Consider the following 57,671-nt stretch of genomic DNA (forward strand, 5'->3'; position numbering starts at 1 on the left):
ACCGTCGTAGTCGCCAAGTTGCGTCAGCGCGTCGACCAGCACGCCGTGGACGCTGCCGGAGTGCGGGTTGAGGGCCTCGGCGCGGCGTCCCCAGTCCCGGGCTGCCGCAAAGTCGTGGCGGGCGTTGTTCAGCGCCGCCGTCCCGACCATCGCTTTCCAGTTTGTGGTGCTGTCCAGCTCCAGGGAGCGTCGTAACGCCCCGTCGGCCTTCGGGTAGTACGACGGGTCACCGGTGATCCGGCCCTGTTGCACGTAGGCCGAGCCGAGATCGGCCCACGTCGACCAGTCCTTCGGCACATCGACGAGCCGCCGCTGGGCCCTGGCGATGGCGGATTCCAGGGCCACCGCACCCGCCTGTGGGCCGATCCGGGCGGGCGGGGCCACGGTCGGGCTACGGCGCTGGCCCGGCAGCTGACTCGTGACGATCGGGGTGCCGACCAGCAGCACGACGCCGGCCAGCAGCAACACAACGGGCAGGCGGGTGAGACCTCGAGGCACGACCGACAGTCGACGCCGCAGGCCGTTCACGAGCCACCACCAGCGAGGGCGGCGTACGCGACGAGGTTGTCCCGGTAGCTGCCCGCCCGCCGGTCGAACGTCCCGGTGCAGGTGATCAGCCGCAGCTCCGCCCGATCGCTTCGGGCGTAGACCGCATCAGCGGGAAACGTGTTCTTGGCGTACTCCTCGATTCGGTAGACCTGGAAGGTCAGGACTGAGCCGGCGATGTCGCGGACCTGCACCTCACTGCCCACCGCCAGGTCCCGCAGCCGGTAGAAGACCGCCGGCCCGGTGTCAGAGTCCACGTGGCCGACGATCACCGCCGGTGGACCTCCCCGCTCCCCCGGCATCGGACCACCGGCATACCAGCCGGCCCTCTGATAGTCGGTGGGGGCGGGCAGTGCGCCGTCCGACTGACGGGCCAGGTCCACCAGGGGGGACCGCACCCCGATCGACGGGATCGACAGCTCAGCCGGTTGCGCGGGCGAATCCGAGCCGCCACGGCCCGGCTGCGGACTCAGCGGCGCGCCCGGCGCGCCCACCGGCGCGTCGGCCGCGCTGCCGTGGGCCTGCCCCGACGGTCGCTCGACCGTCGTCAGCGTGACTGTCATCAGCACGATGAGCCCTCCAACGATCATGAGCAGCACGCTCGGGGTTATCCGCCGCAGCGGCAGTGCGGCCTGCGGGACCCGTGCGGGCGACCGGTAAACAGCCATGCAACGTCCTGCCCCCGCCTCGAAGTGGGCTGATCACGATTCGGCCCGCCACCGACGCCCTCCGTCGGGACGGGCCTGGGACGCCAAAGGTGCGGCGCGGCCGGGGGCCGCGCCGCACCATCGATCAACTGCTGGCCGGACGCGAAACGGTCAGCCGGTGACGGCGACGGCTGACCAGCAGACCGGCGCCGAAGCAGGCCGCCGCAGCGATACCGCCCGCGACTCTCATCCAGACGACGCCCGTCGAGGCGGTGCCGCCGGCACCGCTGGGCACGCCGCCGGAGGGCATTCCGTCGGCGTCGATCTGGTTCACCGCCACATTGCTGGGTAGCGCCAGATACGGGAACGTGTTCACGAACGGCACGTTGTTCGTGTTGACCTTGTCGCCGGCGGCGAGCGCGGGAACGAGCTGCCCGGTCTGCGCCGCGCCCTCGAAGGCCTGCAACTCGATGTCCACCACGTCGTCGGTGAGCCGACGTCCGTTCGGGAAGCCCTGCAGGTCACCGCCGAGCACGCCCAGTCGGTTCGGGTTGGCCGTCACCGGCACGCTCATGTTCAGCCGCAACTCCTCGGCCGGCACGAACGCCTTCGCGTCCACGTCGGCATTGAGGATCTGCGAGTTCAGATCCGCCTGGATCGGCGGCGTCGACCCGTCCAGGGTCGGCGCGTTCTTCGCGATGCCGGTCAAGAAGATCTCCGCGAGGTCGTTGCGCGGGGTGGCCGGTGCCGGGATGTTGTAGATCTGCTGGATCACCTTCGGCAGCTCCGGGTTGAGGACCCGGTCGATCAGCTTCTGGTTCTTGCTGTCGTCCGCCGGAGTGCTGGCGTTGAAGCCGTCCTTCTGGTTCGCCGCTGGCACCAACTCGTTCACCAGCGGGTTACCCAGCCGCGATACCTGTACCTGGTCTCCGCCGGCCTTCGGGTCCTTGACCTGCATGCCCGGCTGCGACGTGGCGCTCCACACCCCGATCACCGGGTTGCGGGTGTCGTCGTCGTTGAGCGCCAGCGCCGACTTGGGCACCTGCAACGCGACGGTCTGCACGTTGTAACCGGCCAGGGTGTCCTGCCCCCGCTCGGACAGATTCGCCCCGTAGATCAGGTCGAATACCCGCAGGTCCAGGAAGAAAGGATCCTCGGCCTGACCCGCGTACGTCTGCCCGCCGCCCTCGACCGACGTCACCGCCTGCTGACGCAGCCGCCCGTAGTTCGGCATCGACGTCGGACCCACATTCGACGGCGCGACGATCCCGTCGTGTACCAGCACCCGCGAGTGGCCGCCCTTGATCTCGCTGAGCGTGTAGGTCTGCTTGAACAGCAGCGTCGGGTCGTTCAGGTTGTTGACCACGCCGTTGTTGTAGAGAAACGTCGTGCCGTCGCGCTTGTCGTCGTTGGCGAACACCCACCGGTAGGTGACGTCCGCGCGGGCGTCACCGTCGTTGTCGATGTTGATGTCGTACTGGGCGCCGGGCTTGAAGAAGTAGAAGTTCGGCCCTCCGTTCGGCTCCTGAAACGGCAACCAGTTCGCGATCAACGTGACCGTGTCCTGCTTGTCGGGACTGACGAACGCGTACACGTCCGTGTTGTCCACCTCCGGATCGCCCGCGATCAACGGCGCCTCCCGGTGACTCGACGCGTCGGCCACCTCCGACACCAGCCCAGCGCCGCCGGTACCGGCGACCAACGCCAGCGCCGCGGCTCCGGCATACCACGCCAGGGCACCCCGCCCCGGATTAGTGAGTAGCGAACCACCTCGCACGTCCCCCGCCCCCGTCCCCATCTGTGATCAATAAAGCCTTGACCAGCACTTATCCCCCAACTTGATTCAACAGCGACCGCGATCGCAGGGAAGCCGAAACCCGAAACCTCGGCGAGCAACACGCAGATCGCTCACAGCGCAACAATTCGTCGCAGGTCGTCTCAGCCTCGCGGAAGCGTCGTCGAAGGCGGCATCGGTGATGCCATCTGTGTCAGCGGCGATCCGAGCGGCGCGGACATCAATCAAGGCTTGATGCTGCGGGTCAGGCCGTCAAAGGCGGCGCCGGTGACCCAAGCTGATGCGCCCTGTGGCGCGGCAGTCGCCTGTCACCGGAGTCGACCCTCCGCACCGGCCCCTCGGACGTTTTTCCTGTTCAGAGCACTGTCCGGTCGATCGGGCTCAACATCACTCATTGCCACCCGGAAGGCCTTAGCGAGCTGCTTTCATGTTCTTGGGACTGATTCGAGGCTTTCGGCCTCATCCCTGCAGAGAGGTGCTCGACATGAAGTATCCGCTCAACAGGAACCTGCTGCTCGCCGGTCTGTCCGTGACCCTCGGGGCCAGCGCGTTCGCCGCCCCGGCGTTCGCCGACGGCGGGTCGGGCAACGACGGGCGGCACGACCGCGACAAGTCGTGCCACTCCTCCGCCGGCTACGACAAGGGCCGCTACTCCTCCAGGAACGACAACGACGACGACCGGTCGAAGAACGACAGGAAAGGAGGGCGCGACGGGCTCAAGGCTGTCGGGTTGACCGACGATCAAAAGCTGGTCAAGTTCGACGTCGACAAGCCGTGGGACGCCTGCACCATCGGCCGGGTACGGCTGGAGGACGACGAGAAGCTCGTCGGCATCGACTACCGGGTGCAGAACGGCCGGCTCTACGGCGTCGGCGACGAGGGCGGCGTCTACCTGATCTCCACCCGCGACGCGAAGGCCACCGAGGTCAGCCAGCTCAGCGTCAAACTCAAGGGCGAATACTTCGGCGTCGACTTCAACCCCGCCGCGGACCGGCTGCGCGTCATCAGCGACCAGGGCCAGAACCTGCGCCACAACCTCAACGACGACGTCACCGTCGAGGACGGCAACCTCACCTACCCGCCGGCCACGGACGTCGCCAAGGGAGTGACCGGCGCGGCGTACACCAACAACGACCTCGACCCCGACACCGCCACCACCCTGTTCGACATCGACACCAACCTCGACCAGGTCGCGGTGCAGTCCCCGGCCAACTCCGGACAACTCGCCGCCACCGGCAAACTCGGCGTCGACGCCGGCGACTGGGCGGGCTTCGACATCTACAGCAGCATCCGCGACGACAAGGCCGTCTACAACAAGGGCTACGCCGTCCTGCAGGTCAACCACCGCAGCAACCTCTATCAGATCGACATGCTGACCGGGAACGCCGACAAGCAGGGCACCTTCGGCGACCGCACCGTCGTCGACCTCGCACTGCCGCTCGACCAGCACTGATCCTCACCCATGCACGCACACAGACAGCGGCAGGCAGGCAGAGACCCATGTGGTCCGCCTGCCTGCCGCTGGATTGGCGGTGAGCGCTTCAGACGATGAGTTGGTGTTGCTCTACGGCACCCGGTGGGGCCGCAGCGTGGACGCGATCCCCGGCCCGGACGGCGCGATCTACGTGACCGACGGCGCGGCCGGCCTGGTCTACCGCCTGACCCCCGCAGGTTGAACCGACGACCGTCCGTGGGCCCGGCGTCCCGCCGGGACTCGCGGACGCGGCCGCCGGCTGCACGAACCGCTCAGCTCAAGCCAATGCGCACGGCCGGCAGGCTGCCGGCGGCCTCCCTGGCCCGGAGCGCCAAGGTCCGCGGGTGATCACCGTGGTGCCGGCGCGAACGACATTGCTGGTCCATCTGAGTCGTTCGTGTGCCGCAGATCTGGACGGGCGCAATGTGTAGCCGGTGTCGAGCGCGCTACTGCAGGTTCTTCCGGCGCAGCCAGGCAGACAGCAGGTCTGCCACCTCGACGTTGTTGAGGTCAGAGAACAGGAAGTGGCTGTTGCCCTTGATATCTTCGGCGGGCAGGTGCACGACGGTGGCGTCCCCGCCGTTGCGGTTGATCAGGGCGGCCCAGCGCCGAGCCATCTCCAGAACGGCACGCCAGTAGTCCCGGGCCGGGATGTCGGAGGGCCGGCTGGGGATGTTGTCGCCGTAGTACAGCACAATCGGGATCCGGGTTAGCTTGAGGAACTCCTGCCGGGGAACCGCTTGCCCGGTCACGGTGGCGTAGTTGTTCGGGATCGGCTGGGGCATCTCATCGTCGGGGAAGGTGAACGCGCCACCCGGCTCGTAGCCGACGACCGCACGCACCCGGGTGCTCTTCATGGCCGTCCTCCAGCCCGGCGCCCCGCCTTGAGAATGGGTGACCAGGATGCCCGGGCCGGACCGCCGGAACACTGCGGCCATCGCATCGGAAATGACCTCCTCGTCGTACGGACCGGTGTTGGGCGTCATCTGCCGGAAGAACTGGTTCAGCGAGTCATGGTCGCGGGGGAACTGCACACCCGGGTAGAAGCTGGGCCAGACACCGATGCGGAACTGGGTGAACCAGTTCTGGTCGGCCGTGTCAGCGGCGATGGTCGTGGGAAGGGTGCTCTGGCCGGCCTGGCCACGCCGCGGCTGATCCACGAGGTACACCCCGCGACCGCGGCGTAGGAAGATGTTCTGGAAGCCCTCGCGGCCGTCGGGGGTGGTCTCCCACGAGCGTGCAGATTGGCCGGCGCCGTGCAGGAAGACCAGCGGGTACCGGCACGGGTTCTCGGGGATCTGGTAGCGCACGCTGGCGTGATCTCCGTGCAGGGTCTGACCCTGAGGTTCGAACGGGGTCCGGGGGTTGAAAACGCCCTCGGTGCGTTTGACGGTCCCGCCTGCGGAGAAGCTGCCCTGCTCTGCGATGGCTAGAGGCCTGGGCCGGCCGGGACGCGATGCTCCGGCAACCGCAGGGCTCGCCGATGCTGTGGACACAGTGGCGCCAGCCGTGATCGCCAGTGCCGAGGCACCGAGCACTCGCCGTCGGGAGAGGGCCATCATTAGCTCCTGTCTAGGCTGCGTCGAATCAAGCTGCGCGGGTCGTGAGGTACCGCCCTCACGACCTGCAGGTGGCCAGCTCGACGACGGTGATGTCGGATGGCGCACCCACCAGAGATCGACACCTACGTATACCAGGCTGATGCGTGTTCTACACGTGTTTTGCCGTCATGTGGGGGTTGCTGTCGTTACCCCTCTCAGCAGAGGCTCCCTGACCGCCGCAATCCCGGGTTGCATGGGGCTGCGAACCGCACTCCTGTCGCGACAACGAGAAGGGGTTCAATGTCTGACATCAACAGCAGCAGCCGTCGCCGGTTCCTGGTGGGCGCGGCCGCCCTCGCGGCAACTCCCGCAGTGGCCGGCCTCGCGGGTCCCGCTCCGGCGTCGGCCGCCGGCCGTGACGGCACGGCGGAGAAGGTCACCACCCTGACCAGCCGGCGACGGCTGGGCCGGCTCAAGGTCTCGAGCATCGGGCTGGGTTGCCAGACCATGACCGGAAGGCTGTACGGGCCGGTCAGCAGCCGCGAGGACATGATCAGGATCATTCGGACGGCCGTCGACCAGGGCGTCACCCTGTTCGACACGGCCGAGGCGTACGGGCCGTTCGAATCCGAGCGCATCGTCGGCGAGGCGCTACGGCGGGTGCGCGACCGGGTGGTGATCGCGTCGAAGTTCGGCTGGAACATCGACCCCGACACCGGCCAGCAACTCCCGGGTCTCAACAGCCGCCCGGAGCACGTCAAGCGCGCCGTCGACGGCATGCTCGGGCGCCTCAGGACCGACCACATCGACCTGCTGTACCAGCACCGCGTCGACCCCGCCGTGCCGATCGAGGACGTGGCGGGCGCGGTCAAGGACCTGATCAGAGCCGGAAAGGTGCGGCACTGGGGGCTGTCCGAGCCGGGCCCGCAGACGGTACGTCGTGCGCACGCGGTGCAGCCGCTGACGGCGATCCAGAACGAGTACAACCTGATGTGGCGCGGTGCGGAGCAACAGATCCTGCCGCTGTGTGAGGAGCTGGGGATCGGCTTCGTGTGTTGGGCGCCGCTGGCCTACGGCTTCACCACCGGCACGATCAACCCGTACACCCGCTTCACCCAAGGGGACTTCCGCGCATTCGTGCCGCGCAACTCGCCGGAGAACATGACCGCCAACATGCCCCTGGTGCAACTGCTGTCGGAGTGGGCCGTCCGCAAGGGCGCGACCCCCGGCCAGTTGTCGCTGGCCTGGCTGCAGGCACAGAAGCCGTGGATCGTACCGATCCCGAGCGCGACCCGCACCTCGCACCTGCTGGAGAACATCGGCACCGAAGAGGTCACCTTCACCCCCGACGAGCTGCGCGACTTCACCACCGCGCTCAACGCGATCCAGATCCACGGCGAGCGGCTACCGGCGCCGGTGCTCGCACTGTCGGGCGTCGAAGCACCCCTGCCTCGCTGACACACACCGACAGCGGGCCGGGCCGCGATGGCCCCGGCCTGCTCCGCTTGAGGCGCGCCGCCCCGGCCCGGCAGCGGCTCCGCAGCCGGGCCGGGGGCCGCCTTTCTGCTGGTCCACGACTCGCGACGAGTCATTCTTCTAGCATTGGTACCGGGAGGGCTGATGGATACGAGGAACACGTACCCACGCCGCGCGCTGCTGCGAGGCATCCTGCTCGGCACTGCCGCGACGGCGTCCGGTCCGGTGCTCAGCGCCTGCGCCGATTCACCGCAGACTCCCCGGTCGCCGGCCCCGACCTCGGCCGACAGCACGCCACGCAGCGCCCCGGCTACCTCCCCGTCGTCCGGCAGCAGGGTGCTGCTGGCCTACTTCTCCCGCGCCGGGGAGAACTACTTCAACGGCGGCCGCCGCCGCTTGACCGTCGGCAACACGGAGGTCGTCGCGGGCATGATCAGCCGCCTCATCGGCTGCGACGTGCACCGCATCGAGGCCGCCGACCCCTATCCCGACGACTACGAGCCGACCGTCGCGCGCAACGTGCGGGAACAGAACGAGAATGCCCGCCCGGGCATCGCCAACCCACTCGACTCGATCGAGCGCTACGACACCGTCCTGCTCGGCAGCCCGATCTGGAACGTCCGCGCACCAATGATCATGACGACGTTCGTCGAAGGCCTGACCTTCACCGGTAAGACGGTCCACCCGCTGACCACACACGCGATGAGCGGACTGGGAACCACGGAGCGCGACTACACCGCCGCCTGCCGGGGTGCGACGATCGGGGAAGGCCTGGCCGTGCGCGGTGAGGAGGTCGCCGACGCCGAACCTGACGTCGCGGACTGGCTGCGCCGCATCGGCCTGCTCACCCGCTGACCCACCCGAAGACTGCCGGGCGGCGCAGAAGGGGGGCGCGGACACCAAGCCGCCCCGCCACGCTCACTGGAGGTATCGGTGTCGTGGTGCGGCCAGGCTGATGATGGCGAGGGTGACCGCGACGAGGATGAGCGTGACCAGCGACGGCAGGACGATCGCAGCCGGGACAACGGCGGCCAGGATCAGACAGGTGACCCACCTGGCCGTGAGTCGCCTGCGCTGAACGCGATCCGGGTCCAGGGCGAGCGGGTGCCGGCTCCGGTGCTGGCCGGCACGGGAGTCGAGGCGCGCAGGCCGTGACCTGCGCTCGGTCACTGACCTTGCGTGCACTCCAACGGGGCCGCGCCGGCCACGACGACGGGCAGCCAGGCAGTCCCTGGCGAAAGGAGTAATGACAGGGACCCCCTCACGCCGGCAGGCTTTCGTAGCGTGGGCAACGTGGACAACCGCGCCGAGATCCGCGACTTCATGATGTCCCGACGTGCGCGCATCAGCCCACAGCGGGTGGGCCTGTCGACGCGCGGCATCCGCCGGGTTCCCGGGCTGCGCCGTTCCGAGGTCGCCGCTCTCGCCGGGGTCAGTCTCGAGTACTACACGCGCTTGGAGCGCGGCAACCTCGCCGGGGTCTCCGACAGCGTCCTGAACGCTGTCGCCCGGGCTCTGCAGCTCGACGAGGCCGAACGCACCTACTTGGCCGACCTGGCCGCCAATGGCGGACCGGCAACTCGTCGCCCGAACGGGAAGCCGCACGGCGCTGCGGTGCGCCCGAACCTGCTGCGCATGCTGGACGCGCTCACCGGCTCTCCCGCGTTCGTGCTCAACGGCAGCGCTGACCTGATAGCCGCCAACAGTCTCGCCCGGGCCTTGTTGGCTCCGCTCTATGAACGCGCCGACCCACCCAACCATGCCCGGTTCGTGTTCCTCGACGGCCGGGCCCGACAGTTCTGGATCGAGTGGGACCGGATCGCCGACGACACTGTCGCGCTGCTGCACGTGCAGGCCGCCCGCTGGCCGCATGACAAAGCTCTGGCCAGGCTGATCGGGGAGCTGACCACCCGCAGCGATCACTTCCGTGTCCGGTGGGCGCGCCACGACGTGCGCGCCCACACGACGGGAGTCAAGCGCCTGCATCACCCGGTGGCAGGCCCGATGGAGCTGACCTTCGAGGTGCTGACGCCGGCCGCTGACCACGACCAGGCGCTGGTCGTGTACGGCGCCGAGCCGGGCAGCGCCAGCGCGGACGGCCTGCGGCTGCTCGCCGACCAGGCAGCGAACCGCGGCGAACAACCCGCCGATCGTGACATCGGGCGTCTCTGATGGATGCCATGACCAGGCCGTGAACCAGAACCGGCCGCGTCAGTCTCTCGCCGGAGCGGTTTTGGCCTTCTGGGTCGCGGCCCAGGTGGCGAGCAGTTCGAGGCCGTCGCCGGCGGGGGTGCCCGGCTCGGCGGAGTAGGTCAGGATCATCAGCCCATCGTCGCCGGGCAGCTCGAGCGCTTCGAAAGCCAGGTCCAGCTCCCCGATGGCGGGGTGGCGGAGAAGCTTGGTGCCGTGGCGGTGAACGTAGACGTCCTGAGCGGCCCACATGGCCCGGAACGGCTCGCTGCGCATGGACAGCTCACCGATCAGATTCATCAACTGCTGGTCGTCCGGGCTCTGAGCAGCCGCGATGCGGAGCGCGGCGACGGCGGAGCGCGACACCTGCGCCCACTGCGGGTAGAACGCCTGGGCCTGCGGGTCGAGAAAGTTGAATCGCATCGAGTTCACCGGCAGCGTCGCGCCGGTGGCGAACATGGGTGCGTAGAGCGCCATGCCCAGAGGGTTCGCGGCCAGGATGTCGAAGCGGTGGTTACGCAGGAACGCGGGCACGCCGGACATCGAGTCCAGAACCCGGCGGACCGCCGGCCGGATCTCGGGCGTCTTGTCGCGGCGGGCGCGAGCGCGGGACGGCTGGGGCCCCGCCGCCCGGGCCAGGTGGTGCAGGTGCGCGGTCTCCGTCTCGTCCAGTCGCAGCGCACGCGCAACGGCGTCCAGGACACTTTCGGAGGCACCGCCGAGGTTGCCGCGTTCCAGACGGGTGTAGTACTCGACGCTGACCCCAGCAAGGGCGGCAACCTCACCGCGGCGCAGTCCAGCGACCCGACGGCTGCCGTACGCGGGGATGCCGGCCTGTTCCGGGGTGACCTTCGCGCGTCGGGAGGTCAGGAACGCCCGTACCTCGCTGCTGTTGTCCATAAACCAAGGTTAAGCAGTTTTCCTAAGGCGAAGGGGTCACTGTCAGTACCCCTTTACGTGGTGCCTCCCTGCTCGCGGGCGGCGGGAGTTTCCTGGAGGACGAGATCCAACGCCACGTCAGAAGGCAACCATGTCCCGTTCAACACGTTGCGGCGGCCGGCGGCCCGCTCGGCGTCGCCACCTTCGGCGCCGTCGTCGCCGGTCAGGCCAGCTTCCTGACCGGTGTACACCCAGCCTCACCGCCACCGCGATTCTCGTCATCCCCACGGCCGCCGCCAGCCTGGCGCTGCGTCCTGCACGCCGCTCACAGAGAGCCCGATCGGGGCAGGCGATCTCCATCAGTACGAGGAAAGGACTCACCGTGCGTGCCACTCTTTACGGCGGCCCCGGCGACATCACCGTCGGCGAGCGCCCCGACCCACGCCTCGAGAAGCCCACGGACGCGGTCGTACGCGTCACGCTTGGCTGCGTGTGCGGCTCCGACCTGTGGTACTACCGCGGTGTCAACCCGCACGCCCTGGGCCCGATCGGCCACGAGTTCGTCGGCGTCGTCGAGCAGGTCGGCGCCGACGTGAGCACCGTACGTCCGGGGGATCTGGTCGTCGCGCCGTTCACCTTCTGCGACGGCACCTGCGCCAACTGTCGAGCCGGCTGGACCGGTAACTGCCTCAGCGGCGGTTCATTCGGCAACCACGGCGTCGACGGTGGCCAAGGCGAGTACGTCAAGGTTCCGTACGCTGATGCGACGCTGGTCAAGGTGCCGGCCGGCGACTATTCCGACGCGGTGATGAAGTCGCTGGTGGCGTTGTCGGATGTGATGTGCACCGGGCACCACGCCGCCGTCAGTGCCGGCGTGAAGCCCGGAGACACCGTGGCGGTGGTCGGTGATGGCGCGGTGGGCCTGTGCGCGGTGATCGCGGCCAAGCGTCTGGGCGCGGAGCGGATCGTGTCGCTGAGCCGCAACCCGGTCCGCCAGGCCCTCGCGCGGGAGTTCGGCGCGACCGACATCGTCGCCGAGCGCGGCGACGACGCCACCAAACTGGTCATGGACATGACCGGCGGACTCGGCGTCGACGCCGCCCTGGAGTGCGTAGGCACCGGACAGTCGATGGCTACCGCCTTCGGGATCGCCCGGGTCGGCTCGATCGTCGGCGCCGTCGGGGTGCCGCACGACTCCACCGTTCCGCTGCAGACGGTCATCTTCCGCAACGTCGGCCTGCGCGGCGGTGTCGCCCCGGCCCGCCGCTACATCCCCGAGTTGCTCGACGACGTCCTGCGCGGGCGGATCAACCCGGGTCTGGTCTTCGACTACGAAACCGGCCTGGACGACGTCAAGGACGCCTACGACGCGATGATTGACCGCCGCGCCACCAAGTCGCTCGTCCGCATCGGCGCCTGATCGCTTAGGAGAAACACATGACCACCTGGTTGATAACCGGCTGCTCCAGCGGCCTGGGCCGCGCCCTCGCCGACGCGGTTCTCGCCCGCGGCGACAACGCCGTCGTCACCGCCCGCGACGCGTCCACGGTCCAGGACCTCGCCGACGACCACCCCGGGAAGGCTCTGGCCATTGCCCTGGACGTGACCGACCCCGCGCAGGCCACCGCCGCCGTTGAGCAGGCTGTGGACCGTTTTGGCAGCATCGACGTGCTGGTCAACAACGCCGGCTACGGCTACCGCGCCGCGGTCGAGGAAGGCGACGACGCCGACGTGCAAAAGTTGTTCGCCACGAACTTCTTCGGCCCGGTCACCATGATCAAGGCGGTGCTTCCGGGCATGCGGACGCGGCGCAGCGGCACGATCGTGAACATCTCCTCGATCGGGGCGCGTTCCTTCAACCCCGGCTCCGGCTACTACTCCGCCAGCAAAGCAGCGCTCGAAGGCATGTCCGCCACGCTGCGCAAGGAGGTCGAGCCGCTCGGGATCAGGGTCACCACGGTCGAGCCCGGCGCCTTCCGCACCGACTTCGCCGGTCGCTCGCTGACCCAATCCGCCACGGTCATCGACGACTACACCGCTACCGCCGGCAAGCGTCGCAAGGAGAACGACAGCACCCACGGCACCCAACCCGGCGACCCGACCAAAGCCGCCACAGCCCTGATCACCGCCGTCGAAGCCGGACACCCACCGACCCTGCTTCTGCTCGGCTCGGACGCGGTGAAAGTCATCGGCGAGGCCCTCGACAGCCAACGCGCGGAACTCGAGGCCTGGCGGGAGCTGAGCGTCAGCACCGACTTCCCACGAGAGTGACGCCGACGACGGTCACGAGCACTCGCCGCACCATCGCTGACCGACCGGTCCCCGGCTCGAACCTGCGCTGGGGGACTCTGCCCGTACCCCTTTCGGCAGAAACTCCCTGTAACCGGAACACCGATGTTTGCTGACACCAGGCTGGGTACGTCATTTGTCGGAAGGGCCTGGAGGAAGAGTTGTGGAACCCGAAGTTGTGACGACGTCCTGGACAGGCGAAGAGCTGGCCACCATCTGCCGCGCCGAGGAGCTGCAGCTCGCGTCACGGCGCAGCGACGGCACACTCAGCCGGTGGGTGACGATGTGGGTTGTCCGCGCCGGTGACGAGCTGTACGTCCGCTCGGCCCGCGGCCCGGCCAACGCCTGGTACGCCCGGGCTGTACGCGTCGGTGCGGGGTGTATCCGCGCCGGCGGCCTGGAACGCGATGTGGTGTTCACCGAACCTGCCAACCCCGACGTCCAGGCCGCCATCGACGTTGCCTACCACGCCAAGTACGACCGGTACGGGCCCGCCATCGTGGGCTCCGTCGTGGGAGAGGAAGCGCACGGGGTCACCCTCCGCCTGCTCCCCCGATACTGAGAGGAAACGCTTTTCATGTCCACCGCTTCGCCGCTGACGCTGAACAACGGCGTCACGATTCCCCCCATCGGCTTCGGTGTCTTCCAGACCCCGCCGGACGAGACCCGCGACGCCGTCCAGGCGGCCCTGTCGACCGGCTACCGGCACATCGACACCGCCGCCGCGTACGGCAACGAGCGCGAAGTCGCCGAGGCCATCGCCACGTCCGGCGTCGGCCGCTCCAAGGTCTTTCTCGAAACCAAGATCTGGATCAGCGACTACGGGTACGACGAGACCCTGCACGGCTTCGACAAAAGTGCTCGCAAGCTGGGCGTCAACCAGATCGACTTGCTCATCCTGCACCAGGCGTTGCCGTCGGAGTTCGACAAGACCCTCGACGCGTACCGGGCGCTGGAGACACTGCTGGCCGACGGCAAGGTCCGCGCCATCGGCGTCAGCAACTTCATGGTCGAGCACCTGACCCGGCTTCTCGACACGGCCACCGTCGTGCCGGCGGTGAATCAGATCGAGGTGCACCCGTACTTCCAACAGCGCGAGGTGCAGGCCTTCGGGGCCCAGCACGGCATCCTGTCGCAGGCGTGGTCGCCAATCGGCGGCATCACGTTCTACCGCGACGGCGAGCACACCAGCACGCTGCAGGACCCGGTGATCGGTGAGATCGCCACGGCGCACGGCAAGACCCCCGCGCAGGTGATGCTGCGCTGGCACCTGCAGCAGGGCCGCTCGGCGATCCCGAAGTCGACCAAGCCGGCCCGGATCGCGGAAAACTTCGATGTGTTCGACTTCGAGCTCACCGGCGAGCAGCTCGCCGCAATCGACGCCCTGGACACCGGCAAGCGCGGCGGCCCCGAGCCGGAGGCCATCACCCTCGAGAGCTTCGGCCGCGAGATCCCCGAAGCCTGATCCAACCGACCCCGCTGCCCCGCCGGGGGCAGCGGGGTTCGACGCACCACGACACGGAGGAACCACCATGCGTACCGCGAAGCTCAGTGAACTCGAGGTCGCCCGCATCGGCCTCGGCGCGATGGGAATGTCACACGGCTACAGCGGCGCCGGCAGCGACGACGCCGAGTCCATCCGCACCATCCACCGCGCGATCGACCTCGGCGTCACCCTCATCGACACCGCCGAGGTCTACGGCCCCTACGTCAACGAGGAACTCGTCGGCAAGGCCCTACAAGGCCGCCGCGACCAGGTCGTGCTGGCCACCAAGTTCGGCCTGATCTCGCACACCGGCCGTGGCGCCGGCAAGCCGGACAGCACCCCAGACAGCATCCGCAGCGCGGTCGACGGCTCACTCAAGCGCCTCGGCACCGACCACATCGACCTGTACTACCAGCACCGCGTCGACCCGGACACCCCCATCGAGGACACCATGGGCGCCCTCGCACAACTCGTGCAGGACGGCAAGATCCGGCACGTCGGCCTGTCCGAGGCCTGGATCGACACCATCCGCCGCGCACACGCCGTGCACCCGGTCACCGCGCTGCAGTCGGAGTACTCGCTGTGGACGCGCGACCAGGAGGAGATCCTGCCGCTGCTGCGCGAGCTCGGCATCGGCCTGGTCGCGTACTCCCCCCTCGGCCGCGGCTTCCTCACCGGCGCCCTGCGCACCCCGGCCGACGTCGAGAAGCTCGATGACAGCGACTTCCGCAAGAACCACCCGCGCTTCACCGGCGAGAACTTCCAGCGCAACCTGCGCCTCGCCGACCAGGTGAAGGCAGTCGCCGATCAGGTCGGCGCCACCTCGGCCCAAGTGGCACTGGCCTGGCTGCTGGCCCAGGGCGACGACATCGTTCCCATCCCCGGCACCAAGCGGGTCAGCCGGGTGCAGGAGAACGCCACCGCGGACGCCGTCACGCTCACGCCCGAGCAGATCGCGACCCTCACCGCCCTACCCGTAGCCGAAGGCGGCCACCACACCGACGAGCAGATGCAAATGATCGAGCGGTGAACCGCGCTGGCTTAGCCCTTTAGAGCTGTCGTCTTGTCCGGCATCACTCAAGATCAGCTGAGAACACCCGGTCGGGGCTCAAGGCGTACTCGGGACGCGGCCGCAGGACCTGCTCTTCGATGGCGACGCCGTGATGCAGCCCGAGCGCAGCGCCCCCTTCGGGCGATCTATTCGCGATGACTCGCCGCAGCTCGGGATTCACGTCGGCAGCCGAAGGCGAGTGATTTCACGCGACCGGGCCAGCCATTGTGCGGCCAGCCGCCGCGCCTCTAGTCGGGCCGTGTGTGAACTGCGGCAGGCTGGCTGGGCCCTTAGCCGCCGGTGCGGTCTCTTCCGCGCGTCAACGGTAGACCGTCATTCGGCTCGCCGAGCCGCCCATCGGCACCGATCGCATTCTGAGCCGGCAGGCCGGCGGCTGCGGCATTGCTGCCCTACTCGCCGTGCTCGATCTTGACGCGATCGCCCTGGCGTGCCGCGTCCACTGGAGCCCGACGTGGCGCGCTGGTCATCGACTCCGGCGGTCTCGCGTGTAGCGCGGGAACGGTAGCGCTCGAGCTGGTCACGTCTGTTGGATCGGCGGCTCGACAGGCTACGCCGATGGCCGTGGGCGCCCTTGCTGTTCGATGGCCATTGGGGGTGGGTGACCGGTGAGGGCGCTTAGAGCGGCGGCGACGGCGCGGAGGTCAGCTTTGATATAGGTGGTGGTGGCGGGTCCGCAGCGGTCGGTATGTTCGGCGTAGGCGCGGGCCACACCGTAGCCGGAGTGGCGTTCGACCCAGGTCAGGGTGGTGTGGCGCAGCCAGTGCGTGGTGATTCCCTGGGCGGCGACCCACGGTAACTGTCGGCCGATGCGTTTCCACAACAGGTCGTAGCGCCGATAGGTGGCGGGTCGGCCATTGCGGTAGCGCAGCAGCGCGTCGGTCGGTGCGACGGCGCCGCGGGCTCGGGCGTGATCGTCCAGTCGGCTGGCGAGCATCGGTGTGATGGGCTGCCAGCGTTGCGTGCCGCCCTTCTCGCGCAGCCTGATGAGCGCGTGGTCGGCGTCCAGGTCGGTCAGGCGCAGCGCGAGCGCGCCGGCGCGTCGGCAGGCCGTTTCGGTGTGCAGGCGCAGCAGTAGGGCGTCGAGCACGATGTCGTGGCCGCCGCTGCGGGCGGCGGCGTTGATGTCGGACAGTTCGTCAGGGGTGAGAGCACGGCGAGTGTTGGGCAGCCGGCGAGGTTTGCGGACCCGGTAGGCAGGGCTGTCCACGATGGTCAGATAACCGTCGTCGATGGCGCGGTTGTAGAAGGCGCGGGCTGCGGCGATGAGGTGCTCGCCGGCGTGCCGGCCGTTTCGGGAGTTGCGGCGAGGGCGGGCGCCTACGGCGGCCTGTCGCATGAGGGCTTCGATGTCGCTGGCCCGCACTGCGTCGATGCGCCGATCGCCGTAGGCCGCGGCCATTCGTCGCCAAGAGCTGCCGTAGGTGCGTCGGGTGGCCGGGCTCGCCGCCGCGATAACAGCAGGAAGGTACTCGGCGACTGTCGGCATGGCGGGCCGGTTACTGTCGGTAAGGCCGGCGGCAGTGACGCCCAGGTGCTTGAGCAGCGCCCGGGCGGTGGCGACACGGTCGGGATCCGTGGTCATGAGGGCTCTCCGAGGATGCGGGCGTGCAGGTCGGCCAGGACCGCCGCGATGGTGTTTGGGCGGGGCAGGGCAGCCAGAAGCACGGGTTCGCCGGGAGCGATGCCGCACAGGTGTCGGGCGGCGGCCGGTAGGGGCAGCTCCTCGCGGGCGCCCACTTCGTGCGCGCCATCGGCGGCCGGGGTGATCAGGATTGCGCCGGTCACGACGTCGACATGCAGCGTGAGGCCCGGTGTCCAGCCCAACGCCCGCAGAAGCGCACGAGCAGTGACGCGGCCCGCGGCGTCGGGGCGCGCCACGTCGAACAGCAGGCGGCCATCGCCACTGGGGGCGGCAGGCGTGGGCAATGTCGGCAGCGGCGCCGGCTCCGGTACCGCGACGGGCAGCGGGGTTGGCACGAGGGCCTCGACGAGCTGTTCGTCGGGCTGGCGGGGACGCGGGCGGCCGGGACTCACCTAGGCCCCCCGCCAGGGCGGACACAGCGGTGTCAGCGCAGGTGGAAGACACTCCCGGCGCCTGGTTGCAAAGATGCCACGTACCGGTTCTCGCCCCCACGCGAGGGGAGTTGATCTCGCGTGGATATCCACGAACTCTGGTGTCCGAGAGGCGACACGACCCGTTGCCCCACCGCCGATGACGCTCAGCGCAACTCTGAAGCTCGCGCATCATCACCCGGCGCAGCCGGAGCGCTGAACCGGTCCCGCGACGCACGAGGCATTGCAGCTTCGGCAGGCCCCGGACGGTGAGCGCGTGCCCGTGCCCATTAGCCAGCGCCGCGGCGAATACAGCCCGCTGGTCGGCGGGAGTTCGGCGTCGTTCAGCAACGCCTGTGCAGCTCGAGTCTCCGCCAGCGCGGCCTCGAGCTGGCCCAACTCAAGCAGCGCTGGCGGGTGAGTGAGCAACCAACGCGGTCGGTCGGAGCGGCCTTCTGCCAGCTCGGACCGGTCAGCGCCTCGCGCGTACCCGATCTCGTCTGAAGTAGCAGGGCCGTGGTGATGAGTCGAGGTGGGCCCACACACGGCCAAGGGGATCAGCCACACCATGCGGCCGCATGGTGTGAAACCACAATAGGTTGAGCGCGACCCGCATGATCTCGCACGCTTTCGGACACTCGCGTACAGCCCCTTCCGTTGACGCTGCTCGCCGCCGGATGTCAAGGTCGACGGTGTTCCGAACACCAATCCGGAGCAACGGGGGAGGTGAAGAGAATGGTGAAGAACGACTGCGCTGGCTGAGTCCCGGCAGAAACCATGCTCGTAGGGTCGGGGCGGCCGGTGCGACAGCCGCGACCGCCCCGATTCCTGTGGAGATATCGTGGTGGCTGGGAACGTTGAGAACATCCATCCGCTGACTATGGGGCAGTTGTCGCTATGGCAGGACGCCGTGCGTCGCCCCGCCAGTCAGCGCTGGGAATCAAATATGAACCCGATCTGGGCAGTGCCACCAGGCATGGGCACGGATGAAGTCAGGTGGGCACTTGCCGCGCTTGCGGAACGGCATGAGTCCCTACGGACGCGTTACGTTAGGGACGGCGGCTCCAGTGACGTCCGTCAGGTTGTTGCCGCCTCCGCTCCAGCCGCTTACCAAGGAACGGTTGAGCAGGAACAGTGGTCGGCAATGGCTGCCGAGCAGCTTCGGCTTCCGTTCGACCTGACCGAGCAGGCGCCGTGGCGGGCCTGGGCGGTCCAGAAGAACGGATTGACGTGCCAGGTCCAGCTGGTTATCCACCACCTTGCCGCCGACGGCGCGGCCCTGACGGTCCTTCAGCAGGACTTCCAGTCACTGATCGAATCGCGACAGGCAATGCGGCCGGCCCCCACGCCCCGAGGGCTGGCCGCACGTCAAAGAGAACCGGTATACGTAGCGAGGCTCGCGGCTGCCGCCGAGTATCGTGAACAGACGATCGCTGCCGCGCCACAGGAGGCGGGGATTGTGCGCCAGGGCCTTTTGCGGGCCTGCGCACATACTGGGATCTCCTTCAATCTTGCGCGGCAAACAGCACAGAAACTGGAAGTAACGTTACCCAATCTGCTTCTCGCGGCCTACTCGCGCGCTCTCGCCGGCGCGGCCGGGGCAGACCCACCCCTGCTGTGCCTGCTGTCCGCGAACCGGCTGGAGCCATCGGTACGAAACCTTGTCTCATCGATGACGCAGTGGGTTCCGGTCCGCGGCGCCGGAGACCCGGGACGCCCGTTCGCTGCCGTTGCCGCCGATGTCAACATCAACGCGATACGCGCCCTTCAGCACGGGATCGTCGACCCCGCTGCGGTCGCGCCACTGGACCTCGACCGGGGATGCTTCTTCACGTTCGTCCCGCCGCCACCCGGAACTGGTGCCGCGGCCGGTGGTGCTCTTGGACATAGCCGGATTGAGTGGTTGCCGCCACGAGGACGCAGCGGTCCGAGCTTCTACCTCATTGCCAGCGTCTTCCCTGAGGTCAGTCTGACCCTTCGTGTCATGCGATCGGGTTACGAGCGGGAGGATCTGGAGAGATTGCTGAGTTCGATGACGGCGATATTGCGGCAAGGGGCGGCGCGATGAGTCGGAGCCTGTGGCGTCACCGCGATTTTATGGTGCTCTGGTCGGGGCGGACGTTGAGCGAAACCGGCGATGCGATCTCGTTGCTCGCCATTCCTCTACTTGCTGTAACCGTTCTTGAGGCGAGCGCGTTGGAGGCCGGCGTGCTAACCGCGACGAGGATGGTCGCCTATCTGTTGATTTCACTGCCGGCCGGGGTCTGGGTAGACCGCTGGCCGAAGCGAATGATAATGATCATTTGCCATCTTCTGCGGGGCGGGCTGGTGGCCACGGTCGCCGTGGGCGCTTGGTCGGGCTGGGTCACGATGGCGCAGCTTTGGATTGTGGCGTTGCTTTCGGGCGTGTGCACGGTGCTCTACGAAACCGCTCACCACAGTCTGGTGCCGACGATCGTGCCGCCTGACCAATTGCTTGATGCCAACGGGAAAATGAGCACGACCTATTCGGTTTCGATGATCGCCGGGTACAGTGTCGGCGGCGCGCTCATTTCGATGTTGGGCGTGGCAAGAACGGTGGGGTTGGATGCCTTGGCCTACCTTGGCAATGCCTTATCGCTGCTGTTGATTCGTCGAGATGAGCCGGCGCGGGCTGTGGCGCGCAAACGGCATTTCCGTCGAGAGTTGGCCGAGGGATTCTCGTTTGTGTTCCGTCATCCCATTATGCCGAGGTTGGTTGCGGCGGCGGCGACCCTGAATCTGTTCAGCCAGATGATTTTCGCTCTCTCGGTGCTGTATCTGGTGCGGGTTCTGCAGCTGTCCGAGGGTCAGGTCGCGCTGACTCTCGCCTTGGTCACCATCGGTGGCATCAGTGGGGGGCTGGTATCGGGACGATTGGCCCGTGTAATGGGCTCGGCGAGGATCATCTGGGCTGCACCAATCGGCCTGGGCTGGCTGGTCCTGCTCGTCCCCGCGTCGCGGCCGGGCTGGGGCATGGCGACCTACACCCTCGGCATGGCGGCACTCAGCGCACTGTTCGCCATCTACAACGCCGCATCGATCAGTTACCGCCAACGGGTCTGCCCACCGGAACTGCTCGGACGAATGACGGCTTCCGTGCGGTGGGTCATCTTCGGGGTGATGCCGTTGGGCGCGCTCCTGGGCGGCGCGCTGGGCTCCTGGATCGGCGTCCGTCCGACCCTGTGGATCGCCGCAGCCGGAGTGTGGGCCTCAGGACTGTGGGTGCTTCTCTCACCTCTGCGCTGGATGCGCGACCTGCCCGCTGATGCCGCCGGAATGCGGAACGAGGAGGCGATACACGTTGGCTGACATGCCCTACGGACAGCGGATTCTCGCGTGGGCCGGCAGCGGGATTCCCGCTGAGCGATTCGTCGCCATTGCCGGAGTGCGGCTGCCGGAGAAGCCGGATCTCGACTGGATGCAAGGCCGCCTCGACACCGCCGTGTGCCAGCATCCCGTGCTCGGCGCCGGCCCGGTGCCACTGGCGGAAGTAGACGATGTCTGGGCGGCGGCGTCGGCGGCAAGCTATCCGCCGGAGTCGCCGTGCCTACTCTGGGCGTACGTGAACGACTGTGAACTACTGCTCGTGGCGCACCACACGGTGTCCGACCCCTGGTCGATGCGTGTCCTGATTTGTGACGTGCTCGAGGGGGACGACACTCCGGGTCCGTCCTACCGACACGAGGTGTCGGTGAAGCAGCTCAAAAGGATGCCCCGAGCCGTCCCGTTCTGGGAGCAGGCGCTCGCCGATGTCCCAACCTTGAGCACGGACGGTGGCTCCGGCGAGCCCGAGATCACACGAGAGCTGCGGATCAGGACCGATATCACGCGGGCCCAGGCGGATGTTGTCGGCCGTGCGGCGCGAAGCACCGCGTTCGTGGTGCTGTTCGCCGCATTCGCCCATGCTCTTCAGCCGCTGAGCGCAGGCCGAGATCTGCTCATCCCGGTGCTGACCTACGGGCGCGACCGGTCCGAGTGGGACACCGTGGGCCTCTACATGAACGTGTTGCCTGTGCGGCTGACGACAACGGACCTGCCCGCTGTGCAGCGGGCCTTTATTGCGGCCTACGCGCAGGAAATTCCCTTCCCGGTGCTCGTGGAGACGATGCCTGCTGCCGGCGCCCTCTTCGCCCGCGGTGGCCCTGCCCTGGCTCAGTTCGAGGTGATACAGGTTCCGGCTGACGACAGCATTGAGCCCCTCACCATTCCCGCCGGTCTGGGTCTCGGCGGACCGATACTGCCCGTCAACGGGCTCGCCTTCTGGCTGGAACTCGGATACGGCGGCGTCTACACCGTGTGCCTGCGCTACCGGGATGATCTTTATCGCGAATCTGGGATGCGGGCCCTCGTTCAGCGGTTCGTCGACACGTGGGGAGACCTTTATGCAGCAGCGAGCTGAGCTCCAGGGCCGCCTGATCGAGCTGTGGAGCGAGAAACTAGGTGTTCCGACGGTCACCGTCGAGGACAACTTCTTCGCCCTCGGCGGCGACTCCCTTCTGGCCGCGGACCTGCTGATGGACATCTACGAAGAGTTCGGCATAGAGATCGACGCGGCGGTTCTGTTCCTCAAGCCCACTATCGCCGATCTTCTGCAGGAGGTCTCGGCGGTATGAACCTGGTCCCGTCAACCGATGTGGCAGCCATCGACCTCGCACGAATCGACCTCAGCGACCCAGCGCTGTTCGCCGACGGCGACCCGCACGCGGTATGGCAGGCGATGCGCCAGCGAGAACCGGTGCGGTGGCAAGCTGTCGGCAGCAAAGGCTTCTGGGCCGTCTCCACGTTCGACGGCGCCGAGAGGGTGCTGTCGGACCATGCCACCTTCTCCTCTACCGGCGGCGTCATGCTCAACATGCTCGGCCGGCCGGAGCCCGCCCAGGGGCAGCAGTTCTCTGCGACCGATCCGCCGGAGCTTGCCCGAATTCGCGGACCCCTACAGCGCGAACTGGCGATGCGTGCCGTTCAGCAGCATGCTGCCGCCGTCCGGGAACATGTCCGAGATCTGCTGGGGTCGCTGTCAGGGAGCTTCGACTTCGCGACCGCCATCTCGCCGCTCCCGATGGCGTTCCTTGGGCCGCTCATGGGCATCCCGGCCCAGGACTGGCCGCTGATCGCTCGCCTGGTGGCGATGTCGGTCGCCGAACACGACCCGGACACTGCGGTCGAAGAGGGCCCTCAGGCGACCCTTGACCGGGGCCACCGCGAGCTGTTCGCCTACCTGCTGAACCTGTCGCTGGAACACCGTAAGCGTCCGCGTGGCAACTTGGTGGACACGCTGTTGGCGCTTCCGATCAGCGCCGGTGGAGTAGTGGCCAACTGTTACAGCCTGATTCTGGGCTCTGCGGCCGCCATCGCTCACGTTCCCACTGCGACGCTCGCCGAACTGCTGCGCACCGGTCAGTACCCGACGTGGGCTGCGAGGCACGCTCTCATCCCCGGCGCAGTAGAGGAAGCGATCCGCTGGACCTCTCCCGCCGGGCACTTCCTGCGTACGGCGACCCAGGACACAGCCATCAACGGAAAGGCAATCGCCTCCGGAGATGCGGTGGTGCTGTGGATTGGCTCCTCCAACCGCGACGAGCGCTACTTCCCAGATCCCCACCGGCTGAATCCCTCCCGCCGAGGGCAGCGCCACCTGGCCTTCGGTGCCGGGGCGCACTACTGCATCGGGGCGGCGCTTGCGCGGCTAGCGCTGAGGATCGTTTTCGAGGAGATGTTTCAACGGTTTACTTCTTTCGAGCTTGCCGGCGACATCGTTCACGTCCGCTCAACGTGGCTTGCCGGCATCAAGAGCCTTCCAGTGGTGGGCCGACCGCGATGACCAGCGATGTGTTGGCGATGATCCGGGCACGCATGTGCGAGATTCCCGCTACCATCGCGCTCGTCGACCGTCACGGCTCAACCACGTACGGGGAACTGGAACGCGTGTCGGGCTCCATAGCGAGCTATCTGAAGACCCGGGACGTGGCCGTGGGCGAGCCCGTTGGTGTGCACGCCCCGCTGTCCCGATGGGCAATCGCCGGGATGCTGGGGGTGCTGCGGGCCGGCGCCCGATACGTGCCCATCGATATGGCGTTCCCCGCTGAACGGCAGCGGCAGATGAAGCAGCGCAGCGGGGCGCGTATCCACCTCACCCAGGACCTGATCGCCGCACTGCCTGAAGGGAAGGCGCCCTGGCGGGACGGCCCGTACGCCTACACCATCTTCACCAGCGGCTCGACTGGCAACCCCCAAGCGGTGACAGTCTCCCGGACAGCGCTGAGCTACTCCACCGCAGCCCGGATCGAGTATTACCGTGAGCCACCACAACGATTCCTGTTGTGCTCGTCCATATCCTTCGACAGCTCGGTGGCGGGTATCTACTGGACGTTGTGCACTGGCTCGACACTCATCATCCCCAGCGACAGGCCAGCAAACCTGCCCGCCGTTCTGAAGGCCGGTCGGGAGTACCATCCGACCCACACGCTCATGGTTCCCTCGCTCTACCGGCTCCTGCTGCGTTCACCGATTGAATCGCTCACGACCGTGATCGTCGCCGGGGAGACCTGCTCGCCCGAACTTGTTCGGCAGCACTTCGAAATCGTGCCACGAACCGCTCTGTACAACGAATACGGCCCAACCGAGTGCACGGTGTGGAGCACGGTGCACAAGTGTGCCTCTGGCGAAAACCCCGTACCCATTGGCAGACCCATTCCCGGGACGACAGTATCCATTCAAGATGGCGAACTCGTCATCTCCTCGCCCGGGGTGGCGAACGAGAAGCGCGAGTACCGTACCGGGGACATCGTCAGCTGCGGTGACGATGGCCTGTTGAGGTATCATGGCCGTGCCGATGATCAGCTCAAACTGGGTGGGGTGCGTATCGAGCCAGCCGAGATTGAAAGCGCTCTGCTCACCTTTCCCGGAATTACCGATGCGGCCATCGGCGTGCACGAGTCCCGGGTCGCCGCCTTCCTCACCGGCCTGTCTGGCATCGACGAAGGAGAGCTGAGAGCCCATCTGCTGCGGCGACTTCCAGCAGTCGCGGTACCCAGGGCGTTCCGACCCGTCACCCGCCTGCCGTCGCTTCCGAACGGAAAGCTGGACCGTGCAGAGCTGGCACACCGCGCGGCGGCGATCTTCGGCGACGTACCGTCGCGTTGACGCAGGTATCACCCCACGCGCGGCGGCGTCGGTTCCTGGCGGCACTCGGTCCCGTGCGTCGAGATGTACGGGAGGAGTTCGGCGAGTCTGGCGGTGTCGCCGAGTCGGGTGAGGATGGCCCCGGCCTCCTCGAACGCCCCTCGCGCGGCCAGCGGTTCGATCTGCGCGTACGCCTTGCCCAGATTCGTGAGTGCGGTGGCCTGCATCGAATGCCACCCGCGGGTGCGCCAGATGGCGACCGACTCCTCAAGGTGACCGATCGCCCGTGCGGGGAACCCGTCGGCCAACTCGATTTCGCCCAGCACCTCCAACGCCTCGGCCAAGTGGTGGCTCATGTGGTACTCCCGGCTGAGCGCCACCGACGTCTCTGCCGTGGTGCGGGCGGCCGGATCACCGCGCTGGAGGTCCAGCCGAGCCAGCGCGAGCAGCGTCAGGACTTCGGTGTAGGTGTCGCCGTAATGACGCGAGATGGTGAGCGACTCGCGGAGCATCTGTTGACTGTGCTCGAGGTTGTCGAGCTGGCGATGGGTGATGCCGGCGAACTGCAGAACGGTCGCGACCCAGCGCGGATTGTCCAGGGCTCGCGCCTCGTCCAGCGCGTGGACCAGGCCAGCGGCGGCGTGATCGAACCGTCCCTGCTCGTAGTGGGCGATGGACAACGCCAACCGGGCGCGGATCCGGCCGCCCTGGTGCTCCGATTGGTTGGCCAACTGAAGGGCGCGTGTGGCGTAGGTGATTGCGGCGGGGTGGTCGCCGGCGGCGGTGAGCGCCCAGGAGCACATCACCGCGGCGTCGCAGATGCCCTGCTCGTGCCGCAGCTGGGTGAACATGTCCAACAACCGGAACGCGTCGTCGTGCATCCGGGACATCGCTTCGCCGTCACCGCCGTCGGTGGTCCACGTGGTTACGTCGATCAGGCCGCGTAGCATGACCGCCTCACCGAGCAGGTTGCCTGCCGCGCGGCACGCCGACATGACCTCGGTGTTGGTGTCGATCCAGTCGCTGTACATACCGCGCACGTCGAAGTATTTCTCCAGGCAGCCGGCCAGGTCGAACGCCACGTCGTCGCGGCCGAGCAGACATGCCTGCCGGATCAGGGACAGCAGCGCCGTCCGATCGGCGTCGAACCACAGGCCCGGGTCGACATTCGGCGCGTACCGCTCGGCCCAGCCCGTGGCCGGGCGCGGTCCGGGCCCACTGATCGCCGCATAGCACGGCCCGGGGATGTGTCGAGCCATCCGCTCGGTGAGGGCCAGCCAGCCACCGAATCCACGGGTGAGCGCGCTGGCAAGCGACTCGCCGGTCTCCTCGACCTCTGCGCGTTCACGAGCGAATATTCGTACCAGGTCGTGGAAGCGGTAGCGTTGCTGCCCGGCCACATCGGTGTCAGCTGCGGTGAGTAACTGTGCATCCACCAACGTCTCGGCGTGCTCGATTCCCGTGTCCAACGTCGACTCGAGCATGGCCGCGGCGAACCAGGCCGGAAAGTCTGGCAGGTCGAAGAGGCCGAGCAGCCGGAACAGCCGCCGTACCGTCGGATCGAGCCCCTGGTAGCTCAGCGCGAGCGAGGCGCGTACCGCCAGGTCGCCGGCTGTCAACTGGTCCAGACGGCGTCGCTCGTCGCCGAGCATCGTCGCCAGGTGTCCGAGGTGCCAGGTGGGTCGGGCGGCGAGGCGTGCACCGGCGACGCGCACCGCCAGTGGTAGCCCACCGCACAACGTGACGATCTGTGCCGCCCCCGTGTGCTGGGCGGTCACCCGCTCGTCCGTGGTGATCCTGGCCAGGAGGCGGATCGCCGTGGTAGGCGGGAACACGTCGAGGTCGACGCGGCGAGCACCCTCGATGCCGGTGAGTCGTGCCCGGCTGGTCAGGATGACAGCACAGCTCGCCGTGCCGGGCAGTAACGGTCGGACCTGTTCCTCGGTGGCGGCGTTGTCGAGGACTACGAGTACGCAGCGGTCGGCGAGGCGACTTCGGTACAGCTCGGCGCGTTCGGTCTCGTCGGCCGGAATCACCTGGTTCGGTACGCCCAGCGCCCGCAGAAAGCGGGCCAGGACGTCGCCGGACTGCAGCGGCGACGCGTCGGCACCGCGCAGGTTCACGTAGAGCTGACCGTCGGGGTGGGTGCCGGCCAGCCGGTGTGCGACGTGCACCGCGAGGGCGGTCTTGCCGATGCCACCCATGCCGCTGATCGTCGCGATGGCCGGCGCGTGGTGGTGCCCGTCGGTATCCGTCGCGCCCGACAGGAACTCGTGCAGCGATGCCACGTGGTCCTCGCGACCGGTGAAGTCGGCGATGTCGGCGGGCAGCATGGCAGGCACGGATCCACCGTTCGGTGCGGGCTGCGACGTGTCATACGTGACAGGCGCCGCGGCGGCTGTCCGGGTGGATGCGGCGGCGAGCGTGTTGCGCGCCGTAACCCACATGAGGACGACCGTCTCGTCGAGCCCACAAGCCCGAACGAACGTCGCGACGACGTCGCTCCTGGGCAGGCTCGAGCGCGCAAGCATCGAGGCGGTCGTACTCGCGGGCAGCATCTCGCCCACGGCCTCCGCCCGGCGGGCCAGCTGCCGATATGACAGATCCGACCACGCCCGCAGCTGGCGGAGGGCGGCAACGTACTCGCCCGGGCCGGTGAGCCCATCCGGGCTCGGCAACCCATCAACAAGCTCAGTCATACGTTCCCCCGTACTGACGTTGCTCTGTAGATGATCACCATAGTCGTCGATCTGTCGTGCGGCCAGTGCTGTCCGGGGCTGTCTCGGACGGACCCGAACGTTCGATCCATTGTGATGCATATACGCAGCTGATGCGATTGCCACACGTCCAACACGGTTGTCCGATTGGAGCCGCATTGAAGAAGCGAATATTGGCGCTGGCAACGGCCATCGTCCTCGCCATGGTGGGAACGGTGGTGCCGACCGGCACGTCCGCACACGCCGCACCTGCCCGTAACGACACGTTCAACGACGTGCGCCCTCACCGGTAACCGGGCGACGACTCTAGCTATTCAGGCTTCACCTCACCGATTGGCATTGCATCGATGCGATCACGAAGACTCCGAAGCTTGTTATCTGGAAATGGGATGCCTCCCCAAGCAGCACGGTATGATGCCGCATCTTCATACTCAACCAAAACATCCTCCGCCATATTCACGGCCTGACGGACGAAATGTTCGATGCTTACATGGCCATTCCAGCGAAGTCGTCCACCACCCCAGCGGTGGCTCTCAGATGACATGTCTTCAAATTCAACGACCTGTAAATAAACCTGCGAATCGGCACCCGCGAAGAATAAGCAAGTGCCTCCCGGCTCGGCCGGCAGAAACGCTATCGCGGAGCTAGACCCACCTTGGAGGTCGAGGGCTGCTTGCATCACAGACCCCAGACCGTCAGCGACATAGGTCGTGTGAACCTCGACCGTCTCTTGCAGGAAATCCAAGGTAAACGTGGCTGAGCCAGGATTTCCAATGCGCCAGCGTAGGATGAAATTATCCATACAATCACCTCGGGTATGCAGTACGGAGAGAGCCGTCAGGATTCAGGATAACCTCTACGGTTGTCTCGCCACGGGATCCGATGGGATAGCCGAAATCAACCGTATGCTTCGTTCCGTCCCGGGAAAGCCCCGTTACTGGATCAGGAGTATTCGGGACTCCGCGAGCTTTGGCAGTGTCCTCGATCAAGCCTCCAATGTCATCCACGTCCAAATAGTTGGAGAATGTGGTGTTATTTGATACCACACCTGGACTTCCGTCTACGTGTTCATTCAGTACGTGCTGCCACCCATCCCCCTTGAAAAGGTTCCCACAATTCGTGTTGTGCACAAGAACGGGAATGTTGCCAGCGAGCACATAATACGTGTGAATGTCAGCAACTGTAAGGTTGTACGCTATCGCAATGCGGGCTGTCGGCGCGAGGCGACCATCGGGGCGAATCGAAGTTCCATCAAGGGATAGCAGCCTGTCACGAGAGGTGAGCTGACCTGCCGGCTCCCATCTTCCGGCTGAGGCATTCCAGAACGGGTGCCCCTCCGTGGTGGAAATAATCTTGCCGTCAATTTTCAGATCACGCAGACGGTCTTCGTGGATCCAGGTATGGGTTACGGTGCGTCCACTTGTCGCACCGGTTACTGGGTCGGCGGCCAGGACCTTGTCCCCGACTCTCAGATCGCTGATCATTTTGGACGTGCCGTCGGCCATGACGACCTTGGTTTCGGCGCTGAAGCTGCAGAGTGCCTTGCCCGTGCTGAACAGGGCTTCGCCGATTTTTCCAGCTGCCTTCAGCTTGCCGATCGGCACGAATCCGACTGCGGTCCATGCGCATCCCGAAACGCTGCCGTTTGCGCAATCGATTCCGTCGTTGACTCCAGTTATCTCACCAAGGAAGTCGCCGACGCTGGCCCAGGTTTCGGCAATGATTTGGTCGCATATTTCCTGGTAGTTGTAGCAGAGAACATCGGTGCGGAGCCGTTCCAGTTCAACTGCCGTCAGGTTCGAGATGTGCGTGCCGTAGGCGAGTTGCGCAAAGACGGGGAGAGCGACATGACCCTTGCTCGGCGCCTTCCGCCCGTCGGACATGTGGTCGGTCCAGGTGTCCGGGTCGAAGGCACTTTCAGCGTCTGCGACGGCATCGCATTTCACCGGCCAGCAGCGGTTGTCTGGATCGTTCTTGGTGTCCTGGTTGCCCTTTTCGTTGCCGGGTTGGTAGAGCGGGCAGCCGCCCTTGATTGTTGCGCAGTCCGCGGGGATGAGGCCGCTTGGGTCGCTGAAGGTGGCTGGGTTGTGCCGCGAGTAGGCGTATCCGTGCCATTGCTGTGGATCGGCGAGGTCCATAACGGGATCCACGGAGATGAAGCTGCCGATGGTGGGGTCGTATTCGCGGGCGTTGAGGTGGGTCAGCCCGGTGTTGTCCTTGGTGCCTCCGACGAAGCCTTTGTCCATCATCGAGGGCCAGGTCGGGGTGGTGCCTCGTTCGGCTCCGAAGGGGAGGCTGCGGCGCCGGGTTACGGCGAGGTCACTGCTGCGGATCGTCGCCTCGGCGGTGCCGTGGTGGTCGCTGACGATCCAGTCGAGTCTGCCTGTTGAGTCCCGGACGGCGACAGGTCCGCCGGATTGGCTGTAGTAGCGGGTGCCGGTAGCAGCAGAGCTGGTGGGCTTGCGGACTTCCATGCCGCCAGGGAGGTAAAGGGTCGCGCCTGCGGAATCGCGGCGGATTAGACGGTTGCCGTCGGCGTCGTAGACGTAGCTGGTGCTGCCGGAGTTGTCGGCGGTTGCGAAAAGGCGACCCTCGTTGTCCCAGGTGAGTGTCTGCTGCCCCGCGGGACCGGGTCGGCTCTTGGTGTTGCCCGTCTCGTCGTAGGTGTAGTTCTCGGTCTTAATGACCGAGCCGGTGGAGTCAACCTTCGTCACGGCGTGCGGGTGGGTACCCACGCCGACCCCTTGGCTGGGGTAGCTGTAGGTGCGGGTGGTTTGCGCGGTCGCGCTACGAATAGTTTCGGTCTTGCGGTTCTCTGTGCCGGGATCGTAGGTGTAGGAGTGCCAGAACGGGGCGGGCCCGCCGAGTTTCGTTGCGTCCGGGGCCACTTTGCAGTTGCTGGTTGCTGGTGTCCAGGCGTTGGTGAGGCGCCGCAGTGGGTCGTAGGTGTAGCACTGGGTCTCCGCCACCCCTGCGGCCGGAGTGTCGGTGATGGTCTCGAGATTGCCGACAGGGTCCTGCGTGTAGGTGAAGTTGAAGATCTCGGGCTTGAGGTCTGGCACTGCGTTGCTGTTGGTGAGCCGGCCGGTGTTGGGGTCGATGGTGTTGGTGATCGTGGTCTGCTTACCGGTGGCGCCGAGGGTCGTCTGCCACTGGTGGCCGAGTTTGGTGTAGCCGGTCTGGCTGACGTAGATCTGGGACGCGGACAGCATGCCGCTGGGCAGACCGACGTCGTTGTAGGTGTAGGTCAATTTCTCGCTGGCCAAGCCTGCTGCGGCTGGCAAGGTGGTGTTGTTGACCTGCCCGTCCGGGCGGTAGGTGGTGCTGTACCCGTACGAGCACGGTGTGAGGGTGCCCGAGGCGCACAGCGCCCCGTCGGCGGACGGGATGGTGATTCGGGAGTCTTTGGGCCGTCCGGCTTCGTCGTAGGTGACGACCTCGTTGACGTAGGCGTTCGTGGAACCTGCCGGCTCGTACCGGACCGACTTCGTCAGCTTCCCGATGCCGTAGGTGAGGGTGTCATAGGTCCACTCGGCTCGCAGAGGGCCGGTCGTGGACCCGTCTCGGACGGTCTTCTTCCGGCCGAGCTTGTCATAGGAGTACGCGAGGGTTCGTTTCCGGCCGTCCGTCGAGGTGAGCATCTCGCCGGCGAGGTTGTAGGTGTAGCTGCTGGTGCCTCGGTCCGGGTCGTCCTCGCTGGCCTTGCGGCCGCGTTGGTCGTAGCGGTACGACCAGGTGTTTCCGACCGGGTCGGTGACGCTCGCCAGTTCACCTCGGTCGGTGTAGCCGTAGCGGTACTCGTCGTAGGTGCCAGCGGTGTCGCTGCCGACGGCGGCACGGTCCTTGTACTGCCGCTGGGCGATTGTCTGGCCGCGGCCATCGGTGATGGTGGTGGTAGCGGTGCCGCCGGCCGGTGGCATGACGCTGGTGCGCTCGCCAGCGTAGGTGGTGGTGGTGCGCCACTTCTCGTTGGTCGTGGGGTTGACGCCTACCTTGAAGATGGCGTCGGTCAGTCGTCCGGCACCGTCGTAGAGGTTCTGCGTGAGCGCGGGGACCGCCGGGGTGCCGACACTGCCGACAAGGGTTTTGTTGGGTGGGGTGTTGGTGGTGTCGTAGTAGGGCTGCGACGCCCAGTCGAGCAGCCCGCGGGAGTCGTAGACAGTGTCGTTGAGGACGCGGCCGCCACCTGGGGCCTGCGTCTGAATCTGCCGGGCTCGCAGCAATCCGTCGTACAGGGTGATGGTCGTGTGGTAGGCCGCTGTGACGGACGGGAGCAGCGTTTTCGCAGTCACCGCGGAGGGGGCGGTGTTGCGGACGTCGTAGGTGTATTCCTTGTCCGGCGTTGTGGGGAGTTTGCTTTTCAGGCGTCCAGGCAGCCACACCTGACGGACGCGACCCAGACCGTCGTATGTCAGGTCGGTGCGCAGGCCGTTGGCGTCTTCCAGCGTTGTGGGCAGGTGCCATGCCGGCGCGTAGGTGGCAGTGTTGACCCGAAGGTCAGGGTTAGTGATCTTCACCGACGTCACCGGTCCGCCGGCGATCGGGAGGTAGGCGGTCTTGGTGATGCGGTCCAGGGCGTCGTAGCTTTCCGTGACCCGGCCGATCGCGTCGTGGGTGGCGCGGCCGAGGGTGAACCAGTTAGGGGTGCTGCCCGTCCAAGTGTTGATCTCCTCGACCTTCGCGACATTGCCTTGGACCGGTAGGTAGGTGTCCCAGTCGTTGGTGGCCTTGTCGTAGGTCGTCCGGGTGGCCGAAAGCATGTCGCCGGGCAGTGTCGGCGTGGCCGCGCAGTTGACCCCGACGGTTTCGGTTTTCTTCGCGAGGTCGAGCATCCAGGTCGTGCCGTTGCGGGCGTACCAGGTGCGAATACACCGGTCGTCCGTGGCGGTGGACTCGTCGCCATGGTCATCGACGCTGGTGGGTAGGTTGTCGCTGTTGTAGGTGGTAACGGTCTTCGTCCACCGGGTCGAGCCGTTGGCGAGCTTGAGTCGGCTACGGACCGTACCGGTGTTGGTCATGTAGGACTCGAGATTGCCGGAGGTCGCGGTCGGTCCCTGCTTGACAGGGGTGGTGATGGTGCCGCCGATCCAGGGACCATCCTTACCGAGCAGGGTGGTCTCTTCGCGGACCATGCCTGCGTACTGGTCCTCGTCGGCGACCCGAGTCTGCTGGGAATCGATGATCTCAACGGTGCGCGTGCCCGAGGGCTGCTTGTCGCCGTCCATGCCCCGGTAGTAGAGGAACTCCGTCGCGGACTGCACGCCCGCCTCTAGGCCCGTGCGCACGCGGACCTTGCCGTAGCCGCGGAACTCGCCCCAGGTGCGCTTCTTCGGCTCGGTCAACTCAGAGTCGTCGTAATGCCAGGCCGGCTGGTCAAGGTAGTCGTAGTTGGTCTGCTCGTGGGTGAACCCGCCGGTGTTGTCGTAGACGTCGACGCGGTCGACGCGGTACTTGTGGAACCAGTCGAGGGTGGGCTCCTCACCCTTGGGCCCGTAGTAGGCCGGGTAGCACCTCTTCCCGTTGGCATGCACCTCGGGCAGGCTGCTGCGGGTACATTCCGTCGGCGAGTAGCTGACTGCGAGTTGAGCGCCGGACTCCGTGGTGATGGTCTGTACGCGGTAGCGGAACAGGTTGGAGCGGCCGTCGGCCATCGCGTCGACCCGGTTGGCGAGCGCTTCCGTGCCAGGGTCGAAGACAACCTCGGGGTCGCTGGCCTCGCTGCCGCCAGCCGTCGTGACCTTGCCCGTGCGGGTGATCCCGGCCAGCCACATCGGCATGCCCTCGTTGGCGCCCGCCTGAAGGTACGTGTGGCGCAGTGTCCACCACTCGACCTCGTTGTACACCCCGGCGGAGCCGGAGTAGACCTGGCTGCGGATGCGTGACAGCCGCTTACTCGTCCAGAAGGTCGGCGACAGTTGGTCAGTGCAGGGCGCGGCCTTGCAGTACTGATCCCACGGTGTGTCCAGCCAGGAGGCGGTCACCGGGTCACTGGCGGACCCGCAGTTGCTGGCACACCGGTCAGCCTCGTCGAACATGACACGGGCTGCCGCGTAGGTGCTGCTCGGTGCATCGGCCCGGTTGCCGTACTCGATTGTCTTGAGCCAGCCGCCGCGGTCGTAGGTGGTGCGCTTGGCCTTGTCGCCCTCACGCCCGTAGGCGCCTTCTTCCTTCTTGTAGAAGTACGTCATCGTGTTGCCCTGCGGATCCACGACATAGTCGAGGTTCCACCGCCACGCCTGGGTTGTCCGCGAGGCCGCGTAGTCGCCGGCGACGTAGCCGGGCTCGTCCGGGTGGTTGCCGTATGCCGGGGCCGTCCACACCGAATCGGTTGCGGTACCTGCCGACGCGCCGCCGACGCCGTGGTTACGGCCGAAGAAATACTGGGTGCCGTCGGTCTTCGTGACCTTCCAGTACTCGTTGTCGTTGTCGCCGTTGGCGAACGACGCGTCCTTCGACAGCTCGATCTTCGAGCCGTCGTCGGCTACGCCCTTCCACGTGTTTCCCGCTGACTTGACCAGCTCCGTGGCTTGACCGTTCAGGGAGATCGTGGCGTTGCCCTCGGGCTTGAGCCAGCACTGGTCACCGCTGTTGATCGCCTTATTGTTCGGTTCACCGCCCCGCATGGCGTCCTTGTCATCGGCACACGACTTGAACTTGCGCTCAACGAACCCAGGCCACAGGTCCCAACCATCCCCAATCCAGGAGCCCTGGGTGTTGGTACCGGCGGTTAGGCCGTCGACGGCACCCGATGAGTAGCTCAACGCCATTGATGGCTCGGGCCCACCCGTGGCGGGTACATTGTTGAGCGGATAGGACCAGGAGAACGCACCCGTCTGCTGCGACACCTGCCAGGTGCCCGCCGCCGAAAGGCTGGTTGCGTTGTAGTCACCATTGTCGCCGGACGCACCGGCAGTCACCGCGAACATCGTCGCCACACCGCTGCCCGACACGGGGACCGCTGCGGACACCCTGCTGGCGCGAGTGTCATTGCGCCCTGGCAGCGGCTTCCCGTCGGGCAGCGACACCATTCGGAGACGGGAAGCCCAGTCCCCGCCGTAGGCCGACGCGAAACCGGAGTAGTCGACGTCGACTGTCACCTCGCCGTCCGCCCGGTGACCGTCGGCCCGGCTCACTCGGGCGACGATGCCCGCGACCCCTGCGCGCGCAGCGGTCGCCCGGTCAGCAACTTCCACTGTCGTCCTCTGGACAGGGTCCGTCGCCACGCGAGGTTGTGACCGAGCTGGTGCCGCGTTGGACGGGGTGACCCAGATCGGCAGGGCGCCGGCCCGCGTCGCCCCGTTGCCCCGGAGTCCGGCGACCGAGGCCGCGAGGTCTACCGTCATTCGAGTCGCCGGCGGCCATGTGACAGCGCGACCTTGGCTGACCTGCCGATCGCCCGCCGTCCAGACCGGTCGCGTTTGGTGCTTGAGCGCCGTGACCGCCACCCCGGCGACGTCCGGGCCTTTCGGCGGTCTGCCTCCGAGATGAGCTCCGGCCGAGGCGGGAACCTGCCCCAGCAGGCCGACCGCCACGACTGCGGCGATGATCCCCGACAGACGACGGCTCGCCCGGCCCGCGGACCTGAGGAAACCGCCAGCGTACAGGCGTTCCACATCGATGGAACTCACGGTTCTCCTTCTGAGGAAAAGAGGCACGATCGACCTGAGGTGATGGTTCACCGGGGGGATCATTCCGCGATCCAGTGCTGCACGATTTCCTCGTCGGTCCAGACGTACTGGCTGGCATAAACGTGGTCGAGTTCGCCGGTCCAGTGCTCTGCGAGCGTCGCACCCTCGCGGCCGCGTCCCATGGCAAAGGAACCCGTCGCTGACCACGGGGTACTTGCCGTCGTGGTCGCCAGCGTTCCGCCGACGTCCGGCGTGCCGTTGACGTAGAGCCTGAGCGCCCCGGTGGCCTTGTCGTAGACACCGACCAGGCTCACCCACTCGTCGTCAATGACGTAATCCGTCGTGCAGGCCGCATCCCGCGCTCCTGACGAGACGTCACTGCGCGTCACGGAGAAGCACCAGGTGGGGTCATTGACGCCGTCGGCGTCGAGGTCACGGTCGTTGCGGTAGCCCAAACGGAACATCGACGTATTTGCCCCGTCTTGAGAGACCGCCGTCCGCACCGCGCCACCCGCTTCGGATTTGCGGACCCACGCTGCGACCGTAAAGCCAGCGGGGTTGACGGTCTCCAACACCGGCGAAGAGGTGGCTGCGCTTCCTGTACCGCTGAAGGTTGCAGCGGCGGCTCCAACCCGACCTGGAGTTGTCCAGGCGACTCCGGCAGCGCTGAGGGTGGCCGGCCTCGTTTCCGGAAGCGATGCCGCAGTCGTGCCTGCACCCTCGTCGAGCTTCCAGGTCCAGGAGCCCGTGCTCGGTCTCACCAGGAATTGATAGACGCGTGGATCGGAGGTGGCCCCGGCCGAGTTGCGAGATTGAACGGAGAGGACGTTGACGCCGTCGCGGTTGGGGGTGATCGTGGCGGTGGTGCTGGTGCCGGTTACCTCTTTGACGGACAGGTCGTCCCAGTAGACGGCCTTCGCGGTTTGGCCCACGGGGTGTCCGTTAAACATGCGGACGAACGCCTCGGTGGCGCCTGCGGGCAGCGACATGGTGAGGGAGAGTCGCTGCCAGCCATCGGTGATGGACGCCTTGGCCGAGCGGACCTCCACGTAGAGGGAGCCCACTTTGTAGACGGCGACGAGCCGTAGCCCGTCCAGGCTTCCTGAGGTGCCGGTGACGTTGAGGCCGGTGGCTGCGGGGACGTAGATCCAGCCGGTGATCGTGTAGCGCTTGCCGGGCTTCATGCCCAGCCGCATGCCGCCGTAGTCGCCGCCTACCGCCGCGAAGGTCGCGCCCTCAGCGCCGATCGGGGTGCCTCCGGAGGCCAACGGCGAGACCTTCAGCGATTGTCCGCTGTTGTGCCCGCGGGTCGTGTCACGGGCGATGGTCGCGTTCAGTCCCACGAAACCAGTCAGGTCGGTGGAAACCTGCTGTTCGTTGGCAGTGAGCATTTCACTCTGCGGTGCACCTGCCGGGACGGTGACAGTGTTGGTGTTGTTCAGGCTGTAGAGGTATTCCTGAACATCGGTGCCGCCGTTCGGGGCGAAGGTGAACGTCCCTGGCGTGCCCGGGCCGCCGTTCCACGTGCCGGTTTTCTGCTCGGCGTACGGAGTGCCAGTCACCGTCGGCAGCGACGGATCCTGTGTGTTCACGGTGAAGGTGAACCACCCCGAGTAATCGCCACACAGGTAGCTGTCACAGCCGTGCACCCGGTAGTGGTAGGTGCCGTCGGGCAGACTGCTACCCGAGACGGGAACAACCATCCACGCTCGGGCGGTTCCGGAGGTTACACCGGTGACGGACGTACCGGACTTCGCCTTGAGCGTGGTCTTCGCGTTGTCGTAGACCTCGTACTCCGCGCGTAGCGTGCCACCGTCGGGATCCGACACCACCGCCGACAGGGTGGGGCGGCCGGAGCGCACCACCGCTGGGGACTGGCATGCCGAGTAGCACGAGTCGATCGCGAGCGCCGTGGGCACGTTCGGTTTGCGGTTGAAGATCAAGGTGACGTAGGGCCTGGCCGACGGGGCGTCGAAAGACTTGAACTTCTTCCACCCGGTGTGGCTCGTCTCGCTGGAGGCCCGCAGTCCGACGTTGGCGGTGTTGTAACCGCCGTTGAGGCTGATCTGGAATGTGTTCTTCACCGACGCGGACACCCGGCCGCCCGCGCAGCCGGAGTTGTAACCCTTCGTGCCGGTGGATCTGCCGTCGATTTCACGCCATACCGGCTGGCTGCCCCACCGGACCGCTGTTCCGACGGAGTCCACGCGCCAGGTCTGCCACTCGGCCGCGGCGCATTGCCAGGAGTAGTAGTTCCACAGGGACAGCTCGGCGGACACCACCGTGGCGCCGGCGTAGGCGCTGAGTCCGTAGAAGGCGAGGAAGGAGCGGGCCAGGCAGCCGGAGGCGCAGCCCTCATCGGCGTCGTCGCTGTAGCCCAGGCGCAGCTCGTCGTCACCGGACTTGTCGGTGTTGGCGATCGTGTTCTGCACGTAGGTGTCGAACGAGGGGTTCAGGTTGATCGTGGGGTCGATCGTGATGGGGAACTGCAGGTGGGGGTCCTGGTAGAACGCCTGGTCGGTGCTGAGGACCAGGCTGGTGCGACCGTCGACGACCTTGTCGGCGACGTCCACGTTGGCCCGGTGCAACGGCTCACCGCCGGGCGAGACCCGGGAGTCCCACATCTCTCCTTGCGAGACCGTTACCGGCTCATCAGCTGTGCCCGTCCGGGCGCCGGCTCGCAGGGCCGAGCCGGGTGACCAGGGCATGGCCACCGTGGTCAGCTGCGTCGCGGCCTGCGGCGTCTTGACGACGAAGGAGTAGCTGACGCCGGTTGGCCGCGCCTGAACGACCAGGTCCACATCCGGCTTCACGTTCGGGTACGTCGCGGTCGCGCCGTCGAGCTTCGGCTCGGGCAGGGTGCCGAGCCAACCCAGGGCGGTCCGCTTCGCGCCCTCTCCGATCGTCACGAGGGCATCGGAGTCGGCCGACCGGGGACCCGACAGCCACAGGCCGAACGGACCCGCCTTGGACCCGACCGAACCGTCGCTCTTCCGCTCCAGCGTCAGGTCCACCGGCACCCACTCCCCCGACGGGGCTTGCACCCGCTCGGGCGCCGAATGCATCTCCGCGCGGAAGGTGCCGTCGGGCTGCGCCCACTGCATGGACGTCTGGGTGGTCATGCCCGTCACCAGGACCGGCTTGCGCAGCTTGTGCGCCAGCAACATCGCCGACGCCTCATCCGCGGCCTCGAGCGGCCCGGATGCCTGCGACCGGGCGGCCGTCGTTACCGCCTCGGCGGCATCGGCGCCCGACGGAACGACCAGTCCTGCCGCGGCGACGACCAGCAGCGCCAACGCTGCTGTTCGACGTCGCGAGACGCCCCTAGCGCTCGCCGCGACGCGCGCACCGACCAAAGCACCCATTAACAGCCCCCGTGATCATCAACTTGAACCGAGGCGACGGTAGAGATCATGGGAATCCCGTGTAAAGCGCGGTTACAAATTGATTCCACAAAACGGTCATCCGGGCAGCAGGCGGGCCGGTAGATCACAATTAGCGACGCCGCCACGGAAATGGCTGGCGCCAGGCAAGAATCGCCAGCAATGATCAGGATGCCCAATAGTCATGCAGCCGAAAGGTGCAGTTTCCGTGGGAGACGAACGGTGTTCACCATGATCAGGAAGACGACATTCATCCGCTGCGGAATTGGCGTGGAGGTTGAGCATGTCCCGCTATTCCGCTCGCGATTACCTGTTAGGGCGCGTCATGGATGACCTACGAGCTACGACAGTGCCGTCGGCGCCAGGAGCACCGGGCTCCCCTTGAGGGAGCCCGGACTCGGCTGACGGCGCTCGCCTGGCCCGAAGCGCAGCAGCGGGAACGACCGCGACAAGGGTCCCCCTTGCTCGGCCGTCGCGGTTCCCCGCACATCCGTTGCCGACGTGCAGCCCGTGCCCCTTGCCAACGACAACAACACGTATTGGATGAAACCGTGGACCCCTCGAGCACACCCGCCCACCCCGCCGCCCACGGCATCGCCCGCACATGGGCCCGTGCCCTCCTGACATTCGAACCCGCCGATCACGGCCACGCCGAAGCCGCGGCCCGCGCCGCCTATCGCGCCGCTCGCAGGCCCGAGCCCTCCGAGTTCATCTGGTGCCCGTCTCCGTGGGCCGCTCTCGACCTCGTCAGGAGTTTGATCCAGGACGGGCAGGTTCCACTCGTCAATGCCGTGCGTCGCACGGTGTTGAACCAGGCGCTGTCAGCGGCCCGTAGCCCACTGGTGGATCGGGTGAGCGACACCGAGCGGTTGAGCGCTTTCGGAGAGTTCCACTACCACTTCGAACGCAAGGGGTTCTACGGCGAGCAACGCTACGACGGCGTGGACGGGCGGTACGACCTCATGGAGCGCCCCTACCGGTGCCCGCCTGTCCTGCCGTCCGAGCGATTGGCACTGCGGCCGGTGCTTCACGCCGTGCACCAGACCTACCGGCACGTCCTGAGCCCTGCGTGGTCGGCGATCGACCGCGCGACCAGCGCCGATTACACGCTCCAACCGGCCTGGTACTGGTCCGACGAGCACGGGCTCGTTGACCAGAACGATGAGGCTCGTGCCGTCGTCCGCTACAGCACACCTGACCTCAACGACCGATTCTTCGACCCGGCCTGGTGCTTCTACCCCGACCTCATGGTCCTGGCGGCCATCGACACCTACCGCAGAGTTTTCGATACGGACCCCGGCTCCGCCTGGCAGGGCTGCCGCGACGTCGCGCTCACCAGCGGACCCTGGTGGCCCTTCCCCGAAACCGCGGTCATGAGTGAGCGACCCGCCCTGCTCACACTCGACGAGCAGGACCGTCTCCATGCCGACGACGGGCCAGCTATTCAATGGCCCGACGGTCACCACGTGTGGGCCCATGACGGCGTTCTCATCAGCCCACCTCGCTCGGGGTCGGCAACGAGCGGCGCATGATCCCAGAAGCCAGCAGTGATCATCTGGTTATCCACAGGCACCTGAGTTGTCCACAGCTAATGCGATCAGGCATTGATCGGCTGGACCACCCCTGCTGAAGTACCTCCGCAGGGACAACGCCATGTCCCATCCAATGACGAAGGAGCGCAGCCATGACCCGGGGTGGACGCAGCCGATCGCGGCGCACCGACAGGCCGACACCACTGGAGCACCTCGCCGGTGTTACTGGCCTCATCGGCGCGACGGCCGCCCTCATCGCCGCCGTCGCCGGGCTCCTGACATCCGCCGCCACACTGACGGCGAGTCGCTGATGCCCGCCGTCGAGGCATGGCTGCTCGGCGGACCTGCCGACGGCCGCATCACCCACATCGAGGTGGACGACGACGGGTCCCTTCCGCAGGCCATCGTCCTGCCGCAGAGCGGCGCCTACCTCGGCGCCCGCGAGCACCCCAGCCAGCCGGTGCAGCACCGCTACCTCCGCTGCGCCGGCGAGGTCGACCCGCCAACCTTCCGGTACGACGGCCCTGTCCCCCAGGACCAGTGACGTCAGCATGGGCTGCCAACCGCGCCAAGCCGGATCGGCCCGTGATCCGACCAGAGAACGACACCACCCCAGCCCGGCCACATCGCTACCCACCATCATCCGCTGATCGAACGCTTGTACGATTCGCTGGTGGAGGATGCGGCGGCGCGCTGGTGGAACGGGATCTGGGGTCGCCTGGGCCGCCGAGATGTGTGGCTCACCCGCCAGGTCCGGTGGAAGGTCACCGCCCGAGCCGGCGACAGCGAGACCGGCCGGGTGCTCCGGTGGGAGTTCGACACCGAGGGCGAGGCGCTCGCCATGGTCAAGCGTCTGCTCGCCGCCGACGCGGGCGGCCAGTGGCGCAAGCAGTCCGGCGACAGCCAGCCGCCACAGCAGACTTAGCACCCGACTGACGGGTCCGCGCCCCGAGGCACAGACCGTCAGCCAGATCGCACTCAGGAGCTACAGGCGTTGAGCATGCTCTGCAGAGCGGACTTCTCCGACGACTGCAGGGTCAGGCCCCAGCTGTACTTCACGGTGATCCACATCTTGCTGTAGGTGCACCGGTACGACGACAGAGGCGGCTGCCAGGTGGAGGGATCCTGGTCACCCTTGGACTGGTTGACGTTGTCCGTCACCGCGATCAACTGCGGACGAGTGAGGTCGTTGGCGAAGCTCTGCCGACGGCTGGTCGTCCACGAGTTGGCCCCGGAGCGCCACGCCTCGGCGAGGGGGACGACGTGGTCGATGTCAACGTCGGAGGCCGCCGTCCACGTGGCGCCCTCGTACGGGCTGTACCAGCGGCCCGAGGTGGCAGCGCACGAGCTGTCGACGACGACGGAGGTGCCGTCACGCTTGAGGACCTGCTCGCGGGTGTTGCAGCTCCCGCTGATCGTGATCCAGTGCGGGAACAGGTCACGCGAGTAGCCGCTTGTCGAGCCCTGGGTTGCCACGGTCAGGGCGTTGAGCTGCGACTGCGCCGTCGCCTTCGACGGGATCCCGGGAGGTGCGGCCGACGCGGGCTGTGCGCTGACGCCGACCAGGGCGGCGACGGCGGCGAGAACGACCGCAGCGGCATGGCGCGTGACGCGTGGAAAACGGGCAAGGACTCGGGTTACCCGCATAGGGGCCTCCTCGGCACTGGGTGGACGGCAACCGTCTCTGACAATCGTGGCCATCGAAGGACGCCTTTGTGAAGGGGTGACGAAGCAGCCAGGAAACTTTGGAGCATTCAGCGGCCGGCGTGCGGGCACGAGCCGGATCGGTCCAACACGGCCTCGCCGGGCGCCTGTTCCGGGCACGCGAGGTGCGCCGTCAGCAGTTGAACGACTGCGCACCCAACTCCCAGCGGCGCAGGTCGACCGGAAACTGCTCGGCCCGCATCGCCGCGATGTTCTCCCGGAGGTGGCGCTGGTGCAGGGAGTACGCCTGCGGGGTTCGCCCCGCCCCAGTGGCCGAAGACCTCCTCGGCTTCGGTGGTGTGCTGGAACCGGCCCAACTGCCGAAGGTACCCGCTCAGGTTCGCCAGTACGGCGGCCAGGTCGAGTTCGAAAACCAGGGCGTTGGCTCGGACGAGGTCGGGGATGATCCCCACCGACTCCTCGGCCGCCAGCATCGCCGCGCCCATCTGCCCCAGCTCGGCGTGGCGCAGGCTGACCGTGTTCAGGGCGAGCGCCAGCAGCCTGGTGGAGTCGAAGCGCCCACCTCAGGGTGGAGGGACGGGTCAAGGTCGCCGGATGCTCCAGCATGGTGGCAACCCCGCCTAACCGGGCGTCGAGCACCGGGTCAGTCCACGATGTCCGGAAGGGCAGGCCAGCGAGCCCTTAGGTGTTCCCGCATCCCGGCGCTGTGGACCGGGTGATCGAGGTGACCCGGCGCGGTTTCGAGACCTCCTGGTGGTCAGCGAGGGCGCAACCCACCTCAACGATGACCGGATGTCCCGGTCGTCATCGCTACCGTGCTCGGGCGCCGACACCTGGAAGGGGCGCCGTTGCGGCGAGGTCAGGAGTTAGCGCGCAGGTCGGTGTAACCGGACCTGCCGAGTTGATCCATGACCTGTGCAAGGTGGTGCGACGTTGTCCAGGCGCGCCAGCTTGCGGCGTTGCCAGGCCCGCCGGCGCCGTCCGCCCGCGCAGCGATCTGGTGATCTCCCCAGGAAAAGTCTCGTCCTTGTGTAGGCCAATGGTCGGAGGAGACCAGTTCCTTGCACAGGTCGTACATTGCGTGCCTGTTCGCTGCGTCGTGGGGCCGACGATAGATCCACCACACCTCATCGTCGCTGTAGCGGAGACTGGGCATAGGTCGCCACGCCGCTCCGGCCATTCCTGGATGAGCGATGGCGTAGTCCGCGTACTGGATGCCGAGGTCCTGCACGCGTTGCCACAGCTGCAGGTCCCAGCGCCGTAAGGCTGCAGGCATGTGGACCGGAAGGTGCGAGATGCTCGGCGACATGGCGCCGGAGGCGACTGTGATCGATCGCCAAGGGTAGCGCTGAGCCCAGGACACGCATTTGCGCACGACCGGTTCGACGCGGGTCAGGTCGCGTTCGGATCGCACCTCGAACACATCAAGGACCAGGTGACAATGCTCGATGGTCAGGCCGATTGCCGCCCTCCGCTCGTGCTGATTGCTCCGTCGTACGGCAACCCCGCGACACGCAAGCGATTCCACGACACCCTCGAGGAGCCGGTCGACTTCCTTGCCGAGGAGTTTGCGGGTGTCCTCAGCGAGGACGAGACGCACACGCTGCTCGCCCTCCATCCCGAGAATTCCGCCCGGTTCTGGGGCGCGCTGGCGAGTCACAGCGCAATCATTGATCGTCTCCAGCAGGGCGACGTCGTCGTCTTCACCGGCCACAACCGCGTGCAGGCCATTGGCACCCTTGGCTGCCGGCTGCGTAACGAGGCCCTGGCCGACTCGCTCTGGCCACCGAAGCCGGGTGACAGGGGGTGGCTCAACGTCTACACCGTCGTGAACTTCCACCAGGTCAGCGAACTGGAGTACAAGCAGCTACGGGCCTGGGTCGGTTCGAGTGATCAGGACGTCTTCCAATCGGCGCGGGTGTTGACGCCGGAGAAGTCAGCCGCCGTCATCACTGGCCTGGTCGCGCTAGCCGACACCGGTGAGGGGCCCGGCGACGACCGCCCCTTGGCCACCCCGCGGGAATTCGCATCCCACCTGTTCATGGCATGGGACCAACTACGGGGCAACGCGGACAGGTCACAGGTTGGTTGGTATCTCCTCGGTGTTTTCCTTCTGAAGTACGCCTCGGACTCCGTCGACGGTGGGCGTCGAGCACCCCTGCAGGGCTGGCTTCCCGACGGGCCACTGACCAACCTCCCCACGTTCGACGTCCCGGACGTCGCCCGATGGCGCAGACTTGTCAGGCTCCGTAGCGGTATCGGCAGAGAACTCGACCGGGCATTGCAGGCGTTGGAACACGCCAACCCGCGCGCGTTGGATGGCGTATCCCGACAGATCAGTTTTGAGCGAAGTGGCGACCAGCCAGGGTTGCCGGACCACGACCTGAGCCTCCTCCTGCAACATTTCGACCGCTACCGCCTTCGCCCGAATGCTCTCGAGTCGGGGGAAGGCCTGAGAGCCGGGATCGACCAGGTGGTGGAGATGGCGACCGGGTCGACCATCGAAAACGGCTCCCAGTTCTCGACGCCGGACCTGATCAGGCGGCTGATGGTGCAACTCCTGGACCCCGCCGGTGGCATGAGCGTCTACGACCCGGCCGCCGGGACGGGTGGCCTGCTGATCAGGGCCGCCGAGCATATGGTGGCGCGGGGCGCGAGCCCGCACCGGATGATGGTCGCCGGCCAGGAACACTCGGCCCAGGCCTGGCTCCTGTCGAAGATGAACCTGCTGTTGCAAGGCGTTCCCACCGATTCCCTCGCACTCGGGGACACCCTGACTGACCCGCAACACGTCCGGTCCGGAGCTCTCGAACGCTTCGACCGCGTCCTGTCGGACCCGCCATTCGGACAGCACCGGTCCGCCGAGGCGATGCCCTACCCGGAGCGTTTCCGCTGGAGTTCCGGGCGACCGGGTACCCAACGCGCGGAACTGTTGTTCGTACAACACATGTTGTCGGTCCTCAAGGCCGATGGTGTCGCCGCCGTTGTGCTGCCCCGTAACGTGCTGTTCGGGCGCGGTGACGAACAGGCATTCCGCACACGACTGCTCGACGACGACGCCGTCGAAGCGGTCGTCGGGCTGCCGGCGCAGCTCTCCGGCGTCGCGGCGTGTGTGCTCATTCTCCGGGCACCGAACTCGAAGCCGAACGACCGGGCCGGCAAGGTCCTGTTCACCGACGTCACTCCCCCGACCGATGGTCACGTCGGCAGCTCTGATCTGGACACACAGCTCCACCAACTGGTGCAGGATTACCTCTCGTTCGAAAGCCGTCCGAGTTTCGCGCGGGTCGTCGGCCGCGACGAACTACGGGACAACGGTGACGACCTCACTATTGATCGGTACGTGTCGACGGAGTCATTCGACACCGATGCGGTTGGGGAGAAGATTGAGGGGTGGGAGAGCACGCTTCGCGGCCTCGTGCACGACGGCGCGTACGACGAGGCCGCCGTCCTGCTTCGACAAATCGGCGAAGACGATCCCCAGGGACTCGCCCGCCTCGGCACGGAGTTCGGCTTCCTCGACATCGTCGACACTGACCGTGACGTCATCGCCGCGATCTGGCGCCCGACCGCCTCGCGTAATCCCTTCCCGTCGCCAGCGACAGGATCGAACCCGGAGATCGCCACGGAACCGGCGGCGCGGGGGGATTCACCCGACCCACCGGTGCGATCAGATGGCACTCCGCCCGTGCGATCACCTCAGGAATCCGGGGCCGTACTGGAACAAGCCACCGTCGACCTGCTCACCCGACTCTTCCTCATCCAGCCTGACGACCAAGAGGTGCTGGTTACCCGTTTACGCTCGCAGCGACCCGGGCCCCAGTACGGGCACGACATCGAACTGGACTGCACCGTCGCCGGCAGCCCCACCGTCCGGTGCCACGTCGAGTGCAAGAACCTGTCTCGCCCCATCCGACTCAATGACATCGCGGACAAACTGCTCCAAGAGAAGTACAGTACCCGGAGCGAAAAACTGGACCACTGGATCCTCATCTCCCCCCACTCCGGTCCCACCAACGAAGTGCGGAAGATGCTGGACGCGTGGGAACAGCACCAGGAATACCCCTTCTCCGTGCAGATCTGGAGTCCTGAGGACGGCATCCAGGGGCTCTTCGCTCTTGATCCCGAGGTCTACCGGGCCGTCTACGACACCCCGCCGGGACAGCCTCAGCTCGCGATGGCCCAGCGAGCGATGGAGCAGCTCCAGTCCAGGCTGGCACCGCGGCTTCGGCTGGATCGGGTGTGGCATCGCTACCTCAGCGATCCCCAGATGCTCTGCTTCGTCAACGAGGATGCCCGTCACTTCAACGAGCTCTACACGAACCAGGTGCAGCTCCGAGCCACCGACCGGAACGGGTCACTACTCGCGCACAACCTGCTGGACGAGACGGTGGCCTGGCTCGACAACCCCGATTCGACAGAGCCGCTCCTCCTGCTCGCGGACTTCGGCGAGGGCAAAAGCTTCTTCACCTACAGCCTGGCCCGGCAACTGTGCCAGGACTACCTCCGCGAACCGGAGACCGGAGTCGTTCCTCTGCGCATCCCCCTGCGGGAGTTCGCACGAGCAGGCGATAGCCGAAGGTTGTTCCAGCGACGGTTGGCAGAACTCGGTGCCACCGTCGCCGACTGGCGCGAACTGGAACGCCGCGGGCGCACCCTGGTAATCCTCGACGGCTTCGACGAGATGTCCACCGACCTCTCCCCGGCCGCGATCACCCGCAGTCTCAACGACATCCGATCCTGCCTCGATGAGCTCGGCAAGTCCAAGGTCCTGGTGACCTCACGCCACCGGGTCCTCGACGGCGGGCGCGACTGGGATCGGGTCCTGGACCGGCTCCGCGAGCCGAGGGTCCTGCGGATCGCTCCCGGCACCCGGGCCGAACGCGTCCGATACCTCGAACAGTTCGCCACCGACGACAGATCGACCCAGGCTCTCGAGGACCTTCGTAACCTCTACGACCCCATCGGGCTCGCCGCCAAGCCGCTCTTCCTACAGATGATCAAGGAAACTCTGTCGGAACTACCCGCGGACACCTTCAGCGAGCTGACCCTCTACGACACGTACGTCCGCCGAAGCCTTCACCGCAAGATCGAGCTGTTCGACGACGAGGCCTGAGCCAAACCAGCGGAGAACTCGTCGAGAACCTGTTGAAGATCCTGGAAGACATCGCGGTCGAGCTGCAGCAAGCAAACCAGCCCTACATCCACCTGCGCGACTACTCGACGACGTCCGGAAACAGCCTCGCCGCGATGTTGTGGAAGATGCGGGACGACCCATCGCCGGCAGCGCCACCCGACGGTGCCGAAGACGACGCCACCGCTCGCATCGGCGTCCGCGCACTGTTAAAGGCCGTCACCGCTCCCGGAGCCGACCCAGAAAAGTGGCCGGTGGACTTCTTCCACCGGAGCATGCGGGAATACTTCTTCGCCCGCGCCCTAGCCCGCAGACTCGAACGCGAGGACCACGACCAGGCCCGCCGGATCCTCGAACCCACCCTGCTACCGCCGGAGATCACCCACTTCGCGGCGGAGATCCTCCGAACCCACTCCGACAGCACCCCGCTGTCTCGACTGACGAGTTTCACCCGGTCCGCGACCGTCGACCTGGACAACGCCTACCTCGGCGGCAACTCGATCACCTTGCTCTACGCCACCCGAGGGAAATTGCCTGCGTACGACTGGTCGGACCTGCGCCTGGACCATGCCCGACTCGGCGGTGCGGACCTCACCGAGGCGAGGTTCGCCAGAAGCTCCCTGCGTGGCGCGAACCTTGACAACGCGGACCTGACGCGCGTCGATTTCACCGGCGCGGATCTTGAAGGGGTCCGGTTGGAGGAGACTGCCCGGGTTGCGGCGGTCACCACCCTCGGCGACGACAGAATCGTCGCCGCGTACGAGGACGGTACGCTGCGCGGGTGGCGCCCTCGGCCGGGCGGAACCGCCACGAATCACGTCATCGCCTCACTCGATCACCGGGTAGAGCGGCTGCAGTCCACGCCACATCAACGGCTGATCGCCATCGGAGATGGCAGATGCACCATTCTCGACCCTGACGGACAACATGTTCGTGCCAGGGCCAGCTTCATCACCAAATCACGGTTCAGGCCCAGCCTGGCAGGACACCAGTCCGTGCTCTTCTTGGAGGAGACCAGCGGCGGGTGGAACCGTGCCATCTGGGTCGACCCCACCACCACCCACACCCTCGACCACCGCGACGTCGAGGCCGTCGTCAGCTGCTACGCGCAGGCCGACGGACGGGCGTACGCACTCGCCACCGAGAACGGGCAAGAACCCGGATCCGGTACCCACGAGGGCACCACGATCACGGTGAACCTGCCAGACGCCGCCAGCACGCATCGACAGCTGCTCCTGACCGACAACCGCGTGAGCTGTCTCGCTCTCCACCACCGCCAAGGCGGCGGCCTCCTCCTGGCCGTCGGCAGACACGACGGAAGCGTGACGGTCCGGAATGTCCCCGTCAACGATCCCGACGACCCGCCGGCCGTCCTCTGGCACCACGACCTGCACACCGGCACGGTCACCACGATCGCGTTCGCCGACGACGACCGATTGATCACCGGCGGCGCCGACCGCATCGTCTGCGACATACGAACGGGCGCCGCGGGGTTCGGCACCGCAGATCCGCAGATCCAGCGTCTACACCTCACCCTGCGCTGTGAAGGGGTCAAGTTCGACGGTGTGCGGACCCCATACGAGCAGCAGCGGCTCCGCCGATACTCCGCGACCTGACCGTGCGCTCCCCCGTCTGGTGAGAGTTGATGAGGTGTCCCCGCTCGGTGAAGCCGTGGCAACCTAGCCCCGTATTGATGCCCGATGTCGACCTGTCTTCGCGTATCACGGCCCGCATCAACCGGCGGTCATACGGGCGGGCGCTTACCCGCTACCGTAAGCCCATCGGGGATCATCGCTGGGAGGGTTGGTGCGGCCAAGTCGACGTCCACCCATTGCTCTTCAGCTGTCGCTGCTCATCATCGCCGTTCTGCTGGAGATCGCGGCGAACTTCTTCGCCAATGCCGACACCTCACCACTGACCGCCGGGATCCGTCAGGTCGCCGGTCCGGCGCTGATCATCCTGCTGGTGGTGCTGATCGTCGGGAACGGCCTGGTGCTGTGGTGGCAAACACCCCGTAGTTCGCGGCCGGTGTGGCGGTCGGATCGGAGCCCTTATCCCGGGCTGTCTGCCTTTACCGAGCAGGACGCGTCGGTGTTCTTCGGTCGGGAGGAGCAGATCGCTGAGCTGGTGCGACACCTGCATGAACTCGGCCTGGACGGGTCCGACCGGTTTGTCTGCGTCACCGGGGCCTCCGGCAGCGGCAAGTCCTCGCTGGTGCATGCTGGCATGGTTCCCCGACTGCGAGTGGGACGGTGGCAGGTGTTGCCAGCGGTCACGCCGGCAGGTGAACCGCTCGGTGTCCTCGCGGACCTTGCCGTCACACTGGGCGCAGCCGACCGGGCCTCCGCGCTGCGGGAAGCGCGGTCCCGCCCGGACAGCCTCGCCCGCCATCTGACCGCCTGGCGGGCTCGCGAGGGCTATCGGCACAGGCGCGTCCTGCTGGTCCTCGACCAGCTCGAGGAACTGGTAACCCTGTCGAGCCCTACTGAACAGGCGACGTTCCTGGAGCAGATCGCGACGGCGCTCGACGCCGACCGGAGGCTCTGGGTTGTCGCGACGCTCCGCGTCGAGTTCCTCGCCGATCTCCTCGCCGGACCCCGCCCGGAGCTCTTCGCTAGCCCGGTCGCGCTCGGGAACATGCGGCCGGCGGACCTCGTCACAGTCGTGGAGCAACCCGCCCAGCTCGCCGGAATGCGCTTCGAAGACGGACTCGTCGACCAGATCGTCGCGGACACTGCTACACCGGACGCGTTGCCACTGCTCGCGTACCTGCTTCAGGAGCTGCACCGGGCTGCCAGGCCGGGGCAGACAGCTACCCGCCAGGCGTACCAAGCGCTCGGCGGCGTCGCCGGGGCGCTGGGCCGCCAAGCCGACAGTGTCATGGCGGAGGTACGCCACGAGAGCAGCACCGAGAACGTCCTGGACACCCTGCTCCGGCTGGTAGCGATGGAGGGTGCCGAACCGACTCGACGCCGGGTGCCGCTGCGGGACCTGTCCGACAGTCAGCGTCGGGTGATCGGCGTCTTCACCGATTCTCGGCTGCTGACCACCGACGTGATCGACGGTGAGTCGTACGCGCAGGTCGCGCACGAGGCGTTGTTCCGCCGGTGGGCGCCGCTGCGCCAGCAAGTGGAAGCGCGGGCGGAGCATCTGCGGCGGCGTACCGAGCTGGAACGGTGGGCCGCGGACTGGGTCCACGCAGGACGCAGCGCCGACTACCTGCTCACCGGGGAACGGCTTTCGTTGGCCGGACACTGGCTGGAAGCGATGAAATCGGCTGGCCAGGACAGCCCAGCCGCACACGCCCTGGTAAACGCCTCCCGCAGCCGTGACACCGCATTCCTGCACCGAGTGTCGGAGACGATCGGCCAGTTCGCGCTCGGCAACGTCGACCGGTACCCGGAACTCGCGGTACTGCTGACCTCCGCCGCCCTGCAGGAGTGCCCGCCGACGCCGGTCGCCCGCCGGGCCCTGATGGCCGCGTTGGCGTTCAGCCACACCGAGGCGGTACTCGCCGGACACACCGACGCCGTCCGCGGAGTCGCCTGGTCACCCGACGGCGCGCATCTAGCCACCGCGTCCCGAGACGGCACCGCGCGAATCTGGCACGCCGACACCGGCACCGTCGTCCGGGTGCTCCGCGGGCACACCGGCATGGTGGACGCCGTCGACTGGTCCCCCGACGCCACCCGGCTCGCCACCGCCTCCCGGGACGGCACCGTCCGGGTGTGGGACGCGGCAACGGCGGAAACGGTCGCGGTGTTGCCCTGCACAGACGTCGCACGCGGTGTTACCTGGTCACCAGACGGTTCCCGCCTCGCCGGGTCGAGCCGGGACCGAACGGTCCAGGTTTGGGACAGCGCGACCTGGACGCTTGCCGCCCATCTGGTTGGCCACGAAGGGGACGTATGGGGCCTGCGGTTCTCCCCCGACTCCCGCCGGCTGGCCTCCGCCTCCCACGACCGGTCCGTCATCGTCTGGGACCTCACCACAGGTCAAGCGGAGCAGAGACTGACGGGGCACGGGGACTTCGTCGAGGCCGTCGCCTGGTCACCCGACGGCAGCCAACTCGTCACCGGGTCCGGCGATCAGACCGTGCGAATCTGGGATCGGGCGACCGGTGAACCTCGACATGTCATCGGCGGTCAGGGTTCCCCCGTGTGGTCGGTCGCCTGGTCTCCCGATGGCCGCACCGTCGTATTTGCCAGCGGCGACGGCAGCATCCGCGCCTGGGACGTCCGCCGACTGCGTGAGGTAGCCGAGCTACGCGGGCACTCCCAGGTCGCCTGGTCTGTCGCGCTGTCCCCGGACGGGCATCGGGTTCTCAGCGGTTCCGGTGACGGCACCGCCCGGGTGTGGGCGATCCAGCCGCGCGGCGCCGAACAAAGGCTCCTCGCCGGACACGACGGACCGGTCACCGCTCTCGCGCTGGACCGGACGGCGAGGATCGTCACCGGCGGCGCCGACGGAACCGTACGAATTTGGCAGCCGGACGGCGCGGCCGCCGTCACGACATGGCCAGAGCCGGTCGCAGCGCTCGCCTGTTCACCGGAAGCCGACGTGATCGCCGTGGCCCTGCGCGACGGCTCAGCCCACATGATCGGTGCCAACGGCGACGTGCATTTCGGGGCCGAGGTCGAGTCGCTGGCCTGGTCACCGGACGGGTCCCGGTTGGCAGCAGGATGCAAAGACAATTCGGTACGGGTGTGGGACGTCCGCACCGGCAGTTCCGCTGGCGTCCTACGCGGGCACGCCGACTGGGTGGGTGCGCTCGCCTGGTCGCCGAGCGGCCGATACCTTGCCTCGGGCTCCGACGACCGGACCGTCCGGGTCTGGGATATCGAACACCCCGGCGACAGTACCGTTCACTCCGGGCATCAGAACTACGTCGACGGGATCAGCTGGGCGTCCGACGAGCGTCGGCTCGCCACCTGCTCCGCCGATTGGACCGTCCGCGTCTGGAACCTTACCGGCGCCGACCAGCCACAGGTACTGACCGGCCACGAGAAGCGCGTTCGCGCAGTGGCATGGGCTCCCGACAGCCAGCGCCTCGCGTCCTGCTCAGATGATCGCACCGTACGGATTTGGGACAGCGCGAACGACGACCAGGACGAGGTGATCGGCGTCCACCGCGACGGCGCGACCAGCCTGGCGTGGTTGCCCGACGGGCGGCAAGTCGTAACGGGTTCAACGGACGGCAGTGCCCGCGTCTGGGCGGACTCCGTCGACCTGGCCGAGCTGACCGCAGTAGCGCGCTCACGGGTGTTCCGAGCACTCAGCCACGACGAGAGGCAGGCGCACCTACTGCCCGGCGATGCGGACTCATAGCGTCTGCTCGACCTCGCGGGTCTCCTCGCCCACCAGGTAATCGTCCGGATCCAAGCCGAGCGACTTACGGCGCTCCGAGGCCCAGTAGGCCGCGTTGGCCTCCTCGAACGACTCAGGGCCCTCGTGCGAAATCACCCAGACGTGCTGATTCCGCGCCCGATCCTTCCACGACCCATGGATCTCGAAACCGAGATCACGGCGCAGCGGGACGACCAAACGCTGCCACCTGTCCACCCACTCATCCAGCAGCCCCGCCCGGATCGTGTAAATACGGATGTGCACCGACCGTGCCATACCTGTCACCTCATCCGTGGCGCAACCCAGGGCGCCATCGACCCTAACCGAAGCAATGGACCCACGCCGGCCACACAGTCCAGCACCGAACGAGACCTCTGGCTCACCCCCTGGCCCTTATGCATCCCGGCGCCCATGCGTTTCGAGATGAAGGGCGACGACGAGCGGGCCGGCCAGGGAGATGAACGCGTAGAAGATCGCACCGAACAGTGGGCTGGGCCTGGTGCGGGGGTGTGAAGTCCTCGTAGCAGGCAAGGGTGAACGCGACTGTGGCGAGGGCACCGAGGGTGAGGCCTCCACAACGGGATCCACGATGGACCGTATGCACCTAGAGTTCACACCGGACAGGCATCCACGCTGGTACGCCTACTGGCGCGAGCAGTACGAGCATCTCTGGCGCACCTCCCGTCTGTGACGGGCACCGTGCCCGATCCGTCGATGCGTGTCCATCTCGTCTCGCTATGAGTTCTGTCAGGGGGCCTACCCGGATCGGCACATACCCTCGGTACCGATGGATCGAGGAGCCCGCGGGCTCACTGGCGCTTGCCAACCGCGCGAGGGCCGATAGGGTTCGTTTGGTCATCATGGGTCGTCCTCCGGCGCCGCGGCCCGGGTGCGGTCCCGTCCAACGTCCCAGGCGGGAAAACATGGGGTTCTGGCACACGGGGTACATGGAGTTCCACGAGCTTCCCCATATCGTGCCAGAGCTCGGGCCGCCACCGTCTCCCACGTTCCCGTGCCCCAAGTGCGGCGTCGTATTCATGTCGGACGAGGACCTGCGCGTTCACCAATTCGGCGGGCATCACACACTTCAACCGATGCTCGTCTTCCGGGGACGTGAATGCGGCCGAAGCCGACTCACGATCTCCAGAGAGACAACTGCGTTCGACTGGGTGTTCCGGAATACCATGGCGATCAGCGTGAATGGCCACGACTTCTCTGCCGACACCGCGTCGGCTTATCTGGGCGAGCAGCGCAGCGGTGTACACGACATCGCGTTGGTCAACGGCGAAGCGCGGCAGGAGTTCCAGCTCGCCTTCGCATTGGCCGACGAGGAAGACCTACACAGCGTCGACGTAGCGCTGCGGCAGCTCGTGGACAGCGGGGAACTCTCCCACACTTCGATCGATCACTTCATCATGCGGGGCAAACACCTCCCGACCGCCCGCTCCTATCTGTCGGGACTGGCGAACTACCTGTACGGGGTGCTGGCGCGCGAGGGTTCGGCGGATTCCGAGCTGGCAGATCGCCAGGGCCAGCGGGGATACGAGGGTCGGTACAACCAGGCTGTCACTACGCTCGGCGATTTCGACCGCCACCCCGCCGAGGCGATCTGTGGGATCGTAGCGTTCCATTACAGCCAGTTCCCGAGAGCCGCCGCCAGAACAAGGAGCCGGCGGGTGGCCGCAGTTTCCCTACGATTCCGCGAGATCCTCGAAGGTGGAGAGCCATCAACCCGACATGATCTCACGGCCGAGGCGCACACGAGCTGGGATCACGTGCTCAGCGACACGGTCATCGAACGCGTCCTGGCGTGGAGCGCGCTGTTACTCGACGGCAGCGCGGGCGAGACCGTCGAGGAGTTCGGGTCGGTGATCAACGCCCAGCGCCCCCACGACGCTTTCAAACTCCGCTTGGTCGCTGCGGAACACTACCTCGCAGTCGGCGACTACACCGCGGCGATCCGTAACGCCGACTTCCTGCGTCACGGACGCAGCACCGAGCTCTGGTATGAGAACTTCCGCAAGCGAGTCCAAGGAGCGTTGCCCCAGTGAACACCGACCCGAACGGTGCCGGCCGCGACAGGCCAGCCGTGGGCCCGGCGGACGAAGCCGCCACCGCGCCAGAGCTGGGAGCGACCTCCGCACCAACGGCTGACGCCGCCAGCACTTCGTCATCACCCGGGCAGGCCGAGCAGCTGCCAGGGGTGGGGGCGGGCGAACCCGAGCCGCCAGAGGGAGCACCGGGGGCCGGTGCCAAGGCCCCGACAAGGACCGTAAAGAAGACCGCGAGTGCGTCCAAGCCCGCCAATCTCCGGGAGCTGATCGAGCGCGTTTACCGCGATCCTGCTGGCCGGCCTGTGCGCATGTCGAGAACCGGGCTGTCGGCGTTGGTAGTCACGTCCGGTGCTGATGCGCTGAGCCCGCAATGGCTGTCAGATCTGGCGAGGAAGGACCCGTTGCTGAGGGTGCCGCCCCGACTCCTGGCCTGGGCGGCGACCTTGAAACCCAGCGATCCCGTTCAGCAGGCCCTCATCGAGCTAACCCACAGGGTTCTGGCGATTCATCCGATCTACCGCCACTATGTTGCCAACCCGACCGGCACGGACCCTGACCAGCCGCCCTTCGCCTCAAGCGCGAAGGTGGCGGATGCGGCCAAGAAGGTCACGTCCGAAAGCCTCGACGTTGATCCCAGCGCCTACCGGGATGCCCAACGCGGACTACTGAGGGACAACGCAGTCATCTCGTTTGCCTTGCTGTGGGTGCTGCGGGGCCAATGGACGTCCGCCCAGTTCATCGCCGAGATGACCGACGCCGTGTGGAGCCGGCCGACCACCGAGGCCGTATCGAACGCGGACATCGCAGTCGCTCTGGTCACTGCCGGTGAAAGACAGGCGCTCAACCATCTGGTCGGACACTTCCTGCGCGAACTGCGGAAGCTGAGCGCCCAGCTCAACCAGGCCGGAAATGAGACCAGCGCCGAGCGGCAACGAGCGCAGCGCTCGGAGTCCGAGAACCTTGCTCTTCGCGAAGCCATTGCGTCGGAGCGGTCACACAGTGAAAGTTTGGCCGAGCAGGTCACCGCTCTGACGGCCGAGATCGAGGCCGAACGCAAGAGCCGTTTCGTCGACACGAGCCACATGGTTGACGACTACGAAATTCTGCGGACCCAGGTGATCCGGAGGCTGGGCAGCCAAGTCGAACTCCTCGGCGATGGCCTTCATGCCCTGCGGAGCGGCAGCACTCCGGTGGCCGAAGAGTTCGTCGACCGCGCCTTGACAGCGATTCAGCAGGAAATCGGCAGGCTGAAGGAACTCGGAGGAGCACGGTGATCGTCGGCTTCGACTTCGGGACCACCAACAGCCTGGTATCGGTGGTCGTCGGCGACCGTGTCATCGACGTGCTCGACCAGGAAGGTCTACCCCACCCCTCCGTCGTCCGCTACGAAGGCGAGGAGGTCATCGTCGGGCGGGAGGCCCGGCACGCCCTCGAAGAGGCAGGCGTCGGCGTCTACGGCAATACGGTCAAATCGCCGAAGTTCCTGCTCGGCCAGGAGGTCGTCACCGTCGGCGGCGTGGAACGCAACCCGATCGACATCGTCGCCGACGTCATCCGTTTCGTGCGGAGCGAGTCGCTCCGGAGCGCGCAGCGGCGGGCACTCGGACAGCTCGACCGCGCGGTCGTCACAATTCCCGTCAATATGAGTGGCCGCCGCCGCGCTGCTCTGCGGGAAGCATTCGCTCGAACCGGCATCAGCATCGCCCAGTTCGTCCACGAGCCGTTGGCGGCGCTCTACGGGCACCTGCGCGGCTCCGCCGACGCGGCGGCGTTGACGAGGAGCCTGATGAGGCGCAACGTGCTCGTCGTGGACTGGGGTGGCGGCACCCTCGACCTCACCCTGTGCCGGCTCCAACCGGGTCGCATTCTCCAACTTCGCAACGGCGGCACCGACGAGGTCGGTGGCGACAGATTCGACCTGGTCATCCGCGAGGAGGTCGTCAAACGCTTCTCGCTCCAGAGCGGAATCGCCGACAGCGATCACCCATCGTCCGAGGCCAGGCGCAGGCTGCTACAGGACGCCGAACGCAACAAGATCGCACTTTCCGAGCGCACGAACGTCACGTTCTACCGGCCGGGTTACTTCCCTGAGTCCGGGAAGACCCTTGAGTATCCGCTAGGCCGCCAGGAACTCGAGGAGATCACCCGGCCCCTCGTGGTCGGCGGGATACGCCACATCGAGTCGCTCCTGGACAGTGTGAACATGTCGCCTGCGCAGGTGTCACTGTGCCTGGTCGCCGGCGGCATGGCCGCCATGCCCAGTGTCCGCGGCCGACTCCACGAGCTGTTCGGGCCAGAGAAGGTCGTCGTACCCAGCAACAGCGCCACGCTCATCTCGCAGGGGGCCGCGTGGATCGCGAAGGACACTCAGCGGCTGGTCCTAGCCAAACCGCTCGAGCTGGAGATGGCACGAGGCTCGCGCCTCCCGCTGTTGTACGGCGGCACTGAGATGCCCGGCGACGGCGAGGTCCGGAGCGTGCGGATCCACCTGTACTGCACGGACCCGTCCGACGGCGTCGTCAAGCTGCCCATCGAGGTGCCGACGGCGCTGTCCGACCATCCGCAGGCCAGCGACCCTCGGACCACCCTGGGTGTGGTCACCGTTCAGGTCGACGACAAGGCGCCACCGCTGGTCGAGAGACTCGAACTCGACGTCAGGGTCGACGACGACCTGATTCTTGAGGTGACGGCCACGTCGAGTCAGAAGAAGGACCGGCGAAGCGCACAGTTCCATGACCTGGAGTTCGGGATCGGGCTTCCAGAATCGTCGACCGCCGAGGAACCACTCCCGAAGCCGAAGCCGCGCACACCCTCACAGCGCGTCAGCGGTGTGGGCATGCGTGCCAACAGCGCGGTCGAAAAGGACCAGTCACTCGTGCCCGGTGATGTCCTGTACAAGCACAACCCGCGGGCATTTGCGAGGCTCCGTGGGACTGACCAGGCAACCCAGGAACAGTTGCTCGAGCATCTGTACTACCAGCCCTGCGCGGTCTGCAAGCGTCCCTGGGGCCACTTGGCCTGTGGATGCGGCTCGACCTCACGTCGGTCAACCGGCAAGACCGGTCGCCCTGCACGGCGATAACGGGAACTATGCGACGACACCAAGGGCCGCGTGCAGCATCAGGCGGCCGGACGTCCCCACGTCTGCTCTTCGATTTGGGGCTGGGCCGTCGGAAGCAACGTCAGTCGACCTCGGGGTTGGGCTCCCGCCAAGGTCCCGCACCAGCGGCTCCCGGCCTGCCAGCGTGTCGCCCTGCCCAAGGGCGGCTGCTGCCGCGTCGGCCGCGGCGGCAGGGCGTCGAGCCGCAGCCACCGCGGTTGGTACAAGATCGGCAGGAAGTCCAGCTGGGTCACCGGGCGTCAGCTCCGCAGCACGATTGATCTTCTGCTCTGCCCCCCGGTGACTCTGGGCTGGGGCCACCCGCAACAGGACGGGGAACGCCCGCGCCTCGGCAAGCGGACGCTGTGAACACCTGGGTGGCGGTCAGGTCGTTGAGCTGGAAGTGCACGGCAGCCCCGGCAGGATCGCCGGTGGTGCCGCCGGGTCGGGCGCGCCGCCTCTGACGAGGAACTCTGCTCGGCGATAGCTCCCAGACTCTCCGACGAGATCGCGTGTCCGGTC

43 protein-coding genes (1 of these 43 running past the window's edge) are annotated in these 57,671 nt (G+C 66.9%); 26 read left to right on the forward strand and 17 right to left on the reverse strand.

The genetic code is table 11. The annotated features are described in order from the left end of the window. From NIE79_RS34090 to NIE79_RS25810, 3 genes are all read right to left on the reverse strand, one after another. Nucleotides 1-498, reverse strand: the 5' portion of a protein-coding gene (locus NIE79_RS34090; RefSeq protein WP_238681013.1) for a tetratricopeptide repeat protein. 831 nt of this gene lie to the left of the window's left edge; only the first 498 of its 1,329 coding nucleotides appear in the window; its start codon is at nucleotides 496-498; its stop codon lies off the left edge, out of view. 26 nt (nucleotides 499-524) lie between these two features. After that, the gene (locus NIE79_RS25805) at nucleotides 525-1,214 is read right to left on the reverse strand and encodes a class F sortase (RefSeq protein ID WP_238681014.1); all 690 of its coding nucleotides are present in this window, start codon (nucleotides 1,212-1,214) and stop codon (nucleotides 525-527) included. Nucleotides 1,215-1,338: 124 nt separating this feature from the next. After that, nucleotides 1,339-2,970: a DUF4331 domain-containing protein gene (locus NIE79_RS25810; protein ID WP_238681015.1), complete on the reverse strand. Its 1,632-nt coding sequence runs from the start codon at nucleotides 2,968-2,970 to the stop codon at nucleotides 1,339-1,341. A 502-nt stretch (nucleotides 2,971-3,472) separates the two neighbouring features. On the opposite strand from NIE79_RS25810, the gene NIE79_RS25815 reads away from it, so the two are divergent. Next, complete coding sequence (locus tag NIE79_RS25815; RefSeq protein ID WP_238681016.1) at nucleotides 3,473-4,441, forward strand: DUF4394 domain-containing protein; 969 nt, start codon at nucleotides 3,473-3,475, stop codon at nucleotides 4,439-4,441. Between the two features lie 79 nt (nucleotides 4,442-4,520). Then, the gene (locus NIE79_RS25820; RefSeq protein WP_238681017.1) at nucleotides 4,521-4,664 is read left to right on the forward strand and encodes a hypothetical protein; all 144 of its coding nucleotides are present in this window, start codon (nucleotides 4,521-4,523) and stop codon (nucleotides 4,662-4,664) included. Nucleotides 4,665-4,908: 244 nt separating this feature from the next. Here the strand turns inward: NIE79_RS25820 and NIE79_RS25825 are convergent, their stop codons facing one another. Further along, the gene (locus tag NIE79_RS25825) at nucleotides 4,909-5,772 is read right to left on the reverse strand and encodes an alpha/beta hydrolase (protein ID WP_238681018.1); all 864 of its coding nucleotides are present in this window, start codon (nucleotides 5,770-5,772) and stop codon (nucleotides 4,909-4,911) included. A 531-nt stretch (nucleotides 5,773-6,303) separates the two neighbouring features. On the opposite strand from NIE79_RS25825, the gene NIE79_RS25830 reads away from it, so the two are divergent. Together NIE79_RS25830 and NIE79_RS25835 are read left to right on the forward strand one after the other, a co-directional pair. Then, a complete protein-coding gene (locus NIE79_RS25830) occupies nucleotides 6,304-7,461 on the forward strand; it encodes an aldo/keto reductase (protein WP_238681019.1) in 1,158 nt (385 codons plus the stop codon). 162 nt (nucleotides 7,462-7,623) lie between these two features. After that, nucleotides 7,624-8,334, forward strand: coding sequence for a flavodoxin (locus NIE79_RS25835; protein ID WP_238681020.1), 711 nt, complete (start codon nucleotides 7,624-7,626; stop codon nucleotides 8,332-8,334). A 63-nt stretch (nucleotides 8,335-8,397) separates the two neighbouring features. Here NIE79_RS25835 and NIE79_RS25840 read toward each other — a convergent pair whose 3' ends face one another. Beyond that, nucleotides 8,398-8,649, reverse strand: coding sequence for a hypothetical protein (locus NIE79_RS25840; protein ID WP_238681021.1), 252 nt, complete (start codon nucleotides 8,647-8,649; stop codon nucleotides 8,398-8,400). Nucleotides 8,650-8,772: 123 nt separating this feature from the next. On the opposite strand from NIE79_RS25840, the gene NIE79_RS25845 reads away from it, so the two are divergent. Further along, nucleotides 8,773-9,651, forward strand: coding sequence for a helix-turn-helix domain-containing protein (locus NIE79_RS25845; protein ID WP_238681022.1), 879 nt, complete (start codon nucleotides 8,773-8,775; stop codon nucleotides 9,649-9,651). A 39-nt stretch (nucleotides 9,652-9,690) separates the two neighbouring features. Here the strand turns inward: NIE79_RS25845 and NIE79_RS25850 are convergent, their stop codons facing one another. Then, nucleotides 9,691-10,569: a helix-turn-helix transcriptional regulator gene (locus tag NIE79_RS25850; RefSeq protein WP_238681023.1), complete on the reverse strand. Its 879-nt coding sequence runs from the start codon at nucleotides 10,567-10,569 to the stop codon at nucleotides 9,691-9,693. A 130-nt stretch (nucleotides 10,570-10,699) separates the two neighbouring features. On the opposite strand from NIE79_RS25850, the gene NIE79_RS25855 reads away from it, so the two are divergent. The 5 genes from NIE79_RS25855 to NIE79_RS25875 all read left to right on the forward strand — a co-directional run bounded on the left by NIE79_RS25855 (nucleotide 10,700) and on the right by NIE79_RS25875 (nucleotide 15,353). Next, on the forward strand, nucleotides 10,700-11,968 hold the full coding sequence (locus tag NIE79_RS25855) for a zinc-dependent alcohol dehydrogenase family protein (protein WP_238681024.1): 1,269 nt from the start codon (nucleotides 10,700-10,702) through the stop codon (nucleotides 11,966-11,968). Nucleotides 11,969-11,985: 17 nt separating this feature from the next. Continuing rightward, nucleotides 11,986-12,819, forward strand: a complete 834-nt coding sequence (locus tag NIE79_RS25860) for an oxidoreductase (protein WP_238681025.1) — start codon at nucleotides 11,986-11,988, stop codon at nucleotides 12,817-12,819. Nucleotides 12,820-13,000: 181 nt separating this feature from the next. Next, on the forward strand, nucleotides 13,001-13,399 hold the full coding sequence (locus tag NIE79_RS25865; RefSeq protein ID WP_238681026.1) for a DUF2255 family protein: 399 nt from the start codon (nucleotides 13,001-13,003) through the stop codon (nucleotides 13,397-13,399). A gap of 15 nt (nucleotides 13,400-13,414) precedes the next feature. Beyond that, the gene (locus NIE79_RS25870) at nucleotides 13,415-14,302 is read left to right on the forward strand and encodes an aldo/keto reductase (protein WP_238681027.1); all 888 of its coding nucleotides are present in this window, start codon (nucleotides 13,415-13,417) and stop codon (nucleotides 14,300-14,302) included. A 67-nt stretch (nucleotides 14,303-14,369) separates the two neighbouring features. Next, nucleotides 14,370-15,353, forward strand: coding sequence for an aldo/keto reductase (locus tag NIE79_RS25875; RefSeq protein WP_238681028.1), 984 nt, complete (start codon nucleotides 14,370-14,372; stop codon nucleotides 15,351-15,353). A 43-nt stretch (nucleotides 15,354-15,396) separates the two neighbouring features. Here the strand turns inward: NIE79_RS25875 and NIE79_RS25880 are convergent, their stop codons facing one another. From NIE79_RS25880 to NIE79_RS25890, 3 genes are all read right to left on the reverse strand, one after another. After that, entirely contained in the window at nucleotides 15,397-15,555 is a 159-nt protein-coding gene (locus tag NIE79_RS25880; RefSeq protein WP_238681029.1) for a hypothetical protein, read from the reverse strand. A 387-nt stretch (nucleotides 15,556-15,942) separates the two neighbouring features. Then, nucleotides 15,943-16,977 carry a tyrosine-type recombinase/integrase gene (locus NIE79_RS25885; protein ID WP_238681030.1) on the reverse strand — a complete coding sequence of 345 codons (1,035 nt, stop codon included), beginning with the start codon at nucleotides 16,975-16,977 and terminating at the stop codon, nucleotides 15,943-15,945. Beyond that, nucleotides 16,974-17,429, reverse strand: coding sequence for a hypothetical protein (locus NIE79_RS25890; RefSeq protein ID WP_238681031.1), 456 nt, complete (start codon nucleotides 17,427-17,429; stop codon nucleotides 16,974-16,976). Before NIE79_RS25890 ends, NIE79_RS25885 begins: the two co-directional genes overlap by 4 nt. 862 nt (nucleotides 17,430-18,291) lie before the next feature. Here NIE79_RS25890 and NIE79_RS25895 point away from each other — a divergent pair. Genes NIE79_RS25895 through NIE79_RS25920 form a run of 6 tightly spaced genes read left to right on the forward strand, consistent with a single transcriptional unit; the run spans nucleotide 18,292 to nucleotide 24,611 of the window. Then, complete coding sequence (locus tag NIE79_RS25895) at nucleotides 18,292-19,515, forward strand: condensation domain-containing protein (protein WP_308193235.1); 1,224 nt, start codon at nucleotides 18,292-18,294, stop codon at nucleotides 19,513-19,515. Then, nucleotides 19,512-20,777, forward strand: coding sequence for an MFS transporter (locus NIE79_RS25900; RefSeq protein WP_238681032.1), 1,266 nt, complete (start codon nucleotides 19,512-19,514; stop codon nucleotides 20,775-20,777). Before NIE79_RS25895 ends, NIE79_RS25900 begins: the two co-directional genes overlap by 4 nt. A 1-nt stretch (nucleotide 20,778) precedes the next feature. Continuing rightward, on the forward strand, nucleotides 20,779-21,867 hold the full coding sequence (locus tag NIE79_RS25905; RefSeq protein ID WP_238681033.1) for a condensation domain-containing protein: 1,089 nt from the start codon (nucleotides 20,779-20,781) through the stop codon (nucleotides 21,865-21,867). After that, entirely contained in the window at nucleotides 21,851-22,081 is a 231-nt protein-coding gene (locus NIE79_RS25910) for a phosphopantetheine-binding protein (RefSeq protein WP_238681034.1), read from the forward strand. Before NIE79_RS25905 ends, NIE79_RS25910 begins: the two co-directional genes overlap by 17 nt. Beyond that, nucleotides 22,078-23,289, forward strand: coding sequence for a cytochrome P450 (locus NIE79_RS25915; protein WP_238681035.1), 1,212 nt, complete (start codon nucleotides 22,078-22,080; stop codon nucleotides 23,287-23,289). The genes NIE79_RS25910 and NIE79_RS25915 overlap by 4 nt, the downstream gene beginning before the upstream one ends. Next, nucleotides 23,286-24,611: an amino acid adenylation domain-containing protein gene (locus tag NIE79_RS25920; protein ID WP_238681036.1), complete on the forward strand. Its 1,326-nt coding sequence runs from the start codon at nucleotides 23,286-23,288 to the stop codon at nucleotides 24,609-24,611. The genes NIE79_RS25915 and NIE79_RS25920 overlap by 4 nt, the downstream gene beginning before the upstream one ends. 8 nt (nucleotides 24,612-24,619) lie before the next feature. Here the strand turns inward: NIE79_RS25920 and NIE79_RS25925 are convergent, their stop codons facing one another. Beyond that, a complete protein-coding gene (locus NIE79_RS25925; protein WP_238681175.1) occupies nucleotides 24,620-26,923 on the reverse strand; it encodes an ATP-binding protein in 2,304 nt (767 codons plus the stop codon). Between the two features lie 542 nt (nucleotides 26,924-27,465). On the opposite strand from NIE79_RS25925, the gene NIE79_RS33810 reads away from it, so the two are divergent. After that, nucleotides 27,466-27,600 carry a hypothetical protein gene (locus NIE79_RS33810; RefSeq protein WP_274524625.1) on the forward strand — a complete coding sequence of 45 codons (135 nt, stop codon included), beginning with the start codon at nucleotides 27,466-27,468 and terminating at the stop codon, nucleotides 27,598-27,600. 17 nt (nucleotides 27,601-27,617) lie between these two features. Here NIE79_RS33810 and NIE79_RS25930 read toward each other — a convergent pair whose 3' ends face one another. The 3 genes from NIE79_RS25930 to NIE79_RS25940 are packed head-to-tail and all read right to left on the reverse strand — an operon-like array spanning nucleotide 27,618 to nucleotide 38,231. After that, nucleotides 27,618-28,109: a hypothetical protein gene (locus tag NIE79_RS25930; RefSeq protein WP_238681037.1), complete on the reverse strand. Its 492-nt coding sequence runs from the start codon at nucleotides 28,107-28,109 to the stop codon at nucleotides 27,618-27,620. Nucleotides 28,110-28,113: 4 nt separating this feature from the next. After that, nucleotides 28,114-34,935 (reverse strand): polymorphic toxin-type HINT domain-containing protein, encoded by a 6,822-nt coding sequence (locus NIE79_RS25935; protein ID WP_238681038.1) that lies wholly within the window; start codon nucleotides 34,933-34,935, stop codon nucleotides 28,114-28,116. Between the two features lie 59 nt (nucleotides 34,936-34,994). Then, a complete protein-coding gene (locus NIE79_RS25940; RefSeq protein ID WP_238681039.1) occupies nucleotides 34,995-38,231 on the reverse strand; it encodes a LamG-like jellyroll fold domain-containing protein in 3,237 nt (1,078 codons plus the stop codon). A 626-nt stretch (nucleotides 38,232-38,857) separates the two neighbouring features. Between NIE79_RS25940 and NIE79_RS25945 the strand changes: the two genes are divergently transcribed. From NIE79_RS25945 to NIE79_RS25955, 3 genes are all read left to right on the forward strand, one after another. Then, nucleotides 38,858-39,850: a DUF6745 domain-containing protein gene (locus NIE79_RS25945; RefSeq protein WP_238681040.1), complete on the forward strand. Its 993-nt coding sequence runs from the start codon at nucleotides 38,858-38,860 to the stop codon at nucleotides 39,848-39,850. A 310-nt stretch (nucleotides 39,851-40,160) separates the two neighbouring features. Beyond that, nucleotides 40,161-40,394, forward strand: a complete 234-nt coding sequence (locus NIE79_RS25950; protein WP_238681041.1) for a DUF8847 domain-containing protein — start codon at nucleotides 40,161-40,163, stop codon at nucleotides 40,392-40,394. Between the two features lie 129 nt (nucleotides 40,395-40,523). After that, nucleotides 40,524-40,775: a hypothetical protein gene (locus tag NIE79_RS25955; protein WP_238681042.1), complete on the forward strand. Its 252-nt coding sequence runs from the start codon at nucleotides 40,524-40,526 to the stop codon at nucleotides 40,773-40,775. A gap of 53 nt (nucleotides 40,776-40,828) precedes the next feature. Here NIE79_RS25955 and NIE79_RS25960 read toward each other — a convergent pair whose 3' ends face one another. The 3 genes from NIE79_RS25960 to NIE79_RS25970 form a co-directional block, all read right to left on the reverse strand. Further along, the gene (locus NIE79_RS25960) at nucleotides 40,829-41,497 is read right to left on the reverse strand and encodes an HNH endonuclease family protein (protein WP_238681043.1); all 669 of its coding nucleotides are present in this window, start codon (nucleotides 41,495-41,497) and stop codon (nucleotides 40,829-40,831) included. A 107-nt stretch (nucleotides 41,498-41,604) separates the two neighbouring features. Continuing rightward, a complete protein-coding gene (locus NIE79_RS25965; RefSeq protein ID WP_238681044.1) occupies nucleotides 41,605-42,000 on the reverse strand; it encodes a hypothetical protein in 396 nt (131 codons plus the stop codon). 374 nt (nucleotides 42,001-42,374) lie between these two features. Then, a complete protein-coding gene (locus NIE79_RS25970; protein WP_238681045.1) occupies nucleotides 42,375-42,938 on the reverse strand; it encodes a beta family protein in 564 nt (187 codons plus the stop codon). A gap of 18 nt (nucleotides 42,939-42,956) precedes the next feature. Here NIE79_RS25970 and NIE79_RS25975 point away from each other — a divergent pair, with 18 nt between their 5' ends. The 3 genes from NIE79_RS25975 (at nucleotide 42,957) to NIE79_RS25985 (ending at nucleotide 51,977) form a co-directional block, all read left to right on the forward strand. Continuing rightward, the gene (locus NIE79_RS25975) at nucleotides 42,957-46,631 is read left to right on the forward strand and encodes an N-6 DNA methylase (protein ID WP_238681046.1); all 3,675 of its coding nucleotides are present in this window, start codon (nucleotides 42,957-42,959) and stop codon (nucleotides 46,629-46,631) included. A 32-nt stretch (nucleotides 46,632-46,663) separates the two neighbouring features. After that, a complete protein-coding gene (locus NIE79_RS25980; RefSeq protein ID WP_238681047.1) occupies nucleotides 46,664-48,265 on the forward strand; it encodes a pentapeptide repeat-containing protein in 1,602 nt (533 codons plus the stop codon). Between the two features lie 190 nt (nucleotides 48,266-48,455). Then, nucleotides 48,456-51,977, forward strand: coding sequence for a WD40 repeat domain-containing protein (locus NIE79_RS25985; protein WP_238681048.1), 3,522 nt, complete (start codon nucleotides 48,456-48,458; stop codon nucleotides 51,975-51,977). Here the strand turns inward: NIE79_RS25985 and NIE79_RS25990 are convergent. Next, entirely contained in the window at nucleotides 51,972-52,271 is a 300-nt protein-coding gene (locus tag NIE79_RS25990) for an NIPSNAP family containing protein (protein WP_238681049.1), read from the reverse strand. The two genes, NIE79_RS25985 and NIE79_RS25990, sit on opposite strands and share 6 nt — an antisense overlap. 761 nt (nucleotides 52,272-53,032) lie before the next feature. On the opposite strand from NIE79_RS25990, the gene NIE79_RS25995 reads away from it, so the two are divergent. Genes NIE79_RS25995 through NIE79_RS26005 form a run of 3 tightly spaced genes read left to right on the forward strand, consistent with a single transcriptional unit; the run spans nucleotide 53,033 to nucleotide 57,131 of the window. Next, nucleotides 53,033-54,046, forward strand: coding sequence for a hypothetical protein (locus NIE79_RS25995; RefSeq protein WP_238681050.1), 1,014 nt, complete (start codon nucleotides 53,033-53,035; stop codon nucleotides 54,044-54,046). Further along, nucleotides 54,043-55,323, forward strand: a complete 1,281-nt coding sequence (locus tag NIE79_RS26000; RefSeq protein WP_238681051.1) for a hypothetical protein — start codon at nucleotides 54,043-54,045, stop codon at nucleotides 55,321-55,323. Before NIE79_RS25995 ends, NIE79_RS26000 begins: the two co-directional genes overlap by 4 nt. Then, complete coding sequence (locus NIE79_RS26005) at nucleotides 55,320-57,131, forward strand: Hsp70 family protein (protein ID WP_238681052.1); 1,812 nt, start codon at nucleotides 55,320-55,322, stop codon at nucleotides 57,129-57,131. The genes NIE79_RS26000 and NIE79_RS26005 overlap by 4 nt, the downstream gene beginning before the upstream one ends. Nucleotides 57,132-57,671 lie beyond the last annotated feature (540 nt).

The organism is Micromonospora trifolii, assembly GCF_022229005.1.
Classification (GTDB): Bacteria; Actinomycetota; Actinomycetes; order Mycobacteriales; family Micromonosporaceae; genus Micromonospora; species Micromonospora trifolii.

Excerpts from the sequence above, each read along its gene's own strand:
- NIE79_RS25805 (WP_238681014.1), bottom strand. The coding sequence starts at position 1,214 with ATGGCTGTTTACCGGTCGCCCGCACGGGTCCCGCAGGCCGCACTGCCG.
- NIE79_RS25815 (WP_238681016.1), top strand. The coding sequence starts at position 3,473 with ATGAAGTATCCGCTCAACAGGAACCTGCTGCTCGCCGGTCTGTCCGTG.
- NIE79_RS25830 (WP_238681019.1), top strand. The coding sequence starts at position 6,304 with ATGTCTGACATCAACAGCAGCAGCCGTCGCCGGTTCCTGGTGGGCGCG.
- NIE79_RS25835 (WP_238681020.1), top strand. The coding sequence starts at position 7,624 with ATGGATACGAGGAACACGTACCCACGCCGCGCGCTGCTGCGAGGCATC.
- NIE79_RS25850 (WP_238681023.1), bottom strand. The coding sequence starts at position 10,569 with ATGGACAACAGCAGCGAGGTACGGGCGTTCCTGACCTCCCGACGCGCG.
- NIE79_RS25855 (WP_238681024.1), top strand. The coding sequence starts at position 10,700 with ATGTCCCGTTCAACACGTTGCGGCGGCCGGCGGCCCGCTCGGCGTCGC.
- NIE79_RS25860 (WP_238681025.1), top strand. The coding sequence starts at position 11,986 with ATGACCACCTGGTTGATAACCGGCTGCTCCAGCGGCCTGGGCCGCGCC.
- NIE79_RS25870 (WP_238681027.1), top strand. The coding sequence starts at position 13,415 with ATGTCCACCGCTTCGCCGCTGACGCTGAACAACGGCGTCACGATTCCC.
- NIE79_RS25875 (WP_238681028.1), top strand. The coding sequence starts at position 14,370 with ATGCGTACCGCGAAGCTCAGTGAACTCGAGGTCGCCCGCATCGGCCTC.
- NIE79_RS25885 (WP_238681030.1), bottom strand. The coding sequence starts at position 16,977 with ATGACCACGGATCCCGACCGTGTCGCCACCGCCCGGGCGCTGCTCAAG.
- NIE79_RS25900 (WP_238681032.1), top strand. The coding sequence starts at position 19,512 with ATGAGTCGGAGCCTGTGGCGTCACCGCGATTTTATGGTGCTCTGGTCG.
- NIE79_RS25905 (WP_238681033.1), top strand. The coding sequence starts at position 20,779 with ATGCCCTACGGACAGCGGATTCTCGCGTGGGCCGGCAGCGGGATTCCC.
- NIE79_RS25910 (WP_238681034.1), top strand. The coding sequence starts at position 21,851 with ATGCAGCAGCGAGCTGAGCTCCAGGGCCGCCTGATCGAGCTGTGGAGC.
- NIE79_RS25915 (WP_238681035.1), top strand. The coding sequence starts at position 22,078 with ATGAACCTGGTCCCGTCAACCGATGTGGCAGCCATCGACCTCGCACGA.
- NIE79_RS25920 (WP_238681036.1), top strand. The coding sequence starts at position 23,286 with ATGACCAGCGATGTGTTGGCGATGATCCGGGCACGCATGTGCGAGATT.
- NIE79_RS25925 (WP_238681175.1), bottom strand. The coding sequence starts at position 26,923 with ATGCTGCCCGCCGACATCGCCGACTTCACCGGTCGCGAGGACCACGTG.
- NIE79_RS25930 (WP_238681037.1), bottom strand. The coding sequence starts at position 28,109 with ATGGATAATTTCATCCTACGCTGGCGCATTGGAAATCCTGGCTCAGCC.
- NIE79_RS25950 (WP_238681041.1), top strand. The coding sequence starts at position 40,161 with ATGCCCGCCGTCGAGGCATGGCTGCTCGGCGGACCTGCCGACGGCCGC.
- NIE79_RS25960 (WP_238681043.1), bottom strand. The coding sequence starts at position 41,497 with ATGCGGGTAACCCGAGTCCTTGCCCGTTTTCCACGCGTCACGCGCCAT.
- NIE79_RS25965 (WP_238681044.1), bottom strand. The coding sequence starts at position 42,000 with ATGGGCGCGGCGATGCTGGCGGCCGAGGAGTCGGTGGGGATCATCCCC.
- NIE79_RS25975 (WP_238681046.1), top strand. The coding sequence starts at position 42,957 with ATGCTCGATGGTCAGGCCGATTGCCGCCCTCCGCTCGTGCTGATTGCT.
- NIE79_RS25990 (WP_238681049.1), bottom strand. The coding sequence starts at position 52,271 with ATGGCACGGTCGGTGCACATCCGTATTTACACGATCCGGGCGGGGCTG.
- NIE79_RS25995 (WP_238681050.1), top strand. The coding sequence starts at position 53,033 with ATGTCGGACGAGGACCTGCGCGTTCACCAATTCGGCGGGCATCACACA.